We start from the raw sequence: 55,799 nt of genomic DNA, 5'->3' as shown, positions 1-55,799 counted from the left end.
GTACCAGGAAGAGCTGGGGGCTTCCTCAAGCCAAACTCAAGAGAACGCCATTCATGAATTAAACCAGAAGGCAGGTGGCAGAACAGTGTTTCTTCAAAGTGAAATAAAGCCACCCAGAGCTGTGACCGAGTATACGGTTATCTATAAAAATCGCTATATCATCGATGACGTGGACGTATCGAAGCACTTATGTATGGATCATTTATTTTGTACCTACCAATATGCAGCTTCGGTGCAAGTAGATTCCGTGACGGGTGAACTGCTCGGATACTTTGTGTATGACAAGGGGATGGGGAAGTAGTCGACTATGGAGCGATCACGACCAGCACACTATGTATCCTTGGGAGAAAGCGACCTGGAATCAGGGCGATAACATATTGCGTGTCTAAATGATACGTAGTATGCTTATAATAACCAAAAGAGACGGATTCGCGGTCCGTCCCTGCACAACACTTGGGTGGAAATCCTCCGAGTATGTCCGAACGAATAACCCGTTCCCGTGGCGCTAACCTGGGCGGGTTATTTTCGTTTCATCGTTGCTTCTTGATAACGAATGTATTCGCCATAAAATCGTGAAGTGCCCTTCTTTCCTTGTTGAACAACATGGAGAACCCATCATATACGGTAATAAGAAATACGAGAGTGGATAAGATGTTGATTAAATTGGAGTATGACGCCAAGATGTTATGTAACGGTCCCAGTTCTGTGTGTATAATTTCTTTGGTTAAAGCAAGTACTGCGCTTAGCATCAAGATTGAATATCTCATTGCAGCTTGAAGAAGGGTTGGATTGTTTCCAGCCGCATTGACAACTTTAATCTTGAAAATCAATTTGCCGATGGTTCCTCCGAAAAGAACTAAGCAGCTAATTTGAAAGCCGAATAAAATGATCCATTTCGAAAGTAAAATAAAGCTAGATTGATATTCCAATGCCAAAAAGTAAGTCTTACGATAAAGCAGCAACAATGGAACAAACATGATGATCATGTCTACCAAATAGATGAGAGCCCGTTTGACAAATGAAACATATTCTACTTCTTGCTTAATCATACCCATAGCTCCCCATTTCTCCCTTTTTATTGAGATTCCGCAAATTCCACCGATTATCATCAACTAGAATAAGAGCTTCATAGTTCCAATATATCAAATTTATGGTAAAGTGTACTGGTTCTGTCGAATATATTCGAAATAGGGAGAGATTTATCACAATGAGTTTGAAAAAATGCTTCTTGCTATGGGTGTCATTTTTGGAATGAAGGGAGGCCAAGTGTTTGCTGAAGGTGATACCTCTAATACTCCTAAATACAATTGGGTCAAGGGCGGTACTAAGGTCGACCTCGGCACTACTTCGAATCTTGATCTTGGAACCGATTTCGTGTTCCTGAATGCGTCCGATACGAAGCAATTATTGACGGACAACCATGAGAAGCCAAGCGGCACGAAAATTGGAAGTGTATATCTTGCCATGAATATTTCGGTGCAATAGAGCCTCTCAAGGAGAACGGGGGGATTAAACGGGAAACGAGTTAATAACAGCGGCAGTCTAGGAATATTTTCGCACCTCATCCGCCGCTGGTTCATTTTATCAATCGTTTGTGGTTTTCTTCACTAGTATAATCTTATCCTGTTTTTGATCAAAAAGCTTTATTTTTAGTCCAATACAGATGAAAGCAAGCGTTAGAAAAACAGCACCGCTATATGTAATCTGATGTATCCCCAACTGGGATAAAAACCAACCACCCGTGGTGGTACCTAATGCGATTCCCAAATTTCCAAAGGAAACAAACAAGCTGTTGGCAAACTCAGGTGCTTCTGATGCCTCAGAGGTTAACCAAGTTTGGCTTACAATGAGACCGCCGGTAAAAACAGCACCCCATACAATGATAATAATGGTCATTGGAATGATATATGCCCCTGCATAAGATATCAATAAATAAATCACTCCCATGACCAAAGGATAATAAATGGTAGTTTTGATCATATTTTTACTTAGTAGCTTAGCAGCCTGTAGGTTACCGAACACACCGCTCGCTCCAAATAGAATTAACATGGCACTTATCGTTTTACCATTCATGTTCGTCACGTTCCCAAGATATTCAGCCAAATAGGCATATACGGAGTACAATGCTGCAAGAATAAAACAAGCGGTTGCAATGTTAAGCCATAATTGAGGTTTTACCAAAACCTTCAATTGTTTCCCGTAGGATAGTTTTTCTGTTACTGGCATGGATGGAATCCAACTTATAATTCCGATAAATGTGATAGCATTAATAATTGCGGAAAAGAGAAATGCAGCTTCAAGAGAAAACTGATCCCCAACAAATGATGTGATTGGAACCCCTAAAACCATCCCTACAGTTACTCCTGTAAAAACTCTGGCCACCGCTCTTGCGCTTTGCTCTTTTGGGACAGAACTTGCTGCAGCCGCAAATGCAACCGAGAAATAAACGGGATGAAGAAAAGCAGGTAGAATTCGAAAAATTAATAGAACAGTGTAGTTAGGGGCGAATGCCGAAACAAGATTGGAGATTGCAAAAAAGGCAATGACTCCTGCTAAGATTTTTTTACGGTTTACTCCTGAAAATAGTAATGTCATAAACGGTCCTGAAAGAGCAATGATAAGAGCAAACATGCTTACAAGCATACCTGCTTGCGAAACGCTGATTTGGAAATTTTTCGTAATCTGTGGCAAAATGCCCACAACACCAAGTTCCGTATTGATGATTCCAAATATGCCGAGCGCGATGATATAAGTGAGAAATGACTTTTTCATGTGGATGTGAAACCTCCTTTACTTGTTTAAATCCAATATAATTAATTAATGGGATGAAATGGCTTTCATGGGCGTGCGATCACAAGAATATCAATTTATGATGTTGGTTTTTGGCGTCCCCATCCCGATTTGATATTTCTTGAGATTGTATGATACTTTTTATCATTAAACTCAAAATCTATAATTCTTTCGCTTTAATGCCCTTTTGTATAATTGTCCTCCATTTCCTTATAAATAACGATTTTATGTGCAAGCAAATTTAGATTTTTCTGAAGTTCAATCATCTGTTGTTGAACTTTTTTATAGTGATCTTCGAGAAGTATTCTCCTTTCAGTTAAAGTTGAATCACCCTGCCTCCGGAGTTCTGCGATTTCTAGCATTTTGGTGATTGACATTCCAGTTGCTTTAAGACGAGTTAAAAACTCAATCCAAGTAATGTCTGCTGAAGAATAACAACGATACCCATTTTCATTGCGATCAATTGAACAAAGAAGACCGATATTCTCATAATAGCGAAGGGTGTGGACACTAAGACCTGTAACAGTAGCGACTTGTCGAATGGTTAATAACTTTTCCATGAACAAAGTATATACCTTCGAGTAAACTCGAACGCAAACATTTTTTTGTTAGAAGTCCGCCAACAAACGGTGAATGTTGGCGATGCCCCTTGTGAGTGCCAGAGTCGATTTCCGCCGCCGCTTGCTCCGTAGATACCATGTCCTGACCGGATTTGAGAATGGTGCTGACGTGCTTGAAGCCGGGGCTTGGCGTGTAGCTGAGTGCTTTCGTACAGGCTGCCTCTACCCGAACTAGCGAGTACCGACCTGAGTGCTTCAGTACACCCATACAAGCCTTGTATCCTTGCTGTTCGATACGACGTCCGGTCAGAATAGGTACTACAAAAAGATAAGCCTGTTAGCCATCTTTAAGGTAAGTTATGATATGGGAAACAAAGGAAAACAGAAACGCCGAGGAGATGGTTACTAATGGATTCCAATTTCAAATATCAAAAACGTAATACGCCCGCATTCACAGCCGCAACTTACTTTGCCTTTGCCGCAGGGCTGTTCTTGTATGGCTTGGGGATCTTCAATGCAGAGTGGGAATTAAACGTCAAGGGCTACTACTTGTTATGTATGTTCCTAGTGGTGATCACCAGTATCGTCACTCAGAAGGTGGTCCGGGATAATACGGAAGACAGAGCGTTGCAACTGGAAAATCCTAAGCATCGCATGCGTAACACGCCGGCTTTTACAGGTATGGCGATTGTGGGGCTTGTCATCGGATTTGCTATGTTTTTTATTGGCCTATTTAACGCTTCATTCGAATTAAATGTGAAAGGCTACTACATTGCGGTTATGTTATTGATTGCGTACAGTGCGATCGGTGTGCAAAAGGTGACGCGTGATAACGCTGAGGATAAGCTATTCATGGAACAGACACAAGGTCATAATCAAAATACGCAAGCGTAATGATGCGCTAGGTTGAAGGAAAGCTCCACTGCACAAGCCTGATGAAGGTTGATGCAGCGGGGCTTTTTTTATTTGAAAAGAATCACCGGCAGCTTGGGATATACGGCTTGGTACTGACGGTGCCGAGATAAGCGGAATAAATGTCTTCATACTTAATAGTTGACGGACCGACCGACGGTATGTAAAATAAAGAGCATGACATACCGTCGGTCGGTATCGTAGATAAATGATGCTGAAGTGAGAGGAATTAGATCACGCACAGGCGCGACTTTTAACTAAAAACGATTGTTCATGCTGAACAGATAATGAGAGGGGATTTTTTACATGATGAATGTGGGAATAGGACTGCTGGTGGTCATCATCATATTTCGCAGTCAATTGAAGGCAAGACCTGTCAGTATTAAAATGTTCACGATGCCGCTCTTGCTGCTTGCCTTTGCCATTTATGAATCCGTGGAGGCACAGGTACAAGCTGGAGAAGCCGTATCCTTGGCAATGTCCGTTTTACTTGGAGCGGTTGTAGGGCTTCTTCAAGGCAAATTCATTCACGTACGTACAGTGGACTCTGTTTGGTGGGCAGAAGGCTCTTGGGCGTCTCTGGGTGTATGGCTGCTGTCGATTCCCGTGCGGTTTGCTATCCGATACGGCTTCATTGGTCTATTAGGGATTCCCACCGTGCTTACCGGCAGCAAGGCTTACGTGCCATTCCTTTTCTCAATCGCAGGGATCCTGCTTGGTAAAGGCATCATGCTCGTACGCCGCTATCCAAGCGCCTTGAACGCAATCTTGTCCAAACCGAGTTATTTACACGAAAATTAAGCAGATTCGTATATTCCTACTATATGTCGCAAATCGTAGTACCCGTCTTGACATAGCAGTAGGATCAGCGAGAGTAAAGCTTGAACGCGTGACGGCTTGACCCTACCGACTCTTGGTATACAATAGTAGAAGCGAACACCTTAGGAGGTTTCCGAAGATGACTGGAGATTCAAATCAAAGAAACTCAAGCTTTCAGCTCATTTTAGATACGACAGAACAGTTAATTAAGGAAAAAGGCTGCCGTCAAACGACTCTGCAGGACATTATTGACCGAACCGGCTTGTCCAAAGGAGCGATTTATCACTACGTATCCGGTAAGGATGAGCTGTACGGCCTGATTCTTAAATCCAAAATCGAGCTGGTCAATGATCGTTTCCAAGAAACGATCTCGAAGCCGATTGGTAAAACGACAACTCCTCCGCTGCAAATGCTGACCAAGAATATGCTGGCTCAGGATGAACAGCGGGAGATTACGAATAAAATTTTTACGTATTTGATGAGCCAGAGTGACAATCCAAAGGTATCCGAGGTCCTGACGGAGCTTTTTAATTACTCCGTGATGATGTCCAGAAACTGGATTCAAGCCGGACAGGAGGCAGGAGCTATTCCGCAAGAGCTCGATGCCACGAGGATTGCTTCGATTTTCACGACATTCAACTACGGTTTGCGCGTCCAGAGCGTGATTGCCAAAGACTCTGAGTTTGCGCTGCAGGAAGAGGATGTGTTCGGCTTTTTATTCCGCTCGCTGCGGTAGCAGGAGCGGGAGCCTGAGCACCTGAGGAAGGATAACGAACCGATGGAATATGTATACACGTACGCCTGCCACGAGGATGAGCAGGCGTTATGCCATTTGGAGCTGCGCACCCTGCTGGGCGCAGCTCCGCAAGCAGGCGGGCGCTTTGTGCGCAGCACCCGCCGCATCGACCCAAGCCGCAGCCCGTTTCTGAAGCTGCGGCTTGAGGTGCAGTGCTCGGCGGGCAGCCTGGAGGGGCTGGCCGAGCAGGCGCAGACGTTGACCGTGAAGGGGTCAACGTTCAAGGTTGTGTTCGCGGAGACGGACGCTGCGGTCAGCTATGACCGCCAGCGGGAGATCGAGCGCGAACTGGGCCGCCATATCCGCGGCAAGGCGGATATGCGCCGGCCCGAGCAGCGCTTCGCGGCGACGCTGCTCGAGGGCAGGTGGCTGCTGGGCGAAGCCGTCAGCAGCGAGGCGCTCTGGCTGCGGCATCAGCAGAAGCCGCAGAACTACTCCACCGCCCTGAGCACCCGCGTAGCGCGGGCGGTGGTGAATATTGCCGTGCCCGAGGTAACGGGCACGCAGGCCATTGACCCGTGCTGCGGCATCGGCACGGTGCTGGTGGAAGCGATGTCGATGGGGATCGACATCGTCGGGGTTGACCTGAACCCGCTGGCCGTACGCGGCGCGCGGGTTAATCTGGACCACTTCGGCATGCCAAGTAAGGTGAGTCTGGCCGACATGCGGACCCTGACGGGCCGCTATGACGCGCTCATCCTCGACATGCCGTACAACCTTTGCTCCAAGCTGCCGGAGGCTCAGCAGCTGGAGATGCTGCAAAGCGCCAGCCGCCTGGCGAAGCGGGCGGTTATTATCTCCACCGAGCCCATCGACAGGCTCGTGGAGGAGGCTGGCTTTCGCATCGTGGACGGCTGCATCGTGCACAAGAGCAGGTTCAGCCGCCAGCTCTGGGTGGCGGAGTCTTAATAGATCATTTTGCCTAGCGGGCCGTCTTCAAGAATGATGTCCTGAATATCGTAGACTGAGATCGGGAAATAAGGGAACCCGAACACATAGGCCATGAGCTCGTAAACCTGGAAGTAGATGACCAGAGATTTATCCGCGATGTAGAAATCCTGGTCCGGCCGGATGCCGGGATAAGGCACGAGCAGCGTCAGGTTGCGGGCTTTGATTTGCGCTTCAATGATCGCATTCAGTCTTGCGACATAGTCGCTGCCCGGTTTGAATAAATCTTTGAGCGCATACTGCCGACCGGTTGTCGTATCGAAGGTCAGCGATTTTTGCAAGGTAAGACCATGGGCGCCGCCCGAGAACGCATAGTTGAGTAATGAGAGACTGAGTACGTCCCTTTGATTGTTTTTCAGCTCGTAATAAGCGGTTACGTCGGTTTGCGGATTTTGCGGATATCCCTGCTGGTGCAGCAGCAGATTCACTTGATGCACAATCGCTGTATTGATGCGGTGCTGCGCGCTATGAGACGGTAAATCGACAACGGCGGGGTACAATAGTTGCAGTTTATCCCGCAGAACTTTGTAGGTCTTTATGGTAACGGGCATTTCCATTCCGTTCATGTAGCATTCATCCTCACTTGTACGTTAAGAATTTATAGTTCCGGGTTTCCCGCAAAGTATCTGAATAGCTTCGAAGCCAAGACTCCACTTTGTGGGGTTATTTTGCTAGGATATTCGAATTCTGGGCAATTGGTTCCTTGGTCTATATTGACGTATGGTAAATATTGGACTATAGTCTATGGTCAGAATAGAGGCTATGTTTCATTACTTTTGTATGTATAAGAATTGGATGTGGGAGCATGGGGGAATCTGGGGTTGGGCTAAGACCTCGAAGGACCATCTATTACGGGTGGTTTGTTGTCTTTATTACGTTCGTTACTTTGCTTGTAGCCGCCGGAGTTCGCTCCATGCCGAGCATATTCATGCTTCCTTTTGAGAAGGAGTTCGGATGGAATCGGAGCGGTATCTCCGGGGTGATTTCACTAGGTATTCTCTTGTATGGCCTAGTAGGTCCGTTCTCTGCCGCTGTGATGGCGAAGTTCGGTGTCAGGAGAGTTATGGTGGTTTCCTTAGCTATACTGGCCGCGAGTCTTGTACTCACGCCGTACATGAAGGAATTGTGGCAGTTTCAGCTGTTGTGGGGGCTGGTTGCGGGACTAGGTACAGGAATGATGGCAAACGTGCTCGGTGTTACGGTGACGAATTACTGGTTTGTGAAGCGGCGGGGCTTGGTCGTGGGCTTGCTTACGGCAAGCGCGGCTACGGGGCAGCTGTTGTTTCTTCCACTGCTCGCCAAAATTACCGTCGAAGCCGGGTGGCGATACGCGATTTATACGGCGGTCTTGGTCATCGTGATTTTGCTGGTTGTTGTAGCGATCTGGATGAGAAGCCATCCTTACGAGGTGGGAGCTGCAGTCTACGGAACGGATGCTGTCGTCAAGCCTGAGCCGTTCAAGGGCAATATTTTTGTTACACCGCTGTCCACGCTTCGCTCGGCGCTAGGGAGCAAGTCATTTTGGCTGCTTGCAGGAACGTTCTTTTTCTGTGGATTTTCGACCAATGGCTTGATCGGTACCCATCTGATTCCCGCTTGCGGTGACCACGGCATTCCTGAAGTAATGGCTGCCGGATTACTGGCGTTCATGGGCTTGTTCGATCTGGTAGGCACGACCTTATCGGGCTGGTTGTCCGACCGGTTTGATTCTCGTTGGCTGTTGTTCTGGTATTACGGACTCCGCGGATTATCGCTGCTCTTCCTGCCGTATGCGCTGGATGCCGCTCCGTTAGCTCTTATGGTCTTCTCTGTCTTTTACGGTTTGGACTGGATTGCAACGGTTCCTCCGACCGTAAAGCTGGCATCCAAGGAATTTGGCAAGGAAAAGGCAGGAATGATCTTCGGTTGGATTGTCGTGGCGCATCAAATAGGTGCTTCTACAGCTGCTTACGGAGCAGGCTTGCTTCGTCAGTGGATGGGCACTTACAGTCTAGCCTTCATTGGAGCAGGCTTCGTATGCCTGTTTGCCGCAGTCATGGCCGTGCGCATTGCCAGGGGCAGGGGGAGCTCGCCTTCGGCCTCTCTACAGGGCTAAGGCAGTAGCTCGGTGCGGGATCCTTGTGAATAGCGTGAGGGATTGGTGTACTCATAGCCATTATCGGACGGAGACACAGCTACTTAGCCCATTTCGCGCGAAGGTTCGAACTTTTATGATAAAGACGTCTTCATTCCCACTACATTGTGGCTTTTGGAGGCGTCTTTCTTTGTAACAATATGATCCGATTTGTATCCTCTTTCGAAAAAACTACAAGTGATCCATTATCCATCCATGGAGTTGCTTATAAGGTTTGTATATCATATCCATATTCAAGTGAGAGCGTTTTCAAAAAAGGCTGCCAACTAACAAGAGAAGGAGGTGATTACATTGATTGTCAAGCAGAACGACGTAACCCATAGGATGAGTGTTCAAAACACTATGATAATCGGTAAAGTTAATCCAAAATCCAAAATTTGGGGGAATTCTAGCGTGAGCTATTAGAGCTTCCCTTAAGCGAAGGAGTAAAACGAAGATGAACCGTGAAAAAAACGATATCAATATCTCTCGAATCCTGATCGTCATCATGCTGATCTCTTTATTCGCTTTTGCCTCCATCCCGGCTGCAGCAGCTGGTGGTGAACAGACACAGGAACGGAACGACCTCATCGCACAAGCCGAAGCTCTAAAAGCCGGCAACGAGGAATTCCCTCTCCAGATTAGCCACAATGACGATGGATCTGATGTAAACAAAGCTTTCCCCTGGGTGTACGAGGGTGAACTCCAAGATCTTGATAACGCACTGGAATTCGCGCGCAATGAGCAGACTCCCGAGGACGAAGCCATAAGCAGTCTTGAACATGCCATAGCGGCGTTCACCGGAAAGATCAAAGCAGACGGTTCAAATCCGTATTTCCGCCTTGATCCGGGTCCTGGTAAAGTACCTGTAAAAATCACCGCGCCCACCAATGCCTGGACCGCAAGAACTCCACTTGACAACCGTGTCCCTTCCGACTTTGCGGGTGGTACATACCAAATGATTCCGTATCCTTTTGCAGATTCACAAGGCAAAGCGGATGTGCTTCAAATCAATTACGTCCATAACGGAAAAACCACCTTCGGAGGAATTTCCCTTCAATCTCCGTTATCTCCGAGTGTAGATGTCCCTGCAGGCTCAACGATTGAGTTTGACGTCTTCTATCCCAAGAGCGCGCAAGGGAAATTCATGAGGTGGAGAATCAGAAATGCCGACTCTAACATCGATAGCTATCTTAGGGATTACGACTACAACAACCTGAACCCCGACTGGGTTGGCAGCTATAACGGTGAAACCTGGCTGTTGAAGCACATCAGCATTACCGCTACAGCAGGCACTTCCTCGAACTTCATTCTTGAGCTCCATGGCGAGAACGGCCGTCCTGCAGAAACCGGTATGCTTCTTGTCGCCAACATTCAAATAACCGCACCGGATCCGAACGGTGTTGCGCTTCCTGACGTTGTCAATCAGGAAAACCAGAGTGTCGTAACGCCTTTGAAGAATATTTACAACAGGCAGAATGGGACGTTCATGGTCGGCACGATCGGAACCGGGGCTGTAACCGGAACCAGAGCTAATCACTATGAAATTTTTGTAGACGGCAACAATCTCAAGGCGGAGAGCACGCATCCCCGCGGCCCAAGCTGGCTAAAGAGCGTTACTGGCGAGGCGCTGGACGGCGCAACCACCACCCCTGGTATGGATGAATACAGTTTCCCAACCAGCGCATATCAAGCGATCAGGGATTCCGGTACTCCCGGTCAGTATAAGTCTCACGCCCACGTGTTGGCATGGTACAACCAGGCCCCTGCATGGATGAGACAGATGATTCCTGCGACCCTTCCCTTGGGATATAATGGGACAACCGATTACTACGGATTAGGCAATGGCGTTACAACCACGGTGAAGGTAGACAAAGAAATGGCCAGAAGAGTGCAATTTAACCACACGATGTATGTGATGCGGCACTTCCTAACCACAGAGACGAAGTATGGCTCAAGTGTATCCCGCGGAGTCATCCCCTTCAATTCATGGGACGTACTTAACGAAGAGGTCCACGAAAGCCGCCACAGCGAAACCATTCCCGCGGATCCGAACAGCTGGAGACAGACACTCAAAAACACCAACTGGCTTGCTGCCATGTCGGATGATCGAATTGGCGGCGACATTTCCGAGCATTACATTTACTTACTCTTCAAATACGCGCACATCGCGGCCCCTAACGCCAAGATGGCGGCGGCTTACAAAGCGAACTACGCTAGCCTTCCCGAGTATATGAAGATGGACGGACACGACAACGCTGGCAGCATTGACGCGTACATCGTCAACGATCCTCCGAAACTGACTTATAACGATTACGACGTTTCTACTCGCACCAAAGCAAGAACGATCTACAACATGGTTCGCGCACTGAACACCGCATGGCTCTCCGATCCGCTGTATGACGGAAGGCCCCTTATCGAGGACATCGGTATCCAGGGACACGATTCGATTGGAAAGACCCTTGCAAGCGATAACCAATATGCCATGGCCCTGTATGCTTCGCTCATTGACGAAGGTCTTCTTTCCGGTATTGCTTACTCAGAGCTTGACCTAAAGTTGCCGACTACCACACCAGGGGGAGGCGCGGTCGCTCCCGCAGTGCTCAATATCAAACAGTCTGACGCTCTTGGTTATGAGTACGCGCTGATGTACAAACTGTTCAACAAGTTCGCCCCTTACATCGATCACATCATCAGCTGGGGCGTAGCGGGTTCAGGATGGCAGGGAAGCTATGTGCTGTTTGACAGTCAGAGCAATGCTAATGCGGGCTATTATGGCTCCGTGAATCCGGACCGATTCGTTCGTGGACATTCATATCTGGATGACTTCTTTGCTGGCGAATACGAGAAACTTCAGAACAGCTATGCCATTGACCTTGGCGATCTTGGAATTTATACGCCCGGTAATGGAGAAACCAAATCCCTTACAGCAACAATCGCAGCTAACAACAGTGTGACACCTGGAAGTACTTTCACAGCAGCTGTTAGCCTGGATAGCGTGACACAAAGCGTGTACGCCCAGGATATCACGCTAAGCTATGATGCCAACGTATTTGATTATGTCAGTGCAGCGGGTGCAACCACCGACATTCAGGTTCTGCAAGTAGATACGGCTACCCCTGGAAAGGTTAGAACCATTTCCGCTAATATTGGAGGAGTAGCAGGAACCAGATCACCCGTTTTGAATTTCACCTTTAAGGTGAAGTCCGGTGTTCAGCATACAACAGGAACCCTTGCAGTCTCTCAAGCGCAGCTTGGCGCTTCTGATGGAACCGAAACCTCTGCGGCGCTGAGCAGCAAGACAATTTCCGTTGGCAGTATGACTCATGAAGTAGATAAAACTGCTTTGAATGCAGCAATGACGAGTGCACAAACCCTGTACAACGAGGCTATCGTAGGTACTGAACCTGGCCAATATCCGCAAGCGGCTAAAGACGCACTCCTAGAAGCAATTAACACCGCAAATGTTGTGAAAGACAATGCAAGCGCAACTCAATCGCAAGTTGACACTGCTCTCGCGGCACTCAACACTTCCGTTGATACCTTCAAGGCAGCAGCTAATAAGTCTGCAGACATAAACGGAGATGGATCCACCAGCATTGGTGACCTCGCGATTGCAGCTTATCACTATGGCAAGAACTCCACCAGCGCAGATTGGGCGAAAGCTAAGGCTTCTGATATGAACAACGATGATAAAATTGACATCTGGGATCTTGCGTATGTCGCAACCAACATCGTAAAATAGCAATCCCACTTTCAAACAAACTAGCCTAAAAAAGGTGCTAACTAGTGAGTTTTCCCCACTAGTCAGCACCTTTTTCTATCTGCTGAATTAAGCTCTAGATTCTATACGATGGCCTATAGCGGATGCCGGTCTCTTCGCTGCTTCAGCATCAGGAGTGTTCCCGCAGCAAGCAGCGCAATCGCGATAACAGGCTGTCCGCTGTACAGCATGCCCAGCAGCGATCCGATCGAGAAAACAATGAAGAACAGCACGGACAATGCGGTTAGAATGTTGATCGGGATCAAGAGCCATCTGTTGCGTCCGCCGAACCAATACAGCTCGAACAAACCGACGGCTACTGCCAGCAAAAAGCCCGGCCACAGGGTACCCCAGCTATCAAACCACGTAGCCATTTGGCAGACCATACCGGTTGTTAGTAAGATGCCTCCTGGCACGAGCAGGCCGACTCCCCGCCGCTGAAGGATATAGAAGTACATCCAGTGGAAAAACACGCCCAAAGGCAGGACGAACAACGTCGGCCAGAGGGAAGCAAATATCGTTCCCGTGCCCATGCTCGACTCGCCGTGAAACAGTAAGAAACACCCCGCAATAACGAGTAGGGGGCCTAATACACCCATTCGGTTTAAACTCAATTTTCTCGCTCCTTGCCTATGTATTCATCTTATTAGTGCAAGCATAACAGGCTTGGGGAAAACTGTCTTCCAACCTGGGTGGGGGTGCTGCTCGGTCCTCAGACCGATATTGGGTTGTTAGTGAAGCTGGTACCTATGAGATCCAACTTTTGCGTCCGATTTTTAAGATGAAAGGGCCACATTTTGAAACGGGGTGATGTGCAGGTTCTTCGATCTATGTTTCGCGCTTTAGCATAAAAAAGCCGCAGCAAGCGCCAGAGCGCCCCTGCGGGATCCTTCTTGCCTTATTGCTGTTCAGTTGTTGTTTCATTCTCATTGGAGGAAGCTGTGGATGCATTCAGTTGGGAAGCCAGTTGCTCCACTTGTTGTTGGGCCGCGTTGTCTTCTGCGCACTCTTGAGCTGCATTAATTGCATGATTGACCACATCTTGGTTGTTGGTTGTCATGTACATTCACCTCCTTGCGTTTGCAACGTTTCAAAGTATTCCACGAATTTCTTGAAAACATGCAAAATTGGATATCTTGGATTTTTTATGATCCAAAGAAGAACCATTGCGGGGCTGCGGCGTCTAATACAATCAAATAGGGTAACCAATAATTGGGAGGGGTGTTTGTTTAGATGGGAAAATTATTTGAGGAAATGTTTCCGGAACATGAGTCCTTCATTCGCAATCAACACATATTTTTCGTAGGTTCCGCTCCGCTCGATGGAGAAGGTCATGTCAACTTATCGCCAAAAGGACACGACGTGCTGCGGATTTTTTCTCCTAGGCAGGTGGGGTACCTGGATTTAACCGGAAGCGGCAATGAAACCAGCGCTCACCTGGAGGAGAACGGACGGATCACCTTGATGTTCATGGCTGTACAAGGTCCGCCAATGATCTTGCGCCTGTATGGGAAGGGGCGAGTTATTTTACCCGGTTCCGTAGAATGGGAGGAGCTTGCTCCACATTTTGACCTGCTGCCCGGTGCCCGCCAGATCATTCTCGTGGATATTCATGCGGTCAAAACGTCCTGCGGCTACAGCGTTCCTTTTTACGACTACACCGGAGAACGCGAAACACTGCAGAAATGGGCGGCGCAAAAGGGCGAAGAAGGGCTTCACGAGTACCATCAGGAGAAGAACATGCGAAGCATGGATGGATTGCCAACCACTTTGGGGCGCAGCATGGGGTAAGATTAAACGAAGCACTTGCGAAGCTCAGCAGGAACCTCGCGGCTTTTACGGGTGCTGCTGTCCATCGTCACACTGGTTACCAGCGCATCTGCGCATACTTCATTCTGCTCGTTCAGGATAGTTTGTTTCAAGACGTAGCTGCTCTTGCCAATTTGCTCGGGGCGGCACGTCACCGTAAGCTTCTCTCCTTGCCTGCATTCTTTGCGGTAATTAATGTTGATATTCACGGTGACCGTTTGAATGCCCATAGCGCGGAATACGTCGTAGGGAAGCTCAGCACGTTCATACCACTCTTCGCGGCCCCATTCGAGGTATTCCAGATATTTGGCATTGTTTACGTGCCCGTTCACATCAATTTCGGTAGAGCGTACGATTATGTCCAGTTTGGTTTCCATAATAGCGACATTAGCCTCCTGCATCTTCATTTGAGTTTCACTATGCCCAAAGTATAAAGAAATTCCTCAAGCTTTCATAGCTGCGCTAAGAATTCCATAGGTTGGGAAGGATATAACGGTATAGCTAAAGGAGGAGTTTGAGGTATGAATCAGGACGCAAATTACCGGATTGAACGGGATACGATGGGCGAAATCAGAGTGCCTGTGAATAAGTTGTGGGGCGCGCAGACGCAGCGAAGCTATGAGAATTTTAAAATCGGCACGGAGCGGATGCCGCTCAGGCTCATTCATGCGTTTGCCCAATTGAAAAAGGCAGCCGCTCTCGTGAACCGTGAGCTGGGCAGCCTGCCGGATGACAAGGCGAATGCCATCTGCCAAGCGGCCGATGAAATTATCGCTGGTCGCCATGATGATGAGTTTCCTCTTGTAGTCTGGCAAACCGGCAGCGGCACGCAGTCGAACATGAACGTCAATGAAGTAATTGCCCACCGCGGCAATGAACTGCTGGCCGCTTCAGGCAGCAGCTCACGCATACATCCCAACGATGACGTGAACCGCTCGCAAAGCTCGAACGACACGTTTCCGACGGCGATGCACGTAGCGGGAGTTTTGGCCGTCGAGCAGGAGCTGCTTCCTGCGCTTGAGCTGCTCCACGGCACGCTCCGCAGCAAGAAGGAGGCCTACCAGGATGTGGTCAAAATCGGCCGCACCCATCTGCAGGACGCTACCCCGCTGACGCTGGGGCAGGAGATCAGCGGGTGGGCTGCGATGCTGGCGCAGGCGGAGCGCATGATCCGCGCCGGTGTGGAATCGATGCGCGAGCTGGCGATCGGCGGCACGGCCGTCGGCACGGGTCTGAACGCGCATCCGCAGTTCGGCGAGCGTGTGGCGCAGACGCTCGGACAGCTCACCGGCACACGCTTCGCGTCAGCCGAGAACAAGTTTCATGCGCTGACCAGCCATGATCAGATGGTGTTCGCCCACGGCGCGCTGAAGGCGCTCGCGGCGAACCTAATGAAGCTAGCCAACGATGTGCGTTGGCTAGCGAGCGGTCCCCGCTGCGGGATCGGGGAAATCACGATCCCGGAGAATGAGCCTGGCAGCTCGATTATGCCCGGCAAGGTGAACCCGACCCAGAGCGAGGCGATGACGATGGTCGTCTGTCAAGTGATGGGCAGTGACGCCGCTATCGGCTTTGCGGCGAGCCAGGGCAATTTTGAACTGAACGTGTTCAAGCCGGTCATTATTTATAACTTCCTGCAATCCGTCAGACTGCTGGCGGACAGCATGCGCTCCTTCAACGACAATTGCCTTGTCGGCATGGAGCCCAATCGCGAAGTGATCCGCCGCAATCTGGAGCAGTCGCTGATGCTGGTTACTGCGCTCAACCCTCATATCGGGTATGAGAAGGCGGCAAGCATTGCCAAACAAGCCCACAAAGAAGGGTTGACGCTGAAGGAGTCGGCAATCCGCAGCGGCTACCTGACGGCGGAGCAGTTCGACAGCTACGTCAAGCCTGAGGATATGGTTCATCCGAAGGCCTAACAGGCAATACATATTGGCTGGGCAGTGCTCATGATAGCTAAAGAGGTAACAGATCAGTTTTACGATTCGATCAGAACTAAGGTGGAGGAACTGAGAAGTAAACATTACAAATTGCCCAAAACAAATTTAGTCCGAAAATCAGATGATTCAAAAAAATTGAAAGAATCCTACCTGTAAGTCAGGCTAAACAAAAGAGAACGAAGCAAGATGCGCTTCGTTCTCTTTGTTTATTAGACCTTTGGTTTGTTCGGAAGAAGGTGGAACAAGTAGATGCCCTCAACAATTGCAAATAAATCATTGTACGCATGATTAGGAAAACGAGTTTGATTTGTAAGTTTTGCATGCTCAGGAGGGTGAGCGTGATACGGCTCTGTTTCCGTCTGATAATCCACATCATCATGAGGTTCAGCATGGTACTTGGCTAGTATTGTGGTTCCATCGCCATGAATCCAATCGTATTGGAATTCGGATATTTTCCCACCACGAAGCTGTTCTGTTATGTACAGTTTAGAGCCATCAGTAAACATTAAAGTTGCTCGTTGGGCGAATGCCGAGCTTGCCTTACCTGTGCTGTCTGTGTGACGGATACTTTGAATGGCGGTATTTTTAAACGTTTTCTCTAATAGCTCTAAATTTGAAGCGGAATTGCCTATCAAAGAGCGTTAATCTCCCGAAGCAAAGATCGCCACTCTGTTCCTTCTCTTGACCACATGATGTCGTCTGACATTTTTGGATCCCCCTTTTCTGAAACTACTTTGTCGAATGGACCGTTGTAACGTTTTTCGAAGAAATTGATCGTATCAATCAGGTAACGAATGTGACCCACTCGACCTTCATCTTCTTTTTTCATTGATAATCGTTTTTGATTAGCCTCGTAGAGCTTGTGAACTTCACCAACCGTCATATGTTCTCCAGTAGGGGAGATCCAGATGGTAGAGCCTTTGATGCGAGCTTGTTTATTTCTTTTTTCACGACTAAATCCAACGAATCGCTTCGCATCAATCCAGTTGTTAATCGTAGATATACTAACTCCAAAGATTTTTGCTAATTGCCCTGTAGAGAAAGACGGTGCCGTTTCATCTTCTTCGGCAATGGATAGAATCGTTACACCTACTTCTTGCAGACTTTTCGATAGGAATGCTAATGCTTCGCTATTTTTCTCGAGTTGCATCAGCTTGGATACTTCTTCTGCCATCTCAGCAGATAGGGAATTGAACTTCATGGCGATGTTGTAGAATACTTTGAACAATGCTTGGGCTTTTGAACGATCATGGGAAGTTTCTTCAATAATTTCAACAAATACTCTTTTATCTTCTGCGGTAAATAGCATATATTTCACCTCGTATACCTCCATTCTATATAAACTGCCAATAAACTGCAAGATAAACTGCCAACGAACTGCAAGTCTTTTATTTCCCATTATATCGGCTGGCAATTTTTTTATACCTATTGCTATACAATAGTGGGGGATAGCTATCCTACAAGTGGTCTTCATTTGTCTTTCCCTCCAACTTTGATCTCTAGTAAGTCAGTATCGACAATTGTTATCCCCCACCCCCATTCCCTTCACGCGTAGTTATTAATGTTTAATCTTAGTTATATCAGGAGAGCCTAAAAATCAAGTACTCTTAGAAGTGTAAAGAACACATTCCAACGTACTTGGGAGGTCCTACAGAAGATGAAAAGAACAATGAAACAATGGATAGGCGTAAGCACAACAGCGATCATGACCGTGACGATGTTAGCCGGATGCGGAAGCTCAGGCAGCGAAGCGGGCAAGGATCAGGGAGGCCAGGCGACGGCAACGGCTGCAGCAACGGCGAACGCGAAGCCTTTCGCAGGTAAGACGATCTCATTGGTAACGGCCAACCATCCTTGGGCGGATGCGATCAAGCCGCTGCTGCCTGAGTTTGAGCAGGAAACCGGCATCAAGGTGAACGTGGAGAGTTTCTTCGAAGACCAACTGACACAGAAGCTGACCGTACAATTCACGTCGGGCTCGGCGACGCCGGATGTGTTCATGTACCGTCCGCTGCAAGAAGGCAAGCTGTTTTACAAGAACGGTTGGTTGCAGCCGCTGGACGATTACGCACAAAAAGCGAAGGACTACGATTTTAACGATTTCTCCAAATCGGCGATCGGCTCAACAACCGTAGACTCGAAGCTGGCAGGCATTCCGATCATCACGGAACAGGAGATCCTGTACTACCGCAAAGATTTGCTTGAAAAAGCAGGCATCCCGGTGCCGAAAACACTCGACGAGCTGACAGCTGCTGTGAAGAAGCTGCACGACGCCAAGAACGAGATGTATGGATTTGTTGCAAGGGGCCAGCGTTCTCCGCTAGTCACACAGGTTTCCTCGTTCCTGTATTCAGAAGGAGCGGACTTCACGAATGGCGATAAAGCTGTGATCAATACGCCGGAAGCCATTAAGGCATTCACAACTTACGGCACTCTGCTGAAAGATTACGCGCCTCCAGGCGTACTGAATATGTCATGGCCGCAGGCGTTCGGTATTTTCGCACAAGGTAAAGTAGCGTTCTTGACGGATGCGAACTCGCTCTACAAGAACCTGACAGACCCTGCTAAATCTCAGGTTGCGGATAAAGTGGGCTTTGCAGTGTTCCCAAGCGGTAAAGCAGGCTCCAAGCCATACAGTATCACTTCTTGGGGTCTTGCGATGAACACGAAGTCGGCAAATAAAGATGCGGCATGGGCGTTCATCCAGTGGGCATCGAGCAAAGACACCGTGCTGAAAACACAGCAAAAGGGTAACCCAGGTGCCCGTGCATCGGTTTGGGATAATCCGGAAGGCACAACAGGCTTCCCGGCTGAGCTAGTGCCAATTATTAAGGAAAGCGCTAAGGCCGGCGTGGACCACGACCGTCCGACAGTAATCAGCGTAGGCGAAGCTCGCGATGCTGTAGGCGAAATCGTACAAAAGGTGATGACCGGCGAAACCAACATCCAGCCTGTAGCTGACAAAGCGAATGAAGCGCTGCAAGCCATTATGGATAAGGATAAAACGAAGTAAGAAAGATTGTAATCGAACTCCCCGCTCAAAAGGGTCACTCGTTGGCCCTTTTGATCATCCAGGGGACCACTTACACATCGGGGAGGGAGCCTGCCGTTATGCAATATAGTTGGTTTAACCGCAATTTAAAATGGATCTACACGCTGCCGGCCGTAATCTTTGTTCTGCTCATGATGCTGTTTCCAATCATTTACACGGTGAGAATCAGCTTCTATGAGTGGAGTATGTCGGCTACGACGCCGCCAGCATGGGTTGGACTCAGTAATTATATCGCGCTGCTGAAGGATGAACGCTTCTGGCATGCGACAGGAGCTACATTTTATTTTACAATTCTGGCACTTGCCCTTGAAGTCGTGCTCGGAGTCGGTATCGCGCTTCTGCTTTCGAGAGAATTTAAAGGAAAGAATTTGGTTAAAACCGTATTTCTGCTGCCCATGGTAGCAACTCCTGTGGCAATGGGGCTTGTCTGGATGCTTATCTATGAGCCTACCATCGGCGTTGCCAATATGATGCTGAAATCCTTGGGACTTGAGCCTCAACTGTGGCTGGCTTCACCGAATCAAGTCATTCCGTCTTTGGTCATCGTAGATGTATGGGAATGGACGCCAATGATCGCGCTGATTATCATGGCGGGGCTGGCTACACTGCCTAGCGATCCTTATGAGGCCGCTGATGTAGACGGAGCGAGTGCTTGGAGAAAGTTCGTTTCGATTACGCTGCCGCTGCTTAAGCCGACGATTATTGTTGCAGCGATGCTTCGCCTGATCGACGTGCTCAAGACGTTTGATATTATTTATGCGACGACGCAGGGAGGACCTAACTTTGCCTCCGAGACACTCAATCTTTATGGATACGTACTGGGTTTCCAATACTTTAAGCTTGGCATGGCATCCTCGTTATTAGTTATATTCTTCGGTCTGGTTATGGGCTTGACCTTATTTATGATCTGGATGCGCAAACGACTGGAGGGAGCGTAAATGAAAAAGAATAAAGGCCGAAGCCTGCTGCAGACGCTGCTTACGTTCCTGGTGTTAATTGTATTTGCCTTCCCGTTTATTTGGATGCTGCTTGCATCGTTCAAGACGCAGGCGCAAATTTTATCGACGAATCAATTGTTCGTATTCAAGCCAACCTTTCACAACTACGTGAGTGTATTTAAAGAGTACGATTTTCTGAAGTTTATTTGGAACAGCTTCATTGTCGCCTTCGGCTCCACATTGTTATCTCTAATTCTGGGCTTGCCAGCGGCGTACGCCATCGCAAGACATCATTTGCAAAAGCTAGGTCTGCTTATTCTGGTTGCGAGAATTATCCCGGGAATTACGTTCCTTATTCCTTGGTTTATCCTGTTCTCCAAAATTCACTTGGTGGACACGTATACAGCACTAATTCTTAGCCATATGCTAGTCGGATTGCCTTTTATCATCTGGATTATGATCTCCTTCTTTGAGGCGCTGCCTACGGAAATTGAGGAATCGGGACTAATCGACGGTTGTACGCACCATCAGGTGTTTCTGCGGATTATTATGCCGATCTCGGGTCCGGGCGTCATTACGTCGTCGCTGCTTTCCTTCATTTTCTCATGGAACAACTTCATGTTCTCCATCATTCTGGCCGGTGATAAGACGAAGACACTGCCGATCGCGGTATTCAACTTCATGTCTTACTCCGAAATTAATTGGGGAGCGCTCATGGCGGCGGCTTGCATCATTACACTGCCGGTACTCGTCATTGCCCTTGTCTCCCAGCGTTATGTTGTCAGCGGATTAGCTGCCGGTGCTGTGAAAGGCTAATTATGGATAAGCTACAAATACGCAGGAAGCTGGCTTTCTTTTGGGCGGCTTCTTTCGTATAGTAGGTTTGAAGTTAGCCGAAGCAGGAAAGGTGATGGGCAAGTGCCTTATAAGATAAATATTTTCAGCAAAATTCTCGTGCTCTTGATCCTGCTCTTGATTCCCATCGTAGCGCTGTACGGCTTCACGAACCGCATTACGAATAACGTTATTCAGGAGCAGATACAATCTTCGAACCTGAACCAGCTCTCTTTTTTTCTTCATCAATTAGATTCGAACGTGGAGCGTTTGGCTATGTCACCCGTTATTCTGGGCAGTGACCCTTATATTCGGGAGTTCATCGACCGCCGGGAGGATCCGTCTTACGACATGCTCCGCGAGCAATCCCGGATTATGGAGAAGCTCAGTCTGCAGAGCGTGTCTAATGGTTGGGTGAACGAGTTAACGATTGTCATTCCTGACGCGAAGACGGTGCTGTCCTCGAGTATTTTCGTGAATGGAACGGATACTTGGCCGTGGAAAAGTCCGGTTCATCGCACATGGAATTACGCGTCTCCAGGCGATGAGAAGAGCTCTGGCTCGTTTTATCGAGAGATCAGTGAACCCGTCCGGGCTGAATACTTGGATCAAGCGAGAGTGCTCTATCAGGTCAGATTCAGCGCGCAAAATTTGATTCAGCTGCTGGATGTCTACAAGCAGGATAAGCGCAGCGATCCGTTCTTATTCGACGGTCAGAGCACAGCAATCCTGAACAGTTCTTCGGCAGCAGCCGTTAGCGATGAGATCGGAACGATGCTCTCAGGCAGAAGTCTTCCTCCCTCCGGTCAGGAGCAGCTCGACATTCAGGGTCAGCAGTACCTGATCAGTTATGTGAAGTCGGATCAGTTGGGCTGGTATTTGATTGATTATGTGCCGCTGCAAAAAATATTGTCCCCGATTACGAAAACCAGGCAGCTGTTCTATGGCGCTACCGCGCTGCTTCTGGTTATGAGTATCCTGGCTTCGTTCCTCCTGTATCGGAATGTGCAGATTCCTCTGATAAAAATGATCCAGAGCGTGCAGAAGGTCAAACGGGGGGATCTATCAGCTCGGATCACGTATCGGGCGAAGAATGAATTTGACTTCCTGATTCAGCGTTTTAATGAAATGGCGCAGCGAATCCAAGTGCTGGTGGAAGACGTCTATGCGGAAAAAATACGTTCGCGGGAAGCGACGCTGAAGCAGCTGCAATCGCAGATTCATCCGCATTTTTTATACAATTCACTGTTCTTCATCATTAATTCGGCGGAGATGGAGGATAAGGAATCTGTCGTTGCTATGGCGCAAAGTCTGGCAGCTTATTACCGTTATACGACGCGTGTCGAAAATCAAATGGTCCTTCTCCGTGAAGAAGTGGAATGGGTAGGTCACTACTTGAATATCCAGACGCTTCGCATCACCCGGCTCACTTACGAGATATCCGTTCCGGAAGAGATGATGGAGGAACGGATTCCAAGGCTGATTCTGCAGCCCCTTGTAGAGAATGCTATTGTACATGGGATTGAGAGAAGTCCTCGTGCGAATCGAATCACGATTACGGGAGAACAGGATGCGGACTGGAACCGCCTGATTGTCGAAGATAACGGCGACGGGGCTTCGAAGGAGGATTTGGAGCGGCTTCATAAGCAGCTGCGTTCAAGTATGACCGATGAAGTGGGCTGCGGAACCTGGAACGTGCACAGCCGCATGTATTATCAATTCGGAGAAGGCTCCGGCCTTACCTTCCAATTAGGAGAGAGTGGAGGCATGCGCTCCATATTGACCTGGAGCCGGCACGCCCCTCAACAACAGCAGCCTGCGGAGGGTGACGAAGGATGATTCAACTTTTAATTGTGGATGACGAAGTTCATGTCGTAGACCGGTTAAGCACAACGATCAGCTGGTCATCTGCTGGAGTCGAGCAGGTCCATAAAGCGATGTCCGGTCAAGAAGCGTTAGATTTGCTTGAACAGATATCCATCGATATCGTCATTACGGATATTCAAATGCCAGGGATGTCGGGTCTCCAATTAATCAGTGAAATCAAACGCCGATACCCCAAAACCAGGTGCATTCTGTTGTCCGGTTACTCTGATTTCAACTATGCCAAAGAAGCGATCCTTCAAGGAACGGAAGATTACCTGCTTAAGCCGGTTACGGAGGAGGATCTGCTCGCAGCTGTACGGCGTGTCCGGGAGAAGCTTCAGCTCGAGTGGGAGGAAGTGGTATCCCGGCAGCGGTTGACGTATACCTTGAAGGAGAACCTGCCCCTGCTGCGAGGTAATCTACTCCATGACCTGCTTCAGGGCCGCAGCATGTCAGAGAGCTCGCTCCGCGACAAGATGCGCATGCTGGAGCTGACGGATTATGAGGAGCATGCCATCGCCGTGATGATGGTCCGGCTGGAGTCGGACTTTCTGGAGTATGATCTAAGCCGTCTTTCTTTGATGGAGTACGCGATCAGCAACATGGTGGAAGAATTGTTTGGGGAGAAATTCGATAGCTGGCACACGAAGGATGCACACGATTATTTGGTTTTCGTAATGAAGGCCAAGGAAGACGGGGAGTCTTCCGACAAGGAGCGAATGGGCTGGCTGGAACGTACGGCATCCGTGCTGCAGTCAGCGGTTCATAACTACTTGAAAGGCAAAATTTCAATCTTGGTCAGCAGCTGGGGCAAGTTTCCGCACGATTTGAACTCTCTGTATCAGCGCTCGCTGAGCGCGATTCGCAAGCGAATCGGCAATGAACATGAGCTGTTCATGCGGCTTGGAGACGAACCGGCACAGATGGAGCTTACCGCTCTGCAGCGGCTTTACGAGCCTCCGACACTGAACCACCTGCTGGAGGCCGCCCGTTGGGAGGATACGGCAGAGAAGCTGTCACTGATCTACGATGAAATGGAGACCAAGTATTCGAAATCGCAGGAGTTTTTGCTGGAGGTGTATTTCTCCGTCGCCTCCGCATTCTCGTACATCGCCCATAAAAACGGGCGGCAGCTGCATCAGCTCATTGGCAGCGATTACGACAAAATGACGGAGGGAATTCCTTTTCGCACGGTTAACCAGCTCCGGGAATGGTCGCAGCGTGCGCTGCAGCGCATGAAGGAGGACATGGACCAGGAACGGCAGGACAGTCGCACCTCGCTGATTAACGATATTCGATCGTTTATCGAGCAGAATCTTGCAGCGGATGTGTCCCTGCAATCCATCGCGGATCATGTCTACCTCCATCCGGTGTATGTATCCAAAATCTATAAGCTGGAAACGGGAGATAATCTGAGCGATTACGTAAATCGGCTGCGCATGGATAAAGCGGCCCATTTACTGAAGCACAGCCAGGATAAAATCTATGAAATCGCTACGCAGCTTGGGTACCAGCGGCCGCATTCCTTTAATCATGCTTTCAAAAAGCATTACGGCATGACGCCGCAGGAATACCGTGACCAGTATGCGTAGCGGGGAACTGGAAGAGTAACAGGAAGTGCAGCAAGAAGATTAACAACAAGATCACCAACAAGAGAAACAAGAAGAGCAACAGGAAGGTGGCGAAGCTGTGCAGGAATGGTTAAGGCAGTTCAAGCTGTCCAAGGTAATCGCCATTGTCCGAGGAATTGAGCCCGGCATGGCGAGGCCTCTCTTTGCCGCGCTTGCGGAAGGCGGCATTCGCTATGCGGAAGTGACGCTGAATACGCCGGATGCCCTCCCTATCATTCATGAGATGCGCGAAGCTTACGGGGAGCGCATGTCGATTGGAGCAGGCACAGTCCTGACCGTCAAGCAGGCCGAGGAAGCGATTCAAGCGGGAGCGGAGTTTCTGATTTCCCCTCATGTGGATGCAGATATCATCCGGCTCGCATTGTCACGGGACGTTCCGCCTCTTCCGGGGGCGATGACGCCTACGGAGATCGTACAAGCGGTACATGCCGGGGCACTTGCGGTTAAAGTATTCCCCTGCTCCAGCCTGGGACCGGGTTACATCAAGGAGCTGCGCGGACCGCTAGCTCATATCGAGATGATTGCCGTCGGCGGCATCACGAAGGAGAATGCAGCTGCTTATATGGAAGCCGGCGCTGTCGGCGTAGGCATCGGAGGCAGCCTGATTTCGCTTCCGAAGATGAAGGAAGGGCGATACAACGAGATCACCGCGTATGCAAAGCAGCTACATGAATCAATGCAGCACCTGTAAGATAGAACAACACATGCAGCATGGGAAGGGGAACTTGAAATGAAAATTACCAAACTCGAATTGTTCAAAGTACCGCCAAGATGGCTCTTCTTGAAAGTGGAAACCGATGAAGGCATCTCCGGCTGGGGAGAGCCCGTTGTAGAAGGGAAAGCAGACACGGTAGCTGCCGCTGTCAGGGAGATGAGCGAGCATATCATTGGTACGGATCCGATGCGGATCGAGGATCTGTTCCAGGTGCTGTACCGCGGCGGCTTCTATCGCGGCGGACCGATTCTGAGCAGCGCGATCTCCGGCATTGAGCAGGCGCTCTGGGACATTAAGGGCAAGTTCTATGGCGCGCCCGTGTATGATCTGCTGGGCGGAGCCTGCCGCGACCGGACGCGGGTGTACTCCTGGATCGGCGGCGACCGTCCGAGCGATGTCGGGCAAGCGGCCAAGCAGCAGGTGGCCGCAGGCTTCACGGCGGTGAAGATGAACGCCACCGAGGAGATGCACTACATCGACTCGATCGGCAAGGTCGAAGCCGCGATCGAGCGGATCGCCGCCGTGCGCGAAGCCGTCGGCAAAGAAGTGGGCATCGGCATCGATTTCCACGGCCGCGTTCATAAGTCCATGGCGAAGATTCTCGCCAAGGAACTGGAGCCGTACCGGCCGATGTTCATCGAGGAGCCGGTGCTGCCGGAGAACAATGAAGCGCTGAAAGAGATCGCGCGCTACACATCCTGTCCGATCGCCACAGGCGAGCGCATGTATACACGCTGGGGCTTCAAAGAGCTGCTGGCTGAAGGCATTGTAGACATCATCCAGCCGGACCTCTCCCATGCGGGAGGCATCCTCGAAACGCGAAAAATCGCGGCCATGGCCGAGGCGTATGATATCGCTGTAGCGCCGCACTGCCCGCTGGGGCCGATTGCGCTAGCGTCTTGCCTGCAGCTTGATACGTGCTCGCCGAATGCCTTCATTCAAGAGCAAAGTCTAGGCATTCACTATAACCAAGGCAGTGACTTGCTGGACTACCTGGTTGATCCGTCCGTCTTTCAATACGAGGACGGTTTCGTCCGCAACCTGACAGCTCCGGGGCTCGGCATCGAAGTGAACGAAGCCAAGGTGCGGGAAATGGCCGCGATCGGCCATAACTGGAAGAACCCGATCTGGCGCCAGGCAGACGGTACTGTGGCGGAGTGGTAGAAGACCGCTCACAGCACAAAAGAACGTTTTCCCATAATGCGTAGAGGGCCATGCACAGCAAAAAAGCAAGGTCTCACGCTTTAAGTAGAGAACGCCGCACATAGCAAAAAAGCACGACTCCCTCATCGGAGCCGTGCAGCTGTATCAACATAAAAAAGCACGGCTCCCCTCGTAGTCGGGAGCCGTGCTTCTTTACTTACCTTCTGCCGCTTGTGTTAGACAAGGCTGGGAGCAGTCGGGTGTCTTTCACCATGGTTGCGCTGCAGATTGGACATACCGGGCTTTCGTCGAAAGAGAAGTTGTCCCTCATCCAGCAAGAGCATTGCTCGGTGCTGCAGGTCCAGACTGCTGTTTCTTCCTCTGGAACGGGTTCGATCGTTTTTTTCGAAAAATACAAACTAACTCCTCCTTTTTTAGGCACGCAAGCAGTTTGAAACTCGAAATGCGAATATTGGCCCGTACAGTCCCCTACTTGGGCATGTCCGAACTTTCGTTCTCCGTCATGTATGTAAGGAGGACTACAGCTTTACTACATTCTCGGCTTGTGGTCCGCGGTTGCCCTGAACGATATCGAATTGCACGCGTTCGCCCTCATCTAAGCTCTTGAAGCCTTCGCCCGTAATGGCGCTAAAGTGAACAAACACATCCTTACCGCCTTCCACTTCAATAAATCCAAAGCCTTTTTCTGCATTAAACCATTTCACTGTACCTGTTTCCATCTACAAAAACCTCCAACAATAATTTGTGCGAATGAATCGCACCTGCTTATAACACAGCTTTGTTAATATATCCATTTGTTTGAGAAGATATTCCTCGGCTCCCAATAAAATAGGCCGCAAGTGGAAAATGCAACCATTGACTGAACTTTGGGAATTATCTTACAATTTAAGTATTCATACATGCACGCGGGACGGGGGAGGTTGGTGAGTTATGAAAGCCTCGGACATTATGATCACTCCAGTGGTGAAAGCTTTGGAAACGGATACAATTCGGACGGTGCTGGAAAAGTTCGTGAATCAGCGCATCGGCGGTGTGCCGATTGTCGACCATGCCAATCAAATCAAAGGCTACATTAGCGATGGTGATATTATGCGAGCGGTCAGCACGCAGAGCAAAGTGTTCATTGCCTCGCCTTTTTACACTTCGGCCTGGCTGGACACTCAGACCTTGGAAGAGAAGTATCACGAGATTCTGGATTTGTGTGTGATGGAATTTGCCAAAACCAAGGTGGTTACGGTTAACGTTAACACCGAGCTGGAGGATGTGGCGACCATACTAGGGAGAAGGCATTTAAAGAAGGTTGTTGTGGAGAAAAATGGAGGCTATCTGGCGGGAGTAATCAGCCGCGGAGACATGGTACGTTTCCTCAGCAGGCACTGCTCGAAGAAGCTGTTAAGTTAGCGGATTGAACGTAGATAAAAGCGGCTGAAGCTGGCAAGAGCCTCTGCTGCATCTGCGCATTGGCATCCCGTAAAGGATGCTTTTTGTGCTGAAAAAAAGGGCAATTCCGTGTTAGAAATGTTCCTAACACGGAATTGCCCTCGCATACGTAGGAACCGGCTGCATGCTATAACCTAGAAGGGCTGAGGCGGCAACCTGCTTCGCCAAGATAGTAAGGTAGACCATTCAACGTCCCGTTCTACAATGTCAAAGTGCTGGGGGTGCACTGGCAAGTAGGAAGCTGCCGCAGGGGAGACGGGGAGTAACGGCCTAAGGTCTAAGCAAGCAGCAGGATGACCAGCAGCTCGTAAAGAACCAGCGTCAAGATCTGTTGAGAAGACGGACCGTAAAATCCGCGATGCGTTCCTTGGTGCGGGTGGTGTCCATGCGTATTCACTTGAATATAGGCATGGTGCCCGTCTACATTGACCAATACGCCCTCGTAAGTGTGGCCGTCTAATGTCTGAACGCGGATGGTGCGGCCAACGTGGGGTTTTAAGGCGCTCAGCAATGCCTCACGCTTTTGCTTTAATGCAGGCATCCATGACGGATCGGCTTGATAGATAACGTGGGAACCGTGATGATGGGATGGGTTTGTATACATGTGATTCGCTCCTTTATCACTCGAACAGAGGACTGTTTGATTGCTTTCGTTATCAGCCTATTCATCCGGGCGGTTGCGGTATAGACATGAGCCCATCCCCATGGAATAAAATTGCAAAAGAAAAGACCAAAGCGGATTTGTCGCTTTGGTCAGAGTGTGTTAAAGCTGGAGATAGTACGTTACGAGCTTCAGTAGCTGTTCTCCGAGTGGCTGTTGCTGGACTACTCTCTGGTAATGGTCACCACATGAGTCTCGTCATCGAAGGTGATCGTCGCTCCAAGCTGTTCAGCGATGAAGCGAATCGGCACGTAAGTGGAGCCGTGTTTTAGGGTAGGCGCGCTCTGCAGTTCGATGCTTCTGCCGTCTACCGTGGCTGTATGTTGATCTAGCGTCATGACGATGACCTTGCCGGATAATCCGTCCGTAATCGTCACCTGCTGGAGCCCCTCGTTCCATTTCACGTCTGCGCCAAACTCTTCTGAGAGGAATCGAACCGGAACCATGGTAACCTCATCGGTGTTGATATAAGGCTGTGTTTGAGAGAAGCTGTACAGGTCCTCTTCGGCAGCCTGCTCATCCTCCACAATAAAGTTCATCTCTTTGTGGGTAACACGTAGATCTTCCTTCAAAAACTTATAGAACGAAGAGCTGGACTCAAAATTATGGAGCAGCGCGAAGCTGCTGGAATTCTCCGAGTCAACTGTCAGAGCGCCTTTGGACGTATCGATGGTATCGGCAGTAACCGGTTTATTGATATTCCAATATTCAAAGGCGCCTGTCAGTTTGACGGACGATACGCCATCATCGGAATCTACAATAGGATCGTCAGCTCGAATTGCTGCTTGCGCACGAACTGATCTTGGTCAATGAGATAATCGGCCTTGAAGGTCAGTTGGTCGCTAAACATAGCATCTGCCTGTGCACCGTCATTGGAGGAAGCAAGACTGTCTGCTATCGTTTTGTCGAAGTCCTCCACGGCTTTTTTCAAATACTCATGGATGGTCGTGTAGGCAAACTCAACGGCTAGTGTTTTATTGTCTAAATAAGCTGTTACAAGATTTGGCATCGCGCCTGTGGGGCTATCCGTTTCCAGGTCAGGGTAATCCTTCTTCATTTGTTCCTGAGAAGCTTTCATCTGCTCTTTGATGATAGGTACAGCTACGTCATAGACTTGGCCCAATAGCTCTTTCAAGCCTTCTTCGTCGGCCAGTACGCTGGTCAGGAACAATTTCAGCAGTTCCGTCAACTCGCTGCCGCTTAGCTCTATATGAGCCTTTTGCAAATTCAGCGTCTCGTTGTTCACCTTCTCGGATACAGAGGATACGGATACTTTTTTCGGATTCGGAGCATTGGAGAAAAAGAATTTCAACAGCACGGGCTGCAGCTTCTCTGCACTCTTTCTTACTTGCTCTTGCACTTCTTTAGATAAGGTCGTAGGCTGTCCATTCGCTGTCATGGCCATTTGATCAAAGACGATTGGCTTCTTGCCGCCCTCAATTTGAATAGTCATTATGGAGCCGTCTACGGCAATTTTGAAAGGAATGGTCCCTCTCGCAACGGTCAGCGCTGCATCGATAGAAGCATGCTCTTTATCCTGCATTTTAGCGCTAGTAATAGTGAGCTTTGAGTTTTTCAGAGCTTCATTGATAGCTCGGTCTTGGGGGAAGCCAGGTCGGGGTCGCTAATGTTTAGCTCCAGCCCCAGCGTTCCTTTGGATTCCGACGATTGAATGTCGGCATTGTTTTGGAGTGCTTTGCCGAAATCCAGGCCTTGTACGGCCTGACAACCTGTTAAAGCAATGAGCAATAGGACGAGTGTGGCGGAAATCAGCCACTTCAGGCGGTTTTTGTGCATGCTGTAATCTTCTCCCTTGTATATAATAGAATCTTAGGTAGTGCTCGGTGTCTGATAGATTATACGCGAGAATAGGCAGAAGGATGCGATTTTTCTCGATAAACTCGGAAAGCAGACAGCCAGACAGCAGTGATCCGTATGATAGAGTTACATAAGGAGGCTATAATGAAGTGACGATACATCTTATCCATCAAGCAATCGATATAGAAGTGGAGGCGTCCTTTTACAACCGTGCGGATGGGAGGAGGAACAAGTGATGCTGCTGCGCAGAATGGTTCAATTGGGGCTCCTAGCCTACACCTGCTGCTTGCTCTATTGGATGTTTTTCGGCTTTGGACGAAGCCAGGCAGCCTTCCAAACCTATCACTATAATCTAATTCCCTTTGAAACGATAGGAAGCTATATCGTCCATTTTAAGCACTATTCGCTGCAAACATGGGTGATGAATATGGTGGGCAATATTGGTGTGTTTGCCCCATTCGGATGGGGAATCGCCTATTTGACGAGGTGGAAGCGTGCGAGGGTGCTGATCTGCATCATGGCAGGACTTCTGCTGCTCGAGCTGCTGCAGCTAGTAACAAAGCGGGGAAGCTTTGACGTAGACGATCTCATACTGAATATGTTAGGTGCCTACATAGGGGATGCCGTGAAGCGTTGGTTTACCCGTTAACAATTATTTCAATCAAGATTGGCTAAGAAATGGAGCGAAATTTGCCGAATTCATATACAATGAAGAAAAATGGGAGTCATCTTTTAAGCTGCCAAGGAATAAGAGAAATGGGGATCAAATAAAGGATGCCAGTCTATCGAAGCTTTCTAAAACATCTAGTGCGCAATTATATCCTTGGATCCTCGATTGCCGTTATCGGTGTGGGAGGTGTCATCATTACTTCGACACTCAATCTCACCGCGACAGAGTTTCAGCGGATTTTCATCATTATGTTTCTTTCATTAATTATTATGATGGTTGCAGAGGGGCTCCTATTTAAACGGCATATCGCTCCTATTCGTAAAATGTTTGACATAGAAAAGCCGGATCTCGCCGTCATTCGAGAGGCGTACCTGCAGATCCACCGCTTTCCGTCCTTATCCGTAAAACGAATTCTTGGTCCGCACTTTCTCGGCTTGTCCATACCCGCCGTGATTATGGCAGGAACCGCCATTCATTTGGGCTGGCTTACCATGCCTATGTATTTCATCATCTTTGCCGGAATCGGGGCGGTGCTGATCGCCAGCATGCATGCCTTGATCGAGTTCTTTCTTACCGTGCAGGCGATACGCCCCATTCTGTTGTACGCTAGGGAGCTGGGGCAGCGCTGCTACGGAGAGGACGTATCGCTTGATGGGAGGGTTATCGTTTCCATTCAGCGTAAATTCCAGCTAAGCGCCTTCATGATCGGTACGTTTCCCTTGTTCTTATTCAGTTGGGCAACGCAGCTTCGTTTGATTATCAGCTCATCGGAGCTGTCGATGGAATTCTGGAAATGGACCTTGATTATCCTGGTCATGGGCATCGCCTTTTCGTCGTTAGGTGCCTGGCTGTTATCCCGTGATGTGCAGCAGCCGATCCGCGATCTGTACGGAGCAATGAAAGAAGTGCAGGACGGCGATTTGCAGGTCCGGGCAACTGATTTATACTCGGATGAATTCTCCCGTCTCGTTGCCGGATTTAATCATATGGTGAAGGGACTTTCGCAGCGGGAGAAAATGAATAGTCAGCTTCTGCAAAGCTACTATGCAACCTTAGCGGCAGCCTTGGATGCGCGGGATGCCTACACGGCCGGTCATTCGCAGCGCGTCGCCGAATACTCGTTGATGATCGGCACGGCGGTAGGCTTTAATGAACACCAGCTGGACTTGCTGAACAAGACCGCACTGCTGCACGATATCGGTAAAATCGGTGTAAGAGATGCCGTCCTGCTGAAGGAAAGCAAGCTGACAGACGAGGAGTTTGAACAAATCAAGCTCCATCCGGTGCTCGGTGAGAGCATCCTGAAGCAGATTGAGCCGGCTGAGGCCATGGCTCCTTTGCTCCCGGGGGTACGCTCTCATCATGAGCGTTTTGACGGGAAAGGCTACCCGGATGGCCTAAGCGGAGAGGGCATACCGCTGCTGGGCCGGATTATTGCTGTGGCGGACGCCTACGACGCGATGACGTCAGACAGACCATACCGGAAGGGAATGCCGGTCGCGAAGGCGCTCGCCATTCTGGAGGAAGGCAAAGGGACGCAATGGGACCCGCGCTTTGCTCAGTTGTTTATTGATTTGCAAGCACCTAACGCAAACAAATGAAAGATTCATTTGAAAAATGATTCCGGGAGGAAGCGGCATGGATGAACAACGTTACCCAATCGGCGAATTTGAACACGACGGAGAGATAACGGAGCAGCAGTTGCAAGTGTGGATCTATCGCATCGAGTCCGCTCCCGTCAGATTAAGAGCAGCTGTAGCAGGCTTGTCCGACAAGCAGCTGGACACGCCCTATCGCGAGGGCGGTTGGACGCTTCGGCAGGTGGTTCATCATGTCGCCGACAGTCATATCAACAGCTACACGCGCTTTAAGCTGGCCTTAACGGAAGAGCAGCCTGTCATTAAACCATATTACGAGGATCGATGGGCGGAGCTCAGCGACAGCCGGAATGCTCCGCTAGAGCTTTCGCTTGCGCTGCTGGACGCTTTGCATGAACGCTGGGTCATATTGCTTCGATCTCTTCACCGGGAGCAGCTCTCACGGACATTTATTCATCCTGAATCCGGCAGCACGATCCCCTTGGATCGGAATATCGGGATATATGCCTGGCATGGCGACCATCATATCGCCCATGTGACAAGTCTGCGCAGCCGGATGGGCTGGCAGTAACCGTCTCAGCCATACATAAAGACAGACAGCCCGCCTTCGGTGTGAATGGCGGGCTCATTGTTCTTAATTCGGCAGGCCGGCTTCGTTATAGGAGCCGCCTGTTTCTGCTGGGCTTGCATAGGCTAGATAAGCTGCTGTCTTGTCGATCCATTCCTGAACGTAATGATCGGTAGCCCACTGGGCCATTACGAGCTTCTCATTCGGCTTCAAGTCTATGGTCAGCTGAGGGTCGTTGTTGGGCGCTTGCCCGTAGGGGTAAAACTTCAGCTTCCCTTCCTCGAAGATCACAATCATGTCGTTCAGCGGGGAAGTCAGGGCGTCCGTAGCTTTGGGCCAGGAGGTTTTAATATCCATCCAGGTTGAAGCCAGTTCATCATGATTCACCACTTTATCCGGCAGATCGCGAGGCCAGTCATGCAGGATGTATTGATCGGGCAGTGTGGAGTCGGCCAAAGGTGTCTGGGCGATCTTCCCGACCCATCGTCCGGGGGCTCGTTCAACAGTCCAGCTCTGTCCGTTGATCTCCATGGGCTGGTCCTTGGAAATATGCTGGTCGGATAGATTGTTCAGCACACCGCTAATGCTGGGGTCATAGACATCTGTGACCGCTACATGGTTCGGGTCCGTCGGTTTTTTGTAAAACTCCAGCGTGTGGCCTTCCTTCAGTTGAGGCAGCGTCCGTACCCAGATGCGGCTGGCTTGGTACGGCTGTTTGCCGTGGGTGCCTTGCTCCGACTCGGCGATAGATAGATACTGGTTGCCTGCAAACAGCAGCGTTTCAATCCGATTCAGCTTTTCCTCCGGATCATCCGTGAACGTTTCCGGTTTGACGGGTTGATCGGCCAGATGGGCAGACAAATAATGAATTTCATCCGAGGCAGTTTTCTGTACCAGCGAATCGATCTTCCAGAAGTTCATTTTGTAAGGCATCAATATGCCGCTTCCCTCAGAGGTTTTCCGCAGCTTCCCCCGCACGGGAGCGATCAGCATGGTTCTGTAGGTACTGTAAGTTAGCGGACCTGCGTGGTTCACGCTGTCGGTACTCTTTTGTTCTGTGCGGAGTCCTATCAGTAAAGCGGAGTTAATCGATACGGGAGCGGGCGTCACGATCTGCGGGCCTTCACTTGCAGCGAGCTGCGTGGCGGCTGCGGCATCGCTCTTGGTGTTCAGTATTCCCCACGGGAACAATAGAACCGCCGCCGAAATCGCGCCTAGCCCGCCGATGAACAGGAACAGCTTGGTGCGGGGCTTTGCCCGCTCTTTGCGGTCAATGGCTGCTTCGATGTTCCGCTCAAGCTCGGGGGTAAATCCCGATACCTTCAGCGGACCGGACTGCAGCTCCTTATGTACATCATCCGAATCAGGAGTGTTCACGGGCTTCACGCTCCTTCAACTGGATCACCTTCAATCTGGCATGATGCAGCCTCGATTTGACGGTGCCTTCAGAGATGTTCAGTACAGCTGCGATTTCTTTCATCGAAAGCTGGTAATGGGCGTGCAAAATCAAGATCTCCCTGTATTTCGGAGGGAGGGAGATTACTTTTTTCCATATATCGCTTGCATAAAGCTTCTCCATCGCTTCCGTTTCAGCGGAATGATGGGTGCCGGCAGAGTGGATAAAGCCGACTAAGGTCACTTTACGCCAGAATGCTTTGCGCAAATAATCGTAAGCGGTGTTGCGGGTTATGGTTAACAGCCACGTTTTGACGGATGCTTCTCCGCGGAACGTGGTCAGATTGCGGTATACTTTAAGAAAGGCATCCTGCGTAATGTCGTCAGCCAGGTCCGTGTTCCGGCAAATGCTGAACGCATAATTCCACACATCGTTGCCATAAGCCTCCATTATATTGCGAAGGATCGCCTTCTGATCGGTTGTTTCAGATACATACTTTAAATATTCAAATACATGGACACCGGTCGTTTCCATTCTCTCACCTCTCCTAATGTAATTAGACGTCGCATCTCTCTAAAAAGTTTGCAAAATAAGAAAAAAAGGCTGTCACATATTGTCTTTCTTGTTCGTCTCATGAAGTGCGCTATTTGTCGTCTATATGCCGTAAACTGTATGTGTGAAGAAGCAGCGCCTTCCTGGAAGGAAGCGCTCAGATTGCCTGATGTAAAGGAGAACTGCCTTTATGAATATAGAAAACCTCTACGATAAATATAAGCCCTTGCTATTCGCCATCGCATATCGGATGACCGGCTCTGCTGCGGATGCGGAGGATATGGTGCAGGATACATTCCTTGGCGCACAGGAGCTGGATGCAGGCCATGTCAGCAATATCAAAGCGTATTTATGCAAAATGGTAACGAATCGCTGTATCGACTATTTGAAATCCGCCCGAAAGCGAAGAGAGCTCTATGTAGGGAATTGGCTGCCTGAACCGCTCATCCTGAGCGAGGACGACCCATTGTTAACCGTCGAACGAAACGAGACGCTGTCTTATGCGTTTCTCGTCTACTTGGAAAAGCTCACACCTGTGGAGCGCGCCCTTTTTATTTTACGGGAAGCATTTGATTACGACTACACAGATCTTGCTGATCTAGTAGGAAAGTCGGAAGCGAGCTGTCGTCAGATTATCAGCCGGTTGAAGAAGAAACAGCAGCTGGATGCGGCACCTCACGTGTGGGCAGGGGATAGCACAAACAGTGAGTTGGCGGAGCGGTTTATGCATGCATCAAGCACCGGGAATATGGAACTGCTAATCAGGTCGTTGACAGAGGATGTCGTGTTGTACTCCGACGGAGGGGGCAAAGTGATTGCGGCGATTAATCCGATTCAGGGGCGCGAGCGTGTCGTGAAATTCCTGATTGGAATTGGCGCGAAGGCTTCTCCCGATCGAACATACCGTATTGTGAATATGAACGGCCAGCATGCGATCTTGGTACGGGAGCGCGGCGCGGTCATAACCGCCATTCAATGGGAGGCTGATAGGCAGGGCTGCATCCGACAGCTATTTTTTGTCAGGAATCCCGATAAGCTGCCGACTGGCGGGCGATAATTGAAGCTCCGTTATACACTTCGAAGAAAACGGAAGGTTTAAGTCGCTGAAGGCTGGATTTGGCGGCTGACTTGGGGATATTTGTAAATCTAAATGGGGAGGAAAGTTTGCGCAGGACCCAGAACCATTTGGAGTAAGGCTGATAAAGGCAAGTGTGCAGGCAGGCACAAGACTTCCCATGAACCAGACGCTCTAGCAGGTACAAAAGCCCCGCGCATGCTCCTGCAGCTCAAGGCTTTGGCGGGAGGGGGCCCCGGTACCGGGGCTGCAGCTTTAGCTAGAATGCTGGATCTGAGAGGTAGGGGTCACTCCGACGCTAATCGCTTTGTGGAGCCACAGGATATCTTGAATGGAGCTTGCCTCTTCTTGACGGCACTGAATCATAAGCGTAACCTCCGGCATCCGCTTCGGCAGTTTTCCTAATGAATGGCCGGAACGCGGTGTAAACAGGAGGAAGAGGCTGAAGCCGACGAGGAAGCCGCATACGGCGCTGATGATTCCCCATATGATCGGCCCCCATTCCAGAATGAAGCCTCTGCTGATGCCGATAACTCCGCAAGCGGTGGCAAGCGCCATGCCAAGCTCCACGGCTTTCATGGTCCTGTCCGATGGGGGCCCGCTGGTTACAGATCCGTTCTCTTTGCTGCTGTTCATCAGGATAGGAACAATGCGAGAGCGTTCAATTCCTTTATGCTCCAATAGGGAGAGGGCCTGCTCTAATTCGGTTGAATGTTCAAAAGTGCCTACAATCCACAACGAAGAGTCCCCTCCTTGAACTGTTTGCTGTACGCTATATGCGACAGAGTAATAATTCTTACTTAGGAATGAACGCTGCTCCAAACGAAACAAGCGATTTTGCGCGCGCGCGCTATAAAATGAATGATAAATAGCACCTCCAATAACGGAAGGCATGAACATCAGCCACTGGGGCTGCAGGATGGCGGATACCTCATCATTATGCCCATTCAGCATGGCAAGGAAGCCTTCATAGCTGTGGGAGAAGCTAATGTAGATCCACCACCAGATTAACCCGTAAATGCCAAGCCAGATGTGCTGATTGTAGATTTGACCGAGACCCGGAAAAGCGAGCGAGCATAAAGCGGCGGTCAAAGGGCGCTTCTTCTCCAAATTTTGAATGCCGGTTGATTTCATCAACAGAGGGGAAAGCTTGACCTGCTCCCTCTCGGCTAGATCATAGAGCTTGTTGGCTTCTACACAGCATCTGTAGCTATCCCAAATAGCAAAAAAATAAATGATTAAATATCCGTACATCCATAGGGGCCGAATGGCCTGAGTAGCCATCTCGAACTTGCCGCAGAATGTATACACCATGGCCTCATTGATATGAGCTAAGGTATTAATGATGACTTCGGATAAAGTCAGGATAACCCCTGTTGTATTTTTAAAAAGAAGAAGGTGCCCAAAACCCGGAAACGATGCAGACCACCAGGCAACAGTAACAGGATTTTGTTTATTCAGGTAGATGATGTCATATCTTCTGACGGATGCCAGCTGCCGTCTAGGTCTCGTATTTCCGGTCACGGTCAAGTATGCTCCTCGCCAATTATCTATATTTACTATTATGTAAGGAAATGGATATTTTCATTCGTGTTAGGTGGGCAGGTTTTATCTTGACAACAACAGGCACAATCCTCAATATGAAAGTATGTACGCTGCTTGAAAATATAGCGTCCTGATGGAAGGAAGAACACCATGAACTTCGTTGAACACATATGGGAGCACATCCGCTCAGGTAAAATTAATAACTATCCCCAACCGGTAGCTTTAAATATGGGACTGGCGTACACCGTGAAGCTGCCCGATATGAAGACCAGCCTAATTTGGCTGCCTTATGAGTACACGGGGCTGGCCTATATCGATTTGGGGCATCAGGTGAACGTACATCCTTATTACCTGGGGGCCGTCATCGAAGAGGTGGAGATTTCCGGGGGACGGATCTGCATAAGCCGCAGACGGAAGAAGCCTTTGAGAAGACTCTATATATGAAGAGCTGGGATTTACATCAAGCACTGAAGATGGAGAAATATGAGTATTTGAATGGGGCTGCCGCGGATTATTTGTTGAAAATGCAGCATTTCACGGATTGGCTCCGTTATTATAATTCTGTCAGGCTGGTAGGCCCCGGTAAGAAAACGGGGTAGTCTGACCTGAAGAGGAGAGCTGCTGATGACCCGAACAGCATGTGTGACCGGAGCGGACCGAGGCGTGGGCCTGGAGCTCACCCGCGAGCTGCTGCGGCAGGGCTACACGGTGTATGCAGGCTATATCATAGAAGACGGCAAAGAACTGCCGCTGCTTGCAGCGGAGTATCCCGGGCATCTGCATCGGGTCCCTATGAATGTTGCGGATGACGGCAGTGTGAAGGCTGGTGCCGCGCACATTGCCAGCCTAACAGAGCGGTTGGATTTGCTGATTAACAATGCAGCCATCCTGGGCGATATTCAAGCCGCTGTTACGGATGAGCTTGATTTTGGGAATATGCAGCAGGTGTTCAATGTGAATGCGCTCGGCGCGCTTAGAGTATCTAACGCATTGATTCACCTGATTCAAAGAAGCAACCTCCCGCTCATCGTCAACATTTCTTCCGAGGCCGGAAGTGTCGGTACTTGCTGGCGGACAGGCTGGTTTGCTTACTGTATGTCCAAGGCTGCTCTTAACATGCAAACAGCGATCATCCATAACCAGTTGAAACAAGACGGAGGACAAGTGATCGCGATCCACCCAGGTTGGGTACAGACCTATATGCAGGGTACAAAGGACGAGCAAGCGACCTTAACGCCGCAGCAATCGGCAGTTTCGATTTTACGTACGATCGCCATGTATGCTTCGGATGTGCCGGAGCAGGCCCGATTTGTCGACTATGAGGGCAATGCCATGCAGTGGTAACGTAACTAAATATAAGAATGAAGCTCCTTTAGGCAGCAGTTATGCTAAGCTTTGGGGGCTTTTTTGAACTGGAGGTTAATCCCAATCACGGAACCTTAAACTAATCTAACAAAGTTCGTGTAGGATAGGCAGTAAGAATAAAGGAATTCACGGATATAGGAAGGTACGGTGCGGTACGATGGCGAAAGTGATGATTGTAGACGATGCGGCTTTTATGAGAGCCATGCTGAAAGGTATCATTACCGAGATGGGCTTTGAGGTTGTGGCGGAAGCTGGGAACGGACAGGAAGCGGTAAAGAACTTCCAACAGTATCACCCTGATCTGGTGACGATGGACATCACGATGCCGGATATGGACGGAGTCGCTGCGGTACGTTCCATCATGCAAATCAATGATAAGGCCAAAATCATCATGTGCTCAGCCATGGGTCAACAAAAAATGGTTTTGGATGCCATTCAAGCGGGAGCTAAGGATTTTATCGTGAAGCCCTTTGACCGGGTACGGGTGAGCGAATCTATCCTCAAGGTGCTAAGCAAATAGGAGTGTTCTCCGAAAACTATGGAGCTCTCCACTTCCGCTTTATCAACAGCCTGACACTCTTCCGAATACGGAAGGGTTCTTTTTTTTGTAAGGTACATACAAGTTGGTGCAAAAAAGGAGCGGATAAAAACACAAATGACAAACATGTACGTACAAGTATATAATGGAGGTAAGCGGTTTACTACTTGCGAAGGGTGTTGAGGAGATTGCTGGAGAGTTTGAAGCAAGCTGTACTAGAGGCTAACCTTGATTTGCCGAAGTATGGGTTAGTTACGTTTACTTGGGGGAACGTCAGCGGAATCGATCGTGAGCAAGGTCTAGTAGTCATTAAGCCAAGCGGCGTGCCGTATGAGGAGCTGAAGGCAGAGGACCTGGTCGTGGTGGACCTGGAAGGCAATAAGGTCGAAGGCTCCATGAAGCCTTCATCCGACACGCCGACCCATCTGGCGCTGTACCGGGCGTTCCCGTCCATCGGCGGTATCGTGCATACGCATTCGCCATGGGCAACCAGCTGGGCGCAGGCGGGTCGCGGTATCTCTGCACTGGGCACGACGCACGCGGATTATTTTTACGGCGAGGTTCCCTGCACGCGTCTCATGACGGAGGCGGAGATTCAAGGAGCTTACGAGCTGGAGACCGGCAATGTGATTATTGAGACGTTTGAAGGCAAAGACCCGATGATGGTGCCAGGCGTCTTGGTTAACTGCCACGCGCCGTTCAGCTGGGGAAAAGACGCACACAACGCCGTTCACAATGCGGTAGTGCTGGAGGAGGTCGCGAAGATCGCCTACCATACCTATCAATTGAATCCTTCCATCCAGCCAATGGATCAGACTCTGCTCGACCGTCACTTCTTGAGAAAGCACGGAGCCAACGCTTACTACGGCCAAAAATAATAAGCCCTTTAGCTGCCGGTGCTTGTCATGACCCGGTATGATCGACGAAGCGAAAAAGCAGCCACCTCTAGGATGTCTAGAGAGCGGCTGCTTTTTGTCGTTAGGCGCGGTTTGCTTCGCTTTGGTTATAAATACTTGCCAGGTCATCTTCGGTACAGAAGCTGCAGCTGGCCAGATAATTCGCTTTTCTTAAGCGTGCGCTAAGCAGCGTCAACGAACTGGTGAGAAGATGCTCCTTCGTAATATCGGCCACATGGAACTGGATGCCGTATTCAAATAAGGAAGGTCCGATCGTGTTCTTTCTGGTAATGGTGCCGAGAATTTTAAAGTCCTGGCTAAACAACTGGAACGTAAATTCGAGCAGCAGGTTCATATTCACCGGAAACCGCAGAGGAGTGTGAATCCGGATTCCACCGGTGCTGATATCTTTAATCACAATTTTGGTATAGTTGCTTTCGGTCGCTTCGTTTCGGATACCAATGATTTTCAGCATCGCAGCTAAGGGATTTGCAGATTGATGCGGAAATGCTCCCTTTGATTTGTGACTGACATGGATCATCAACCTTTAGTCATTAGTAGGATTATTATACTACATGCCATTCCGAATAAGCGATACGTTTCATAAATAAATGCAAGTAAATCCTTTACTTGGCAAGAAAATATCCTCATGCTATGGTGAAAGCAAAATCAGATAAACCTTGGGCGGGAGTGAATCACGATATGGCGAAGCTTCAATTGGTACTCGATATGGGAGGTGTGCTGATTACGAATTTGACACCGGGTATGTGGGAGGAGCTGGCCGCGGGCTCCCATGTAACGTATGCGGAGCTGCGTGAGCGATATAAGCAGGATTTGAAGCATATGCTGTGGACAGGCGAGCTGACCCTGGAACAGTTCTGGAGCTGGATCTCGCAGCAGTGCACAGCGGTTGACACGGCACAGATGGACGGCCTGGTGCAGAAGCATCTGCTTAAGCTGCCGGCCTGGGAGCATCTTGAGGGATGGAGCGAGCGGGCGGAGCTTCATATTCTCAGCAATCACCGACAGGAATGGATTGGCCCGATATTAGCTCCTATTCACGAACTGTTGAGCAGCATCACCATCTCCAGCCAGAGCGGCTGCTGCAAGCCGTATCCGGACATTTACGCGGCTGCAGCCTCCAAGCTCCAGACAAGTGCTCCGGTTCTCTTCGTCGATGACCAAGAGAAGAACCTGCGGGAAGCGGCCAAGCTGGGCTGGATGACGCTGCTTGCTGATGAAGCCGGGGAGTGGATCCGCCGTGTGGACGCCCTGCTCGCTGATGAAGTTGGGGAGTGAGTCCGCCGTGTGGATCATCTGCTTGCTCTGAGGTGCGGAGTCCTAGGAAACCCCAAGCGATATCAATCCTTGCTCTGAATCACAAGCAAATAGCCAGCTTCGATTTGAATATCTCCGGTCTCCTCGAGAAGTACATTGCTAATTCCAAGTGATTGGCCGATTTGCAGCGTAGCCTGCTCAAGCGGATATTGGAAGCCGCGAAGGGTGATGCCGGTTACTTCCAGGCTGACAGGGAGTAGGGAGACATGCGCATACGGCCCTTTTTGCAGTACGGTCGATTCTCGGATCAGCCGGATTTCGTTAGAGGCATCGATAATGCGGCACGGGGTGCCGCAGTCGGCGGCTTTTCGAAGCAGGTGGATATTGGCTAAAGAGTGATCAAACCGGGTGCCTAACGCACCGAGAAGGACAATGCTGCCGGGCTGCTGCGACAGTGCCCATTCAAAGGCCATCTCCGTGTCGGTCAAATCCTTGTACACCGGATCGCAATCCATAAAGAGCGTGCTGGAGGCGCGGATCTTTTCCTTATCCTCCAGAGTGACCGAGTCGAAATCCCCGAGTGAGATATGCGGCCGGAGCCCATTTTCGATTAGAAATAAAGCGCCCCTGTCGGAGCCGACCAAGAGGTCGTCCGGTTGTAATTCCTTCAGAACCCAGTCCCCTAGCGATCCGCCTGTTACGATGGCTATTCGTTTGCCTGACATATGTATTCTCCTATTCTAAAGTCCATATAGGCAAATTATAGCATAGAAAGAGAAAAACCGAGCCGGGGACATCGGACTCGGTTCTGCATGACACTAACCCTCGAATTTGGATTGACCGTCGCTGACTTGCTTGCGGATCGGTGTGTTTTCTTTAAAATTATGATCAATTTCCGACTCGTCCATAGAGAAACCTTTCATCTCCCAAGTCGTCCGGCCGAGAATCAGATCAGCCGGGAATTTTTCACCGCGCTTCAGGGTTACTTCTTTGCCGTCTTCATCCGCATAGACACCATCCGTCTCTACGGTGTCACCACTCATAGGATCCATGGTTTTATCATTCGACATCCAGTAGTCCTCCTTTCTCAGTAGCCTACACATACCATTTCCAAGGTTGGAGGAAATTATGAGCGGGAATGAGCGGGATCGTGTAGAATAGGTAGGTGCTTCATGAGACATCATTACGGAGGGGAACATACAGGTTTATGGTTCTATGGGGAACAATCGTGAATGCGCTGGCTATTGTGGCCGGAGGGCTGCTGGGAAGCGTGCTGCCCCGCATACCGGAAGGAATTCGCAATACGGTCCTGCAGGGAATTGGTTTGGCCATCTCTGTGCTGGGCATTACAATGGCGCTGAAGACGGACCAAATTCTAACGGTTATTATCAGTCTTGTCGTGGGAGGAATCATCGGGGAGATATTAAAAATTGAGCATAGACTTCAGCGGCTTGGGGACAAGCTGCAGCAGCTTTTGCTTAAGAAGGGTGGGACGGGAGGCAGGGGCAGCATCTCGGAGGGATTTGTCACCGCCACGCTCGTATTCTGTATAGGAGCAATGGCCATCTTAGGTCCGCTTGACAGCGGCCTGAAGCATAACCACGATATTTTATATACGAAGGCGCTGCTGGATGGCTTCTTGTCCATTATTTTCGCGTCAGCCTTGGGCCTAGGGGTCATCTTTTCGGCGGGGCCTGTATTGGTCTATCAGGGGATAATTGCATTAGCCGCCTCCTTGATTGCCATGGCTCTGAGCGATGCGGCTCTACATGAAATTATACTGGTCGTGACAGGTACAGGGGGAGTCATTGTGATAGGCGTGGGACTTAATATTTTAGAGGTGAAAAAAATCAACGTAGGCAACATGCTGCCAGCGCTGGTCATTGCCGCACTAACTGTCCCCCTGAAACCTTGGATTGTGGACCTTTTTGCTAGAATCGTGAATCCTATGTAAGATGGCTTAAGCCAGTGAGCCGTTGAATTTATAGCCTACTCCGCGAACCGTGATGATATATTTGGGTTCGGCCGGATTAGGCTCTATTTTTTTACGAAGGTTACTGATATGTACAATTAATGTGCGCGGATCGCCAAAGCTCTCCAGACTCCATACCAGTTCAAAGAGCTGCTCGATCTTGTAAACGCGATTTGGCGTCTTGGCCATTAAGGAGAGCAGGTCGAATTCTTTGGCGGATAAGGAGATAGGTTGTCCGTTTACTTTTACGATATGGCTGGCCATGTCGATCTCTATACCAGGATAGCGGACAAGCTGTGGGTTCTCTCTATGCTGATCGATGTAGGTGTTGCGCCGTAGATGAGCTTTGACACGGGCTACCAGCTGGCTAGGACTGAATGGTTTGGTTATATAATCGTCACCGCCGATGCTAAGTCCGAGAATGATGTCGATATCCTCGCATTTGCAGGAAAGGAACACAATCGGTGTCGTGTACGTCTTACGCAGCTGCCTGCAAACCTCTATCCCGTCGAGTCCGGGCAGCAATATATCTAATATAATAAGATCCGGATGATGCTCAGAGACAATCCGAAGCACATCCTGACCGTTATTGGCGCTAATGACCTCGTAGCCTTCGCGAACCAAGTAGAGTCGGATTAATTCTACAATCTCCGGCTCGTCATCAACGATTAAGATTTTTTTTCCGGGCATTCATGGAATCCTCCTCAGGCGGGGTCTTGAAATGAATAGTAAGTGATTCCCATTCTCAAACTAATTCATATTATAAAACGATTTCCACTCTAATTCTATCCTTTATTTACCAAATATTCATTTATGTTTACTAGAATAACGTGAAAGAGTTGACAAAGATGAACGTTTTATGAAAGTTAAACCTGATTCTAGATTCCCAAGCAGCCAGGACGATCATTTTGTGGGTATGTGGACGAGGTTGTGGATATTGTGGATAGTTTGTTGATGATTCTGTGGATAAGTCGGATCAAGAGGGAGAGTTATGCCCAAATTAAGATGCTGTCCAATATTTACACTTTGCGCATTCGCAGCCTTTCTTGCATGATAGATCAATAGAGACTATCAACGAGGGAGATGACACCAGACGATGGAGAAGCCGAGGAAACGTGCGAAAACTGCCCTCATCGTTACGCTAGCGTTGGCAGTAGGGATGATCGGAGCAGGGAAGGAAAAGTCTGTATATGCGGAAGCAGCTTCAGCGCAAGGGAAGTTTAACATGTCCTACATGTACTTCGGCAGCCCGTCGTCTTATGTATCCCAAGTAGATAAGAGTGGACAGACACTGAACGTCGTATCCCCCAGTTATTTTCATCTTAACGAGGACGGAACACTTCAGATTTCTGATATCGATAAAAGCTTTATTACCGAAATGCATAACAGGGGCATTAAAGTCGTCCCTTTTTTAAGCAATGATTTTGACCGAGCTATAGGGCAAAAAGGGATTGATCAGCGGAACGCGCTGGTGAAGCAGATTGTCGCTGCTGTAAAAGCTAATAATCTGGACGGCATTGACGTGGATATTGAAAATGTGAGTGAAACGTACCGTGATGCTTTCACGGACCTGGTTCGGCAGCTGCATAATCAGCTGCCTGCCTCTGCGGAGGTTTCGGTAGCGGTAGCTGCTAATCCATCGGGGACTACCAAAGGATGGGTGGCCGCATTCGATTACAAGGCATTGGCTGATGTGAGCGACTACCTGATGCTGATGGCTTACGATGAAAGCTACCCGGGCGACCCTACACCGGGGCCTGTCGCTAGCTTGCCCTTTGTGGAAAAATCCATTCAGTATGCACTGAAGCAGATCCCGTCCAGCAAGCTGGTACTGGGTGTGCCGTTCTATGGACGTTACTGGAATCAGGACGCAGCATCAAACGGAGCGGGCTTGTCCAATTTAACCATTGAGAAGCTGATTCAGACTTACAAAGGTACCGTAGCCTTCGATACAGCTAGCCAGTCGCCCAAAGTAACGTTCACGATTCACGATTCGGACCCGTCTACGACGGTGAACGGCAAAAAGCTGCCATCCGGCAGCTACACGGTTTGGTATGAGAATGAGCAATCCCTGAAAGCTAAGCTGGAATTGGTCAAGAAGTACAATTTGAAGGGCACTGGCAGCTGGAGCTTGAACCAGGAGACAGCCTCAACATGGAATTATTACGCTCTGTGGGCGGACGGCTTTTACTTTACCGATATGCAGACCCACTGGGCGCAGGCAGATGTGCTGGCCGCGGCGAACCGTGGCTGGATGCTCGGCACAGCTACGGACACGTTCGCGCCTGACGCGGCGCTCACCCGGGCTGAAGCGGCGGTCATTCTGGTCCGCGCGCTGGGCCTGAAGAGCGATGCGTCTACGGCTTCCGCCGCCGCATCGTTCAAGGATGTGCCGGTCACCCATTGGGCCCGGCAGGAGATCGCCATCGCGAAGCAAAGCGGGCTGATCCAGGGGATCAGCGACAGCCGCTTCGCGCCGGATCAACCCATCACGCGGGAAGAGATGGCTGCGCTGCTCTCCCGCGTGGTGAAAACGACTTCGCCGGGGGCCACTTCGTCATCGGCGAAGACCAGCTTCTCCGACGTGCCGGCTTCCAGCTGGTCGTACGACGCGATCACGGCTATGAGCCGTATGGGCGTCGTCGAAGGCTTCCCAAGCGGCACGTTCCGCCCCAAGGCGTCGCTAACGCGCGCCGAGATGGCTGCGCTGCTCGGCCGTGTAGCTCCGCTGCTCGGCAAATAGCCGCTAAGGCTTTTGCCGAAGCAGGCTGGTGCGAGCCGAGCCAGCCGAAGCGAACTGAGCGAGTCGAAGCTAGCCGGAAGCTTGCAACAGTCGATAAGGAGCACAATTAGCCCTGCGCTTCGGTAACATTCTGCCACTCGCCAAGGCCAATATCCGTGCCCAGCTTAACGAAGGTGGTCTTCTGCTGCGGCCCTGGCTTTGGCTTCACGAATTGGCGGATATTCTTCACTCTCGCTTCCGCTTCGATGTTCGTATTGCTTCCAACTTGAAGCACAGCGGATGAGGAAATACCAAGGACGCGGATTGCGTTGACCTTGATGCAGGATCCCCAGTTATTCACGATCATTTCGACAGGTTCCCCCGGCTGTGGCTGGGGGAACGGTCTGTTGAAGACAGATGACTCGAAGTTCCCCTCATTGCCGTAATAGATGGGCACCTCCCGCTGTACCGCGAAAACTCTTGTTTTGAGCGTCGTTGTAACATTATCCCCGATATGAAGCGTGCTGCTGGAGGATAAGTCATTGATGGCAATCCATCCGACAAAGGATAGCCTAGGCATGTTACTGTTCTCCTGCCAAAGGTACAAACGGACTGATGATGACAGATTCCGGCGGTGTATCAAACATAGAGGACAACGTAATGTTAACCGTATCTCCGATTAAAAACATCGAGGAGCTCGCTACCCCGACAATGCGTACATTCCCCACACACAGTTCTTTATTCTCTACTTGAAAGATCACGGCACTCACTCTTCCTTTCGCGGCAGATTTGAGATATAAGCTTCAATCGCGCTCAAGATGTCCTTCTTGGTTTTGTCCAGAATACTCGTTTGGACCGCTTCGATAGGCTCCTGAAAGCCGGCGCTTCGAAATTGATGTACATAATGCCCAATCCGATGATCAAGCTGTCTGCGGATGTCATCCAGAATCATTTCCCTGTATCCGTCATCCAGATGATAGCGGTACTTCTCTTCCAATTGCCTCATGTCATCAAAGACGTCCTGTTCCAAATATTGATCAATTCCGCTGGTCACCTGCTGCTGCATGGCCCCGTTATCTTTACCGGAAACTCCAGGAGGGGAAGGAGGAGCAGCACTGATCTCCTGTCCTTCACCGACAGGCTTGCCGTTAACCGTGAAATCGTCGACATGGTCTGTGACGCCCGGATGTACGCCGATGGTCAGCGTCCCTTCCAGTCGTTCTACTTTCAATTGATCGAATTTGTATTCAATGCGGTCGATATGTATTTGCTTTTGATCCTTGGCGGTTTTCATTTGCTCAACTTCCGTCTGCAGCTTCTGCAGCGTCTGCTCCAAGGCATCGATTCGCTGTTTCTGAGCTTCGACATATGCGCACAGCTGCTGTGTCCACTGCTGCCAAGTCATCGGAGTATGCATCGGATAAGCACCTCATTTACTTCATGGAATGTCTTCTGCTTCCGTAGGCTGGCGAAGTCCGGACTTACCGCGAGCGCACGAATCTCGGCGCGTAATGCGTCGCCGACGCATGGCGGCGTTCAAACGTCCACGAATTCAGGTCGGCGGAGGAAGGGGAACTAACGAAACCGGATTTGTGCCACTGGTGCCGACCTGGGGAGCGGGCTCGATAAAGCCGCCGGTGTTATACAAGTTGGATAAGGACCGGATCGACCCGGCGCTCCCGATTTGCAGCACGGAGGAGTTGGCTACCGAATCGACCCGTAAATTCTGAATCATGATGGTTTGATGGATGATCCAGTTCATGCTAGATGACCACCCCGCTTGCATTGGCATCGATCAGATCGGAATCATTGGTTATGGTTGTGCTGTAAGCATTATAGATACGAGGAAAATCACCGGTATTAAAAGATCCGGCTCCTGCAAAGGTTTTGGATGAACTGACCGGCGATATGATGACGGAATCGCCAAAATGAACGACGGAGCTTGGACCTACACTCAAAATACTCACACTGCCTACGATCGATGGCATAGCTGCTTCCTCGCTTTCGGCTGTTCTCCTTGCAGTATATGTGGTCATCCGCCTAGGGGTGCTTCCTTGCAGGGGTGTCACATCCGGGCGCATACACATATACTGTAGGGAAAAATGGGGTGATGAGCTTGAGCGGTTATAATCGCCAGCCGTGGTTGAAATGGGATCAAATTGAAAAGTTCCTGGGTCAAAAGTTGCCTTTCGGTGAAAAAGGGCAGACCTTTCTAGATAATATGACGTGGGTTGAAGGATATGTACAGGACGTGCTGAAAAAAGCTGCAGATGGCTTTCAAAACGCCAATATCGCAGGCGGGAAAGCAGCAGGCACGGAGACCTTCGAGACGCACGATCACATTATTGTTCATGTGAAGCTGCCCAAGGAAGAAGATCCGAGAGCTATGCAGGTGTTTGTTAAGTCCAATCAGATTAAGTTAACCGGATTCGTGAATGGAAAAAACCAAATTATCAAGCTGCCTTCGCTCGTGCTGCCTAGAACGGCGCGGGTACGCTACAAGACGCGTACCTTGCAAATTCAGATTCGCAAGCGCGGGCTGAAGGAGCAGTATCAGGAAGCGTATATTCGGTTCTAAACAAACGAAGCCTCCCCGATATTTTAAGGGGAGGCTGAAACTGTTGATAAACTGGAATGAAGAGATCAGTAGTTTTCGGAGAAGCGTAGCGGTCGCCTTTGACAGTCAACAGCGATCGGAGAAAAGCTGCTGAAGCTCGTAATGGAACCTAATTTTATCAACAAGAGATGTCTTCACCTTCCCCAATCTTACGGGGAGGCTTCAAGCAACATTATAATACGCGTCGGGCTGTCATATAGCGGGATGACCAAGTGCCGCTGCTGAGCTTCGTGATCCGCACACCGCCTGCGCCGTACGTATGCAGCAGGTTTCCGTTCCCGATATAGATGGCTGCATGGTTAATGACACCTGGTCTTCCAGGTACGGAGAAGAAGACAAGATCTCCCGCGCGCAGCTGGCTTCGAGGAACGAAATAGCCTGCGTGAGCCTGCTGCTTCGAGCTTCTCGGCAGATTGACGCCGATGCGTTTAAATACATATTGAGTAAACGAAGAGCAGTCAAAGGTGCTTGTCTGCCCGGCCTTGGAGCCGAACTGATAAGGTCTGCCCAGGTACTGCTTTCCGATCGAGATGACTTGATTCGCACGTGATGTGGACGACACCGCCGCCTCGGCTGCATGAGGGGCGCTTGCCATTCCCGCAGATAGTCCGATCGTCACGCTTAATGCCGCGATGACTAGCTTCTTGTACCACTTCTGTTGGTTTTTCATAACGTCCTCCTTGAGCTTTGTTGTGGGTGATCGCTTTCACCTAAGCCCAAGTATAGCAGACGAAAAACCGCCTAAGATTTGCTTGAACGTCCGCGGCAGCCTGCGGGAGTAAGGACAATTGATTATTCTGAGAGAACGATGAGATTTCCGTGAAAATATTTTTATTGACAGGTCCTTGGCAGACTCACCGTAACCGACGTGCCCTCTCCCAAGCGGCTGTCAAAGGATATGGTGCCCTCATGGGACTTGACGATGTTTGCAGCGATGGCAAGCCCCAGCCCTACACCGCCAAGCTTGCGGCTCCGCGCTTTGTCAGTGCGGTAGAACCGGTCGAACAAGTGAGGGAGATCCTCCTCAGCAATTCCGATACCTTGGTCTGTCACCTGTAATCTCAAGGTATCCGCAGAGGCTTGGCTCAGTTCTACAGTCACGGACTTGGAGCTGTATTTCAAGGCGTTGTCCAGCAAAATGATCAGAAGCTGCTTGATTTTATAAGGATCTCCCGTCATTTGAAACTCTTCAGCTGCTGTTTGCAGTTCGATCTCACGACCGGATGTTACTCTCATGGACGAGCAGGTGACTTGAACCAAGGCGACAAGGTCGAAGGGCTCGCCGTGCTTGCAGCTTTCCTTTTCTGTTTCCATAAGAGACAGCAGGTTTTGGGTAAGCCGCTTTAATTGAGCAGTTTCCGACTGAATGGCGTCTAGTGCCTCCTCGCGCAGGTCGGCGTCTTTAAGGGCCCAGCGTTTGAGCAGGCTTGCGTAGCTTTCGATCACCGTCAAGGGCGTCCGCAGCTCATGGGAGGCGTCGGCTAGGAACTGCTCTTGCTTATGAAAGGTTTCTTCTAACCGGTCCATCATGCGGTTGAACGTGGAGCCAAGCAGAGTCAGCTCATCAGGATGATCTTTTCGGCGGGGCTTTCTCTTCAATTCAATACGGCGGAAGGCGCCGCTCTCTTCGATATTTTGCATCGTAGAGATTAGCTGGTGAAGCGGGTGAAAGATCACTTTGATGTACAAATAACCGCTGCTTAGGGCAAGGATCACCGCTCCCGCCAAGGTAAGGGTTAATATGGATATCAGCGTGTTGGAGTATTCGCCGAGCTTTCTAAGACTGCGTCCGATCTCCAGTGTGGCAACCTGATGCCCATTATCATACACAGGCGTCTCTACAAAGATAAAAATGCCGTCCTGTGTGTGACGGGTAGCCACCGTTTCATGGTTGGTGTATACGGGCTCGTATTGCATCAATTTTTCATCGGAGAAAATTTGATGCTGCACCTTTCCGTCTGCTGTGATGTAACGAATCATTTCCTGGGGAATCAGAAATTCGTCCAAATGCCCGGGACCGTTCCAATATTCCGGATGTCCGGGCAGATCGCGCAGCAGGAGGGTATGGGACTTTTCCTTCAGCAATTCGATTTCACCATTGGTGGTGACACGGATGAACATAACATAAACGAAGATGAAGCTAAGCAGTAAGATGAGTGTAAGGCCTGCGGTCACCCAGACCGTTATTTTTACTTTTAGGCTCATAGGATGGACGCTTCGTCCCCATTCATAGATACCGCATCGGGTATCGACTCGTGAGGAGGATCCACCGCCAGGGCTTGTTCCGAGACCTCCGCATCAACCGCAACGGTATCGACGGTATCACCCCGATAGCCGGTGGAGGCCGGCTCGGCTTTCACCATATATCCCACTCCCCTGATCGTATGAATCAGTTTTGAAGAGAAGGGTTTGTCAATTTTTTGGCGCAAATAACGGATGTACACATCTACCACATTCGTATCCCCGACGAAATCGTACCCCCACACTTCCGTGATGATTTGTTCTCGGCTCATCACTTCATCCTTGTGCTGAATCAAGAACCTCAGCAGATCGAATTCCGTCGGCGTTAGCTCAATCGGCGTTCCCTCCCGCTGAACAGCCCTGCTTTTCATGTCCATCGTAAGGTCGTCGACCTTCATGACATGCTGCTCAGGCTCAGGCTGTTCCTGCGTGGTCTTCTGCCGAAGCAGACTGCGGATTCGCGCCAGCAGCTCTTCCGTGGCAAACGGCTTCGTCACATAGTCGTTAGCGCCTTGGTCAAGACCGCTTACTCGGTCGGGGACGGCATCTCTTGCGGTTAAGAGGATGACGGGAAGCGAGCTGCTGACCAAACGAAGGCGGCGGAGCACCTCTAAGCCGCTCATCTCTGGCAGCATAATGTCAAGCAGAACTAGGTCCCACTGCTCGGTTTCGAGCGCAGCTGCCAGCCCGCTTTTTCCATCCGCCTCTACATGCACTTCATAGCCCTCATGCTCAAGCTCAAGCTGCAGAACTCTCGCGATTCGCTGTTCATCCTCGATAAGCAATATTTGACTCATGAATCCGCCTCTTCTCACATAGATGTAGCTTCTTCTAGGTTGTGCAACCTAGGCTGCAAGCATGCGGCGGGCGGGGGGCAGGACAATATCTCATCATATTTATGGTGTCTGTGACATCTGATGGCGCGTTGAGGCAAGATGTCTAACCCAGTGCCGGATCGTTTACGGCATACGGATTCTAGAATGTGCATGCAGCTAAATAATGGCTGTTGTTTTTCCAGGCAGGGATGTTTTCCGGACAGGAGGAATTTGTACAGAAATACATCAAGATGCAACGACAAGTGAGGGCACGGTATATGAAATTACTTCAAATTAGCAAGCTGCAAGGCTTGCAAGATGCTTATGCATCTCTTTGCCATTTGACGATCATCACAATCGACGAAGCAGGCCGCCCTCTGACAGAGCTATCAGGTGAGGGCCTTTCTCCGGAACATTTACTTGAGGATAAGTATGACCTTCTTTCTTATTTGGCTGCGCTTACTTCACCGATCGTGTACGAAAATGAGGTTGGTTTGAAGATGATAGCGGCTCCTATAACAGGGGAAATAGGGAAGAGGTTATTTGTGCTGGCAGGAGTATGGCGAGAGGCCTTTGAGCCTGCCGGGGCTTTGATGAATGCGCCGATATGGCAAGCTGCGGATGCAGCTGCTGCCATGAATCAGATAACATGTCTGGCACAGACTGCGCAAAGTCTCCTGCAGCAGGAGGTTAAGGAGAAGAAGCATGCAGAGAGGCTGCAGCTTCTGCGCATGCTTAGTTTGCTTCCAAGGGAACGGGAAAGTAAGGATTGGCTCGAGAGCGTTATTCATATTTTTCTAAAAATTAGTGAATTACAGTTTGCTGGTTTTGCCGCGAAGGGAGCTGGAGAGAGGTACGTGCTGCAAGCTTGCTGCGGTGAGCTTGATGGTCTTAAACGGCTTGTCGGAGCGAGCTTTTATACGGGGGAGGGATTGCTCGGGCATGCAGCTCTTACTCAGACTTTGGGCTACTGGGAGGAGCTCGACGAAGATCCGAGAAGCTCCCTATTTACCGAAAAGGGGATAAAGGTACAGCTTCTGATTGCCTACCCGATTCATTGCGGCGGGCAGCGCTATGGCATCCTGTTCGGAGGAAGCGGCGCTTCTTCCGGCTTGTCCGAGGAGACGGCGGATTTGGGAGGGCTGCTAGCCGGCCAGCTGGCAAATGATCTGCATCACTTACGTATGCAGGCCCAAGCCGTGAAAGAAAAAAAGCTGAATCGGGCTTTGCTGGAGCTGTCCCAGGCCATGTCCAGCTTAACGGACCCCGAGGACCTGAGCCGCATCGCTGTGCAGTTCATCCTTCGTGACACCGGCGCGGCTATGGCTGCTGTTCGATTGAAGATGAGGCCCTTGATTGGTCTGGATCGTCAAGAGGGTGAACTGCTTGGGGCTTACACAGAGAGAGCTCCCTTCACGGTGGAGCAGCGCCGTGCTCTCAAGCCGCAATCGAGCGAGTGGAAGGGAAAACGCCTCATTGAGGTTTCTTTCATGGCTCAAGGCGAGTGCAAGGGCCTGATTGCCGCTGCGTTTGACGATGCGGAGAGCGGGAAGGAAGCGTGTTGGTTTCTGGAAATGGCCGGACAGCTGCTCGCCCATCGAACAGGCAGTCATGTGCTTTCTATTCCGATCCCGGATCAGGAGGAAGTGGTCTTATCGCTGCGCCCTATAGGAACGGATTCCTATACAGTGCCAGTCATTACCGCGGAGACAATGCCGCCCGCAGGCCAGCTGCACGTCCGCAGCTTCCCCGCTGCTGGCGTTCAGGAGAAGCTGACAAGCAGGGAAGCCGAGGTGCTGAACCTTGTCATACAGGGGCTTAGCAACACACAAATCGCGGAGCGGCTGTGCATTAGCGCCCATACGGTCAAAAATCATATGACTAAGATCTTTGACAAGCTCGGTGTTGCCGACCGTACTCAAACGCTTGCCATGTGCCTTCAATCCTCCATAGGAAGCATTTCCTGCTAGGCAGCGGCAGGTGCGGAGCAAAGATAAGAATCGAAGGGGATATCCGCCAGGGTTGTTTCCCTTCACAATAAGCTTAAGATGACTGACTTGGGAGGAATGCAACATGAAATTTACGATTCGATTAAAGTTAATTCTCAGTTTCGCAGCGGTAATTCTCTTATTGATTGCCACGGGGGTCGTTTCGATCGTCGAAATGAACTCGATGGGGAACAAGGCGACTGAAGTAAAAGATTCCTACATGCCAAGCGTCGTTGCGCTGGGGCAAATTCGGAAGAATCTGCTCGACACCAGAGGTTGGGTGATTCGGTATGCTGTAGAAGATAACGCGGCAGGCAAGGAAGATGCCAAGAAGGCTATTGATGCCAATTTAAATGCACAAAAAGACATGGAGAAAATCTATGAAGCTACTATAACCTCCGCGGAAGAAAGAAGTCTTTATGAAGAATATAAAAATAATTGGAATTCCTACGTTGGGCAAATTCCAACGATTTTAGAAGCTAGTAGCAGCGGTAAAAGCGCCTCTGAAGTCAATGCTTTATTGGATAAATCACTGGTTGATTTGGGCAAAGCTTCTGATGCGTTGGACAAAGACGTCGACTTAAATAACAACGGTGCGACAACTTCGATTGAATCAGCGGTGAATAGTTATAAAGCGGGAAGAACCATTGTCATGATCTTGGTTATTCTTGCAGCCATCGTAGCAGCGGTGCTCGCGCTGGTCATCGCCCAATCGATTGCAAATTCGGCCCAAAAGCTGGTTACAGCGCTTCAGAAAATTGCCTCCGGCGATATGAGAGAGCACGTTGAGATTCGCACGAAAGATGAGATGGGCGAGCTTGCATCCTCGCTGAATGAGATGACAGGCAAGCTGCGTTCCTTGATCGGTCAAATCATGTCGTCTTCTCAAAGCTTAGCGGCAGCCTCGGAGCAGATCTCGGCAAGCTCTGAAGAGATTGCGGGCGGGACCACGACTCAGGCTTCCGCAGCGCAGACGATTAACGAACTGTTCAAAGATTTATCGAGAGCGATTGAATCGGTTGCCAAAAGCGCTGAGACGGCCTCCGAGCTTTCCGGCAACACGAGAAGAGGGGCCGAGCAAGGCGGACGTGTTGTGCAGGCATCTATGGACGGTATTCAGAAGCTGAATAAGCAAATGTCTTTGCTGAAAGAAGATTCGAACAAAATCGGGGATATCATCGAGGTCATTGATGAGATTGCCGAGCAGACGAACCTGCTTGCTTTGAATGCCGCGATTGAAGCGGCTAGAGCCGGCGAGCAAGGCCGCGGATTCGCTGTCGTTGCGGAGGAAGTGCGCAAGCTGGCGGAACGCAGTTCTTCGGCCACGAAGGAAATCGGACTTATTATCGGCGGCATGCAGGAAAATACGCAGAACAGCGTGAAGGCTCTTG

Annotated in this window: 62 protein-coding genes and 2 pseudogenes (2 of these 64 running past the window's edge); 34 read left to right on the top strand and 30 right to left on the bottom strand. The window is 49.9% G+C overall.

Translation table 11 applies throughout. The annotated features are described in order from the left end of the window. Nucleotides 1-301 carry the end of a hypothetical protein gene (locus tag L0M14_RS25765; protein WP_235119288.1) on the top strand. Its footprint begins 302 nt before the window's first position, so only the last 301 of its 603 coding nucleotides appear in the window; its start codon lies off the left edge, out of view; the stop codon is at nt 299-301. A gap of 229 nt (nt 302-530) precedes the next feature. Here L0M14_RS25765 and L0M14_RS25760 read toward each other — a convergent pair whose 3' ends face one another. Further along, entirely contained in the window at nt 531-1,049 is a 519-nt protein-coding gene (locus tag L0M14_RS25760) for an RDD family protein (protein ID WP_235119287.1), read from the bottom strand. Between the two features lie 172 nt (nt 1,050-1,221). On the opposite strand from L0M14_RS25760, the gene L0M14_RS25755 reads away from it, so the two are divergent. Then, complete coding sequence (locus tag L0M14_RS25755) at nt 1,222-1,485, top strand: hypothetical protein (RefSeq protein WP_235119286.1); 264 nt, start codon at nt 1,222-1,224, stop codon at nt 1,483-1,485. 99 nt (nt 1,486-1,584) lie between these two features. Here L0M14_RS25755 and L0M14_RS25750 read toward each other — a convergent pair whose 3' ends face one another. Beyond that, nucleotides 1,585-2,772 (bottom strand): MFS transporter, encoded by a 1,188-nt coding sequence (locus L0M14_RS25750; protein WP_235119285.1) that lies wholly within the window; start codon nt 2,770-2,772, stop codon nt 1,585-1,587. Nucleotides 2,773-2,966: 194 nt separating this feature from the next. Further along, complete coding sequence (locus L0M14_RS25745) at nt 2,967-3,350, bottom strand: MerR family transcriptional regulator (protein ID WP_235119284.1); 384 nt, start codon at nt 3,348-3,350, stop codon at nt 2,967-2,969. A 408-nt stretch (nt 3,351-3,758) separates the two neighbouring features. Between L0M14_RS25745 and L0M14_RS32270 the strand changes: the two are divergent. The 5 genes and pseudogenes from L0M14_RS32270 to L0M14_RS25725 all read left to right on the top strand — a co-directional run. Then, nucleotides 3,759-3,899, top strand: a pseudogene (locus tag L0M14_RS32270) (YiaA/YiaB family inner membrane protein); the annotation flags it as partial. Nucleotides 3,900-4,004: 105 nt separating this feature from the next. After that, nucleotides 4,005-4,244 carry a YiaA/YiaB family inner membrane protein gene (locus L0M14_RS32265; protein WP_405031137.1) on the top strand — a complete coding sequence of 80 codons (240 nt, stop codon included), beginning with the start codon at nt 4,005-4,007 and terminating at the stop codon, nt 4,242-4,244. 324 nt (nt 4,245-4,568) lie between these two features. Continuing rightward, nucleotides 4,569-5,063 (top strand): hypothetical protein, encoded by a 495-nt coding sequence (locus tag L0M14_RS25735; protein WP_235119282.1) that lies wholly within the window; start codon nt 4,569-4,571, stop codon nt 5,061-5,063. 157 nt (nt 5,064-5,220) lie between these two features. Beyond that, entirely contained in the window at nt 5,221-5,817 is a 597-nt protein-coding gene (locus L0M14_RS25730) for a TetR/AcrR family transcriptional regulator (protein WP_235119281.1), read from the top strand. A 42-nt stretch (nt 5,818-5,859) separates the two neighbouring features. Further along, on the top strand, nt 5,860-6,786 hold the full coding sequence (locus tag L0M14_RS25725) for a TRM11 family SAM-dependent methyltransferase (protein WP_235119280.1): 927 nt from the start codon (nt 5,860-5,862) through the stop codon (nt 6,784-6,786). Here L0M14_RS25725 and L0M14_RS25720 read toward each other — a convergent pair. Next, nucleotides 6,783-7,391, bottom strand: a complete 609-nt coding sequence (locus L0M14_RS25720; protein ID WP_235119279.1) for a DUF3298 and DUF4163 domain-containing protein — start codon at nt 7,389-7,391, stop codon at nt 6,783-6,785. The genes L0M14_RS25725 and L0M14_RS25720 overlap by 4 nt on opposite strands. Nucleotides 7,392-7,630: 239 nt before the next feature. Between L0M14_RS25720 and L0M14_RS25715 the strand changes: the two genes are divergently transcribed. Next, nucleotides 7,631-8,920: an MFS transporter gene (locus tag L0M14_RS25715; protein WP_235119278.1), complete on the top strand. Its 1,290-nt coding sequence runs from the start codon at nt 7,631-7,633 to the stop codon at nt 8,918-8,920. A 475-nt stretch (nt 8,921-9,395) separates the two neighbouring features. Beyond that, entirely contained in the window at nt 9,396-12,683 is a 3,288-nt protein-coding gene (locus L0M14_RS25710; RefSeq protein ID WP_235119277.1) for an endo-1,4-beta-xylanase, read from the top strand. A gap of 113 nt (nt 12,684-12,796) precedes the next feature. On the opposite strand, the gene L0M14_RS25705 is transcribed toward L0M14_RS25710, so the two are convergent. Both L0M14_RS25705 and L0M14_RS25700 read right to left on the bottom strand, forming a co-directional pair. Then, nucleotides 12,797-13,315, bottom strand: coding sequence for a hypothetical protein (locus tag L0M14_RS25705; RefSeq protein WP_235119276.1), 519 nt, complete (start codon nt 13,313-13,315; stop codon nt 12,797-12,799). Nucleotides 13,316-13,599: 284 nt separating this feature from the next. Then, nucleotides 13,600-13,761, bottom strand: coding sequence for a hypothetical protein (locus L0M14_RS25700; RefSeq protein ID WP_235119275.1), 162 nt, complete (start codon nt 13,759-13,761; stop codon nt 13,600-13,602). A 173-nt stretch (nt 13,762-13,934) separates the two neighbouring features. Between L0M14_RS25700 and L0M14_RS25695 the strand changes: the two genes are divergently transcribed. Further along, nucleotides 13,935-14,492 (top strand): pyridoxamine 5'-phosphate oxidase family protein, encoded by a 558-nt coding sequence (locus L0M14_RS25695; RefSeq protein WP_235119274.1) that lies wholly within the window; start codon nt 13,935-13,937, stop codon nt 14,490-14,492. A gap of 2 nt (nt 14,493-14,494) precedes the next feature. Here the strand turns inward: L0M14_RS25695 and L0M14_RS25690 are convergent, their stop codons facing one another. Then, entirely contained in the window at nt 14,495-14,887 is a 393-nt protein-coding gene (locus tag L0M14_RS25690; RefSeq protein WP_235119273.1) for an acyl-CoA thioesterase, read from the bottom strand. 144 nt (nt 14,888-15,031) lie between these two features. Between L0M14_RS25690 and fumC the strand changes: the two genes are divergently transcribed. Continuing rightward, nucleotides 15,032-16,432 carry a class II fumarate hydratase gene (gene fumC / locus L0M14_RS25685; protein WP_235119272.1) on the top strand — a complete coding sequence of 467 codons (1,401 nt, stop codon included), beginning with the start codon at nt 15,032-15,034 and terminating at the stop codon, nt 16,430-16,432. Between the two features lie 230 nt (nt 16,433-16,662). On the opposite strand, the gene L0M14_RS25680 is transcribed toward fumC, so the two are convergent. Continuing rightward, complete coding sequence (locus L0M14_RS25680) at nt 16,663-17,088, bottom strand: toxin-antitoxin system TumE family protein (RefSeq protein WP_235119271.1); 426 nt, start codon at nt 17,086-17,088, stop codon at nt 16,663-16,665. After that, nucleotides 17,085-17,927: a hypothetical protein gene (locus L0M14_RS25675; protein ID WP_235119270.1), complete on the bottom strand. Its 843-nt coding sequence runs from the start codon at nt 17,925-17,927 to the stop codon at nt 17,085-17,087. Before L0M14_RS25675 ends, L0M14_RS25680 begins: the two co-directional genes overlap by 4 nt. A 183-nt stretch (nt 17,928-18,110) precedes the next feature. On the opposite strand from L0M14_RS25675, the gene L0M14_RS25670 reads away from it, so the two are divergent. The 7 genes from L0M14_RS25670 to dgoD all read left to right on the top strand — a co-directional run bounded on the left by L0M14_RS25670 (nt 18,111) and on the right by dgoD (nt 26,653). Beyond that, nucleotides 18,111-19,466 (top strand): ABC transporter substrate-binding protein, encoded by a 1,356-nt coding sequence (locus tag L0M14_RS25670; protein WP_235119269.1) that lies wholly within the window; start codon nt 18,111-18,113, stop codon nt 19,464-19,466. 98 nt (nt 19,467-19,564) lie between these two features. Continuing rightward, on the top strand, nt 19,565-20,443 hold the full coding sequence (locus L0M14_RS25665; protein WP_235119268.1) for a carbohydrate ABC transporter permease: 879 nt from the start codon (nt 19,565-19,567) through the stop codon (nt 20,441-20,443). Continuing rightward, complete coding sequence (locus L0M14_RS25660) at nt 20,444-21,259, top strand: carbohydrate ABC transporter permease (protein ID WP_235119267.1); 816 nt, start codon at nt 20,444-20,446, stop codon at nt 21,257-21,259. It begins immediately after the preceding gene. A 102-nt stretch (nt 21,260-21,361) separates the two neighbouring features. Continuing rightward, nucleotides 21,362-23,116, top strand: a complete 1,755-nt coding sequence (locus L0M14_RS25655; RefSeq protein ID WP_235119266.1) for a sensor histidine kinase — start codon at nt 21,362-21,364, stop codon at nt 23,114-23,116. Continuing rightward, on the top strand, nt 23,113-24,735 hold the full coding sequence (locus L0M14_RS25650) for a response regulator transcription factor (RefSeq protein ID WP_235119265.1): 1,623 nt from the start codon (nt 23,113-23,115) through the stop codon (nt 24,733-24,735). The genes L0M14_RS25655 and L0M14_RS25650 overlap by 4 nt, the downstream gene beginning before the upstream one ends. Nucleotides 24,736-24,832: 97 nt before the next feature. Then, nucleotides 24,833-25,465, top strand: a complete 633-nt coding sequence (locus L0M14_RS25645) for a bifunctional 4-hydroxy-2-oxoglutarate aldolase/2-dehydro-3-deoxy-phosphogluconate aldolase (protein ID WP_235119264.1) — start codon at nt 24,833-24,835, stop codon at nt 25,463-25,465. Nucleotides 25,466-25,504: 39 nt separating this feature from the next. Next, nucleotides 25,505-26,653 carry a galactonate dehydratase gene (dgoD, locus tag L0M14_RS25640; RefSeq protein WP_235119263.1) on the top strand — a complete coding sequence of 383 codons (1,149 nt, stop codon included), beginning with the start codon at nt 25,505-25,507 and terminating at the stop codon, nt 26,651-26,653. A gap of 196 nt (nt 26,654-26,849) precedes the next feature. On the opposite strand, the gene L0M14_RS25635 is transcribed toward dgoD, so the two are convergent. Continuing rightward, nucleotides 26,850-27,050: a cold-shock protein gene (locus L0M14_RS25635; protein WP_235119262.1), complete on the bottom strand. Its 201-nt coding sequence runs from the start codon at nt 27,048-27,050 to the stop codon at nt 26,850-26,852. A 121-nt stretch (nt 27,051-27,171) separates the two neighbouring features. Further along, complete coding sequence (locus tag L0M14_RS25630; RefSeq protein WP_235119261.1) at nt 27,172-27,372, bottom strand: cold-shock protein; 201 nt, start codon at nt 27,370-27,372, stop codon at nt 27,172-27,174. 211 nt (nt 27,373-27,583) lie between these two features. Between L0M14_RS25630 and L0M14_RS25625 the strand changes: the two genes are divergently transcribed. After that, nucleotides 27,584-28,054 (top strand): CBS domain-containing protein, encoded by a 471-nt coding sequence (locus L0M14_RS25625; RefSeq protein WP_235119260.1) that lies wholly within the window; start codon nt 27,584-27,586, stop codon nt 28,052-28,054. 316 nt (nt 28,055-28,370) lie between these two features. Here the strand turns inward: L0M14_RS25625 and L0M14_RS25620 are convergent, their stop codons facing one another. From L0M14_RS25620 to L0M14_RS25605, 4 genes are all read right to left on the bottom strand, one after another. Beyond that, entirely contained in the window at nt 28,371-28,697 is a 327-nt protein-coding gene (locus tag L0M14_RS25620; protein ID WP_235119259.1) for a hypothetical protein, read from the bottom strand. Between the two features lie 221 nt (nt 28,698-28,918). After that, on the bottom strand, nt 28,919-29,293 hold the full coding sequence (locus L0M14_RS25615; protein WP_235119258.1) for a copper amine oxidase N-terminal domain-containing protein: 375 nt from the start codon (nt 29,291-29,293) through the stop codon (nt 28,919-28,921). Between the two features lie 215 nt (nt 29,294-29,508). After that, nucleotides 29,509-30,297 carry a hypothetical protein gene (locus L0M14_RS25610; RefSeq protein ID WP_235119257.1) on the bottom strand — a complete coding sequence of 263 codons (789 nt, stop codon included), beginning with the start codon at nt 30,295-30,297 and terminating at the stop codon, nt 29,509-29,511. Nucleotides 30,298-30,329: 32 nt separating this feature from the next. Further along, nucleotides 30,330-30,551: a hypothetical protein gene (locus L0M14_RS25605; protein ID WP_235119256.1), complete on the bottom strand. Its 222-nt coding sequence runs from the start codon at nt 30,549-30,551 to the stop codon at nt 30,330-30,332. Between the two features lie 256 nt (nt 30,552-30,807). On the opposite strand from L0M14_RS25605, the gene L0M14_RS25600 reads away from it, so the two are divergent. The 3 genes from L0M14_RS25600 (at nt 30,808) to L0M14_RS25590 (ending at nt 33,411) form a co-directional block, all read left to right on the top strand. Beyond that, the gene (locus L0M14_RS25600) at nt 30,808-31,221 is read left to right on the top strand and encodes a VanZ family protein (RefSeq protein ID WP_235119255.1); all 414 of its coding nucleotides are present in this window, start codon (nt 30,808-30,810) and stop codon (nt 31,219-31,221) included. 125 nt (nt 31,222-31,346) lie between these two features. Next, a complete protein-coding gene (locus L0M14_RS25595) occupies nt 31,347-32,843 on the top strand; it encodes an HD domain-containing phosphohydrolase (protein WP_235119254.1) in 1,497 nt (498 codons plus the stop codon). Nucleotides 32,844-32,880: 37 nt separating this feature from the next. Further along, entirely contained in the window at nt 32,881-33,411 is a 531-nt protein-coding gene (locus L0M14_RS25590) for a YfiT family bacillithiol transferase (protein ID WP_235119253.1), read from the top strand. A 63-nt stretch (nt 33,412-33,474) separates the two neighbouring features. Here L0M14_RS25590 and L0M14_RS25585 read toward each other — a convergent pair whose 3' ends face one another. Together L0M14_RS25585 and L0M14_RS25580 are read right to left on the bottom strand one after the other, a co-directional pair. After that, nucleotides 33,475-34,785, bottom strand: coding sequence for a hypothetical protein (locus L0M14_RS25585; protein ID WP_235119252.1), 1,311 nt, complete (start codon nt 34,783-34,785; stop codon nt 33,475-33,477). Beyond that, a complete protein-coding gene (locus L0M14_RS25580; RefSeq protein WP_235119251.1) occupies nt 34,772-35,338 on the bottom strand; it encodes an RNA polymerase sigma factor in 567 nt (188 codons plus the stop codon). The genes L0M14_RS25585 and L0M14_RS25580 overlap by 14 nt, the downstream gene beginning before the upstream one ends. Before the next feature lie 208 nt (nt 35,339-35,546). Here L0M14_RS25580 and L0M14_RS25575 point away from each other — a divergent pair, with 208 nt between their 5' ends. Next, on the top strand, nt 35,547-36,413 hold the full coding sequence (locus L0M14_RS25575) for an RNA polymerase sigma-70 factor (protein WP_235119250.1): 867 nt from the start codon (nt 35,547-35,549) through the stop codon (nt 36,411-36,413). A gap of 273 nt (nt 36,414-36,686) precedes the next feature. On the opposite strand, the gene L0M14_RS25570 is transcribed toward L0M14_RS25575, so the two are convergent. Then, nucleotides 36,687-37,955 (bottom strand): DUF5683 domain-containing protein, encoded by a 1,269-nt coding sequence (locus L0M14_RS25570; RefSeq protein WP_235119249.1) that lies wholly within the window; start codon nt 37,953-37,955, stop codon nt 36,687-36,689. Nucleotides 37,956-38,126: 171 nt separating this feature from the next. Between L0M14_RS25570 and L0M14_RS25565 the strand changes: the two genes are divergently transcribed. The 5 genes from L0M14_RS25565 (at nt 38,127) to araD (ending at nt 40,757) form a co-directional block, all read left to right on the top strand. Next, the gene (locus L0M14_RS25565; RefSeq protein WP_235119248.1) at nt 38,127-38,420 is read left to right on the top strand and encodes a hypothetical protein; all 294 of its coding nucleotides are present in this window, start codon (nt 38,127-38,129) and stop codon (nt 38,418-38,420) included. Further along, complete coding sequence (locus tag L0M14_RS25560) at nt 38,417-38,575, top strand: hypothetical protein (RefSeq protein ID WP_235119247.1); 159 nt, start codon at nt 38,417-38,419, stop codon at nt 38,573-38,575. Before L0M14_RS25565 ends, L0M14_RS25560 begins: the two co-directional genes overlap by 4 nt. A 25-nt stretch (nt 38,576-38,600) precedes the next feature. Beyond that, complete coding sequence (locus L0M14_RS25555; RefSeq protein ID WP_235119246.1) at nt 38,601-39,320, top strand: SDR family oxidoreductase; 720 nt, start codon at nt 38,601-38,603, stop codon at nt 39,318-39,320. A gap of 178 nt (nt 39,321-39,498) precedes the next feature. Beyond that, nucleotides 39,499-39,861: a response regulator gene (locus L0M14_RS25550; RefSeq protein ID WP_235119245.1), complete on the top strand. Its 363-nt coding sequence runs from the start codon at nt 39,499-39,501 to the stop codon at nt 39,859-39,861. A 206-nt stretch (nt 39,862-40,067) separates the two neighbouring features. Then, nucleotides 40,068-40,757 carry an L-ribulose-5-phosphate 4-epimerase gene (gene araD, locus L0M14_RS25545; RefSeq protein ID WP_311198784.1) on the top strand — a complete coding sequence of 230 codons (690 nt, stop codon included), beginning with the start codon at nt 40,068-40,070 and terminating at the stop codon, nt 40,755-40,757. A gap of 100 nt (nt 40,758-40,857) precedes the next feature. On the opposite strand, the gene L0M14_RS25540 is transcribed toward araD, so the two are convergent. Then, nucleotides 40,858-41,250 (bottom strand): PilZ domain-containing protein, encoded by a 393-nt coding sequence (locus tag L0M14_RS25540; protein WP_235119244.1) that lies wholly within the window; start codon nt 41,248-41,250, stop codon nt 40,858-40,860. A gap of 227 nt (nt 41,251-41,477) precedes the next feature. On the opposite strand from L0M14_RS25540, the gene L0M14_RS25535 reads away from it, so the two are divergent. Next, nucleotides 41,478-42,074: an HAD-IA family hydrolase gene (locus L0M14_RS25535; protein WP_235119243.1), complete on the top strand. Its 597-nt coding sequence runs from the start codon at nt 41,478-41,480 to the stop codon at nt 42,072-42,074. A 62-nt stretch (nt 42,075-42,136) separates the two neighbouring features. On the opposite strand, the gene L0M14_RS25530 is transcribed toward L0M14_RS25535, so the two are convergent. Both L0M14_RS25530 and L0M14_RS25525 read right to left on the bottom strand, forming a co-directional pair. Next, nucleotides 42,137-42,778 carry a thiamine diphosphokinase gene (locus tag L0M14_RS25530; protein ID WP_235119242.1) on the bottom strand — a complete coding sequence of 214 codons (642 nt, stop codon included), beginning with the start codon at nt 42,776-42,778 and terminating at the stop codon, nt 42,137-42,139. A 93-nt stretch (nt 42,779-42,871) separates the two neighbouring features. Continuing rightward, nucleotides 42,872-43,123 carry a hypothetical protein gene (locus L0M14_RS25525; RefSeq protein ID WP_235119241.1) on the bottom strand — a complete coding sequence of 84 codons (252 nt, stop codon included), beginning with the start codon at nt 43,121-43,123 and terminating at the stop codon, nt 42,872-42,874. Between the two features lie 137 nt (nt 43,124-43,260). Between L0M14_RS25525 and L0M14_RS25520 the strand changes: the two genes are divergently transcribed. Further along, nucleotides 43,261-44,007, top strand: coding sequence for a DUF554 domain-containing protein (locus L0M14_RS25520; RefSeq protein WP_235119240.1), 747 nt, complete (start codon nt 43,261-43,263; stop codon nt 44,005-44,007). Between the two features lie 6 nt (nt 44,008-44,013). Here the strand turns inward: L0M14_RS25520 and L0M14_RS25515 are convergent, their stop codons facing one another. Continuing rightward, the gene (locus L0M14_RS25515) at nt 44,014-44,715 is read right to left on the bottom strand and encodes a response regulator transcription factor (RefSeq protein WP_235119239.1); all 702 of its coding nucleotides are present in this window, start codon (nt 44,713-44,715) and stop codon (nt 44,014-44,016) included. Between the two features lie 406 nt (nt 44,716-45,121). Between L0M14_RS25515 and L0M14_RS25510 the strand changes: the two genes are divergently transcribed. After that, entirely contained in the window at nt 45,122-46,768 is a 1,647-nt protein-coding gene (locus L0M14_RS25510; protein WP_235119238.1) for an S-layer homology domain-containing protein, read from the top strand. A 106-nt stretch (nt 46,769-46,874) separates the two neighbouring features. Here L0M14_RS25510 and L0M14_RS25505 read toward each other — a convergent pair whose 3' ends face one another. The 5 genes from L0M14_RS25505 to L0M14_RS25485 form a co-directional block, all read right to left on the bottom strand. Further along, nucleotides 46,875-47,327, bottom strand: coding sequence for a spore germination protein GerPE (locus L0M14_RS25505; protein WP_235119237.1), 453 nt, complete (start codon nt 47,325-47,327; stop codon nt 46,875-46,877). Between the two features lies 1 nt (nt 47,328). Continuing rightward, nucleotides 47,329-47,508 (bottom strand): spore gernimation protein GerPD, encoded by a 180-nt coding sequence (locus L0M14_RS25500; RefSeq protein WP_235119236.1) that lies wholly within the window; start codon nt 47,506-47,508, stop codon nt 47,329-47,331. A gap of 5 nt (nt 47,509-47,513) precedes the next feature. Continuing rightward, nucleotides 47,514-48,164, bottom strand: coding sequence for a spore germination protein GerPC (gene gerPC / locus L0M14_RS25495; RefSeq protein ID WP_235119235.1), 651 nt, complete (start codon nt 48,162-48,164; stop codon nt 47,514-47,516). 135 nt (nt 48,165-48,299) lie between these two features. After that, nucleotides 48,300-48,509 carry a spore germination protein GerPB gene (locus tag L0M14_RS25490; RefSeq protein ID WP_235119234.1) on the bottom strand — a complete coding sequence of 70 codons (210 nt, stop codon included), beginning with the start codon at nt 48,507-48,509 and terminating at the stop codon, nt 48,300-48,302. Between the two features lies 1 nt (nt 48,510). After that, nucleotides 48,511-48,735: a spore germination protein gene (locus L0M14_RS25485; protein ID WP_235123033.1), complete on the bottom strand. Its 225-nt coding sequence runs from the start codon at nt 48,733-48,735 to the stop codon at nt 48,511-48,513. 128 nt (nt 48,736-48,863) lie between these two features. Here L0M14_RS25485 and L0M14_RS25480 point away from each other — a divergent pair, with 128 nt between their 5' ends. Further along, the gene (locus L0M14_RS25480; RefSeq protein WP_235119233.1) at nt 48,864-49,325 is read left to right on the top strand and encodes an alpha-crystallin domain-containing protein; all 462 of its coding nucleotides are present in this window, start codon (nt 48,864-48,866) and stop codon (nt 49,323-49,325) included. A 211-nt stretch (nt 49,326-49,536) separates the two neighbouring features. Here the strand turns inward: L0M14_RS25480 and L0M14_RS25475 are convergent, their stop codons facing one another. The 3 genes and pseudogenes from L0M14_RS25475 to L0M14_RS25465 form a co-directional block, all read right to left on the bottom strand. Beyond that, on the bottom strand, nt 49,537-50,034 hold the full coding sequence (locus L0M14_RS25475; protein WP_235119232.1) for a C40 family peptidase: 498 nt from the start codon (nt 50,032-50,034) through the stop codon (nt 49,537-49,539). Between the two features lie 161 nt (nt 50,035-50,195). Beyond that, on the bottom strand, nt 50,196-51,569 hold the full coding sequence (locus L0M14_RS25470; protein WP_235119231.1) for a sensor histidine kinase: 1,374 nt from the start codon (nt 51,567-51,569) through the stop codon (nt 50,196-50,198). 149 nt (nt 51,570-51,718) lie between these two features. Further along, nucleotides 51,719-52,402, bottom strand: a pseudogene (locus L0M14_RS25465) (response regulator transcription factor); the annotation flags it as partial. A 296-nt stretch (nt 52,403-52,698) separates the two neighbouring features. Between L0M14_RS25465 and L0M14_RS25460 the strand changes: the two are divergent. Both L0M14_RS25460 and L0M14_RS25455 read left to right on the top strand, forming a co-directional pair. Next, nucleotides 52,699-54,390, top strand: a complete 1,692-nt coding sequence (locus tag L0M14_RS25460) for a response regulator transcription factor (RefSeq protein WP_235119230.1) — start codon at nt 52,699-52,701, stop codon at nt 54,388-54,390. A 103-nt stretch (nt 54,391-54,493) separates the two neighbouring features. Then, nucleotides 54,494-55,799 carry the 5' portion of a methyl-accepting chemotaxis protein gene (locus tag L0M14_RS25455; protein WP_235119229.1) on the top strand. It continues 269 nt past the right edge of the window, so the window shows 1,306 of its 1,575 coding nt (coding positions 1-1,306); the start codon lies at nt 54,494-54,496; its stop codon lies off the right edge, out of view.

The sequence above is a fragment of the Paenibacillus hexagrammi genome (assembly GCF_021513275.1).
Taxonomy (GTDB): Bacteria; Bacillota; Bacilli; order Paenibacillales; family NBRC-103111; genus Paenibacillus_E; species Paenibacillus_E hexagrammi.
This window is presented reverse-complemented; position numbering and strand designations above follow the sequence as displayed.

Bases quoted from the DNA above. Each gene is read 5' to 3' on its own strand.
- L0M14_RS25760 (WP_235119287.1), bottom strand. From the start codon at position 1,049: ATGATTAAGCAAGAAGTAGAATATGTTTCATTTGTCAAACGGGCTCTC.
- L0M14_RS25755 (WP_235119286.1), top strand. From the start codon at position 1,222: ATGCTTCTTGCTATGGGTGTCATTTTTGGAATGAAGGGAGGCCAAGTG.
- L0M14_RS25750 (WP_235119285.1), bottom strand. From the start codon at position 2,772: ATGAAAAAGTCATTTCTCACTTATATCATCGCGCTCGGCATATTTGGA.
- L0M14_RS25745 (WP_235119284.1), bottom strand. From the start codon at position 3,350: ATGGAAAAGTTATTAACCATTCGACAAGTCGCTACTGTTACAGGTCTT.
- L0M14_RS32265 (WP_405031137.1), top strand. From the start codon at position 4,005: ATGCGTAACACGCCGGCTTTTACAGGTATGGCGATTGTGGGGCTTGTC.
- L0M14_RS25735 (WP_235119282.1), top strand. From the start codon at position 4,569: ATGATGAATGTGGGAATAGGACTGCTGGTGGTCATCATCATATTTCGC.
- L0M14_RS25730 (WP_235119281.1), top strand. From the start codon at position 5,221: ATGACTGGAGATTCAAATCAAAGAAACTCAAGCTTTCAGCTCATTTTA.
- L0M14_RS25725 (WP_235119280.1), top strand. From the start codon at position 5,860: ATGGAATATGTATACACGTACGCCTGCCACGAGGATGAGCAGGCGTTA.
- L0M14_RS25720 (WP_235119279.1), bottom strand. From the start codon at position 7,391: ATGAACGGAATGGAAATGCCCGTTACCATAAAGACCTACAAAGTTCTG.
- L0M14_RS25715 (WP_235119278.1), top strand. From the start codon at position 7,631: ATGGGGGAATCTGGGGTTGGGCTAAGACCTCGAAGGACCATCTATTAC.
- L0M14_RS25710 (WP_235119277.1), top strand. From the start codon at position 9,396: ATGAACCGTGAAAAAAACGATATCAATATCTCTCGAATCCTGATCGTC.
- L0M14_RS25700 (WP_235119275.1), bottom strand. From the start codon at position 13,761: ATGACAACCAACAACCAAGATGTGGTCAATCATGCAATTAATGCAGCT.
- L0M14_RS25695 (WP_235119274.1), top strand. From the start codon at position 13,935: ATGGGAAAATTATTTGAGGAAATGTTTCCGGAACATGAGTCCTTCATT.
- L0M14_RS25690 (WP_235119273.1), bottom strand. From the start codon at position 14,887: ATGGAAACCAAACTGGACATAATCGTACGCTCTACCGAAATTGATGTG.
- fumC (WP_235119272.1), top strand. From the start codon at position 15,032: ATGAATCAGGACGCAAATTACCGGATTGAACGGGATACGATGGGCGAA.
- L0M14_RS25675 (WP_235119270.1), bottom strand. From the start codon at position 17,927: ATGAAGACCACTTGTAGGATAGCTATCCCCCACTATTGTATAGCAATA.
- L0M14_RS25670 (WP_235119269.1), top strand. From the start codon at position 18,111: ATGAAAAGAACAATGAAACAATGGATAGGCGTAAGCACAACAGCGATC.
- L0M14_RS25665 (WP_235119268.1), top strand. From the start codon at position 19,565: ATGCAATATAGTTGGTTTAACCGCAATTTAAAATGGATCTACACGCTG.
- L0M14_RS25660 (WP_235119267.1), top strand. From the start codon at position 20,444: ATGAAAAAGAATAAAGGCCGAAGCCTGCTGCAGACGCTGCTTACGTTC.
- L0M14_RS25650 (WP_235119265.1), top strand. From the start codon at position 23,113: ATGATTCAACTTTTAATTGTGGATGACGAAGTTCATGTCGTAGACCGG.
- dgoD (WP_235119263.1), top strand. From the start codon at position 25,505: ATGAAAATTACCAAACTCGAATTGTTCAAAGTACCGCCAAGATGGCTC.
- L0M14_RS25630 (WP_235119261.1), bottom strand. From the start codon at position 27,372: ATGGAAACAGGTACAGTGAAATGGTTTAATGCAGAAAAAGGCTTTGGA.
- L0M14_RS25625 (WP_235119260.1), top strand. From the start codon at position 27,584: ATGAAAGCCTCGGACATTATGATCACTCCAGTGGTGAAAGCTTTGGAA.
- L0M14_RS25620 (WP_235119259.1), bottom strand. From the start codon at position 28,697: ATGTATACAAACCCATCCCATCATCACGGTTCCCACGTTATCTATCAA.
- L0M14_RS25615 (WP_235119258.1), bottom strand. From the start codon at position 29,293: ATGAACTTTATTGTGGAGGATGAGCAGGCTGCCGAAGAGGACCTGTAC.
- L0M14_RS25610 (WP_235119257.1), bottom strand. From the start codon at position 30,297: ATGCAGGATAAAGAGCATGCTTCTATCGATGCAGCGCTGACCGTTGCG.
- L0M14_RS25605 (WP_235119256.1), bottom strand. From the start codon at position 30,551: ATGCACAAAAACCGCCTGAAGTGGCTGATTTCCGCCACACTCGTCCTA.
- L0M14_RS25600 (WP_235119255.1), top strand. From the start codon at position 30,808: ATGCTGCTGCGCAGAATGGTTCAATTGGGGCTCCTAGCCTACACCTGC.
- L0M14_RS25595 (WP_235119254.1), top strand. From the start codon at position 31,347: ATGCCAGTCTATCGAAGCTTTCTAAAACATCTAGTGCGCAATTATATC.
- L0M14_RS25590 (WP_235119253.1), top strand. From the start codon at position 32,881: ATGGATGAACAACGTTACCCAATCGGCGAATTTGAACACGACGGAGAG.
- L0M14_RS25580 (WP_235119251.1), bottom strand. From the start codon at position 35,338: ATGGAAACGACCGGTGTCCATGTATTTGAATATTTAAAGTATGTATCT.
- L0M14_RS25575 (WP_235119250.1), top strand. From the start codon at position 35,547: ATGAATATAGAAAACCTCTACGATAAATATAAGCCCTTGCTATTCGCC.
- L0M14_RS25565 (WP_235119248.1), top strand. From the start codon at position 38,127: ATGAACTTCGTTGAACACATATGGGAGCACATCCGCTCAGGTAAAATT.
- L0M14_RS25560 (WP_235119247.1), top strand. From the start codon at position 38,417: ATGAAGAGCTGGGATTTACATCAAGCACTGAAGATGGAGAAATATGAG.
- L0M14_RS25555 (WP_235119246.1), top strand. From the start codon at position 38,601: ATGACCCGAACAGCATGTGTGACCGGAGCGGACCGAGGCGTGGGCCTG.
- L0M14_RS25550 (WP_235119245.1), top strand. From the start codon at position 39,499: ATGGCGAAAGTGATGATTGTAGACGATGCGGCTTTTATGAGAGCCATG.
- L0M14_RS25540 (WP_235119244.1), bottom strand. From the start codon at position 41,250: ATGCTGAAAATCATTGGTATCCGAAACGAAGCGACCGAAAGCAACTAT.
- L0M14_RS25535 (WP_235119243.1), top strand. From the start codon at position 41,478: ATGGCGAAGCTTCAATTGGTACTCGATATGGGAGGTGTGCTGATTACG.
- L0M14_RS25530 (WP_235119242.1), bottom strand. From the start codon at position 42,778: ATGTCAGGCAAACGAATAGCCATCGTAACAGGCGGATCGCTAGGGGAC.
- L0M14_RS25525 (WP_235119241.1), bottom strand. From the start codon at position 43,123: ATGTCGAATGATAAAACCATGGATCCTATGAGTGGTGACACCGTAGAG.
- L0M14_RS25520 (WP_235119240.1), top strand. From the start codon at position 43,261: ATGGTTCTATGGGGAACAATCGTGAATGCGCTGGCTATTGTGGCCGGA.
- L0M14_RS25515 (WP_235119239.1), bottom strand. From the start codon at position 44,715: ATGCCCGGAAAAAAAATCTTAATCGTTGATGACGAGCCGGAGATTGTA.
- L0M14_RS25510 (WP_235119238.1), top strand. From the start codon at position 45,122: ATGGAGAAGCCGAGGAAACGTGCGAAAACTGCCCTCATCGTTACGCTA.
- L0M14_RS25505 (WP_235119237.1), bottom strand. From the start codon at position 47,327: ATGCCTAGGCTATCCTTTGTCGGATGGATTGCCATCAATGACTTATCC.
- gerPC (WP_235119235.1), bottom strand. From the start codon at position 48,164: ATGCATACTCCGATGACTTGGCAGCAGTGGACACAGCAGCTGTGCGCA.
- L0M14_RS25490 (WP_235119234.1), bottom strand. From the start codon at position 48,509: ATGAACTGGATCATCCATCAAACCATCATGATTCAGAATTTACGGGTC.
- L0M14_RS25485 (WP_235123033.1), bottom strand. From the start codon at position 48,735: ATGCCATCGATCGTAGGCAGTGTGAGTATTTTGAGTGTAGGTCCAAGC.
- L0M14_RS25475 (WP_235119232.1), bottom strand. From the start codon at position 50,034: ATGAAAAACCAACAGAAGTGGTACAAGAAGCTAGTCATCGCGGCATTA.
- L0M14_RS25470 (WP_235119231.1), bottom strand. From the start codon at position 51,569: ATGAGCCTAAAAGTAAAAATAACGGTCTGGGTGACCGCAGGCCTTACA.
- L0M14_RS25460 (WP_235119230.1), top strand. From the start codon at position 52,699: ATGAAATTACTTCAAATTAGCAAGCTGCAAGGCTTGCAAGATGCTTAT.